41 protein-coding genes, 4 tRNA genes and 1 pseudogene are annotated in these 40,823 nt (G+C 67.6%); 25 read left to right on the forward strand and 21 right to left on the reverse strand.

Features of this window, described 5'->3' with window-relative positions; all coding sequences use genetic code 11:
• Window positions 1-140 precede the first annotated feature (140 nt).
• The 3 genes from AB0M65_RS22125 to AB0M65_RS22135 form a co-directional block, all read right to left on the reverse strand.
• Window positions 141-2,075, reverse strand: a complete 1,935-nt coding sequence (locus tag AB0M65_RS22125; protein WP_364030379.1) for a S8 family serine peptidase — start codon at window positions 2,073-2,075, stop codon at window positions 141-143.
• 281 nt (window positions 2,076-2,356) lie between these two features.
• Window positions 2,357-3,544: a BtrH N-terminal domain-containing protein gene (locus tag AB0M65_RS22130; RefSeq protein WP_364030382.1), complete on the reverse strand. Its 1,188-nt coding sequence runs from the start codon at window positions 3,542-3,544 to the stop codon at window positions 2,357-2,359.
• A gap of 108 nt (window positions 3,545-3,652) precedes the next feature.
• The gene (locus AB0M65_RS22135; RefSeq protein WP_364030385.1) at window positions 3,653-4,621 is read right to left on the reverse strand and encodes a YncE family protein; all 969 of its coding nucleotides are present in this window, start codon (window positions 4,619-4,621) and stop codon (window positions 3,653-3,655) included.
• Between the two features lie 145 nt (window positions 4,622-4,766).
• Between AB0M65_RS22135 and htpX the strand changes: the two genes are divergently transcribed.
• The 4 genes from htpX to AB0M65_RS22155 all read left to right on the forward strand — a co-directional run bounded on the left by htpX (window position 4,767) and on the right by AB0M65_RS22155 (window position 10,013).
• Window positions 4,767-5,633 (forward strand): zinc metalloprotease HtpX, encoded by an 867-nt coding sequence (gene htpX, locus AB0M65_RS22140; RefSeq protein ID WP_364030388.1) that lies wholly within the window; start codon window positions 4,767-4,769, stop codon window positions 5,631-5,633.
• 233 nt (window positions 5,634-5,866) lie between these two features.
• Window positions 5,867-7,354, forward strand: a complete 1,488-nt coding sequence (locus AB0M65_RS22145; protein ID WP_364030391.1) for an IS4 family transposase — start codon at window positions 5,867-5,869, stop codon at window positions 7,352-7,354.
• A 265-nt stretch (window positions 7,355-7,619) separates the two neighbouring features.
• Window positions 7,620-8,693 (forward strand): LLM class flavin-dependent oxidoreductase, encoded by a 1,074-nt coding sequence (locus AB0M65_RS22150; protein ID WP_364030394.1) that lies wholly within the window; start codon window positions 7,620-7,622, stop codon window positions 8,691-8,693.
• Window positions 8,694-8,696: 3 nt separating this feature from the next.
• The gene (locus tag AB0M65_RS22155) at window positions 8,697-10,013 is read left to right on the forward strand and encodes an NtaA/DmoA family FMN-dependent monooxygenase (protein ID WP_364030397.1); all 1,317 of its coding nucleotides are present in this window, start codon (window positions 8,697-8,699) and stop codon (window positions 10,011-10,013) included.
• On the opposite strand, the gene rfbA is transcribed toward AB0M65_RS22155, so the two are convergent.
• On the reverse strand, window positions 10,003-10,884 hold the full coding sequence (gene rfbA / locus AB0M65_RS22160) for a glucose-1-phosphate thymidylyltransferase RfbA (RefSeq protein ID WP_364030400.1): 882 nt from the start codon (window positions 10,882-10,884) through the stop codon (window positions 10,003-10,005). The genes AB0M65_RS22155 and rfbA overlap by 11 nt on opposite strands.
• Before the next feature lie 53 nt (window positions 10,885-10,937).
• Entirely contained in the window at window positions 10,938-12,086 is a 1,149-nt protein-coding gene (locus AB0M65_RS22165; protein WP_364030403.1) for a sialidase family protein, read from the reverse strand.
• A gap of 184 nt (window positions 12,087-12,270) precedes the next feature.
• On the opposite strand from AB0M65_RS22165, the gene AB0M65_RS22170 reads away from it, so the two are divergent.
• Entirely contained in the window at window positions 12,271-12,993 is a 723-nt protein-coding gene (locus tag AB0M65_RS22170; RefSeq protein WP_364030406.1) for a hypothetical protein, read from the forward strand.
• 63 nt (window positions 12,994-13,056) lie between these two features.
• On the opposite strand, the gene AB0M65_RS22175 is transcribed toward AB0M65_RS22170, so the two are convergent.
• Window positions 13,057-13,548 (reverse strand): YajQ family cyclic di-GMP-binding protein, encoded by a 492-nt coding sequence (locus AB0M65_RS22175; protein WP_364030409.1) that lies wholly within the window; start codon window positions 13,546-13,548, stop codon window positions 13,057-13,059.
• A 119-nt stretch (window positions 13,549-13,667) separates the two neighbouring features.
• On the opposite strand from AB0M65_RS22175, the gene AB0M65_RS22180 reads away from it, so the two are divergent.
• Both AB0M65_RS22180 and AB0M65_RS22185 read left to right on the forward strand, forming a co-directional pair.
• A tRNA-Tyr gene (locus AB0M65_RS22180) sits at window positions 13,668-13,749 on the forward strand.
• Window positions 13,750-13,856: 107 nt separating this feature from the next.
• A complete protein-coding gene (locus tag AB0M65_RS22185; protein ID WP_364030412.1) occupies window positions 13,857-14,936 on the forward strand; it encodes a GNAT family N-acetyltransferase in 1,080 nt (359 codons plus the stop codon).
• Between the two features lie 75 nt (window positions 14,937-15,011).
• Here AB0M65_RS22185 and AB0M65_RS22190 read toward each other — a convergent pair whose 3' ends face one another.
• A complete protein-coding gene (locus AB0M65_RS22190) occupies window positions 15,012-15,650 on the reverse strand; it encodes a TetR family transcriptional regulator (protein ID WP_364030415.1) in 639 nt (212 codons plus the stop codon).
• 95 nt (window positions 15,651-15,745) lie between these two features.
• Between AB0M65_RS22190 and AB0M65_RS22195 the strand changes: the two genes are divergently transcribed.
• Together AB0M65_RS22195 and AB0M65_RS22200 are read left to right on the forward strand one after the other, a co-directional pair.
• Entirely contained in the window at window positions 15,746-15,895 is a 150-nt protein-coding gene (locus AB0M65_RS22195) for a hypothetical protein (RefSeq protein ID WP_364030418.1), read from the forward strand.
• Between the two features lie 47 nt (window positions 15,896-15,942).
• Complete coding sequence (locus tag AB0M65_RS22200; protein WP_364030421.1) at window positions 15,943-16,323, forward strand: VOC family protein; 381 nt, start codon at window positions 15,943-15,945, stop codon at window positions 16,321-16,323.
• 61 nt (window positions 16,324-16,384) lie between these two features.
• Here the strand turns inward: AB0M65_RS22200 and AB0M65_RS22205 are convergent, their stop codons facing one another.
• From AB0M65_RS22205 to AB0M65_RS22220, 4 genes are read right to left on the reverse strand one after another with little or no spacing between them, the layout of a single operon-like run.
• The gene (locus tag AB0M65_RS22205; protein ID WP_364030424.1) at window positions 16,385-16,774 is read right to left on the reverse strand and encodes a VOC family protein; all 390 of its coding nucleotides are present in this window, start codon (window positions 16,772-16,774) and stop codon (window positions 16,385-16,387) included.
• Window positions 16,771-17,061 carry a metalloregulator ArsR/SmtB family transcription factor gene (locus tag AB0M65_RS22210; RefSeq protein WP_364030427.1) on the reverse strand — a complete coding sequence of 97 codons (291 nt, stop codon included), beginning with the start codon at window positions 17,059-17,061 and terminating at the stop codon, window positions 16,771-16,773. The genes AB0M65_RS22205 and AB0M65_RS22210 overlap by 4 nt, the downstream gene beginning before the upstream one ends.
• Before the next feature lie 43 nt (window positions 17,062-17,104).
• Window positions 17,105-17,749, reverse strand: a complete 645-nt coding sequence (locus AB0M65_RS22215) for a response regulator transcription factor (protein ID WP_364030430.1) — start codon at window positions 17,747-17,749, stop codon at window positions 17,105-17,107.
• The gene (locus tag AB0M65_RS22220; RefSeq protein WP_364030433.1) at window positions 17,740-18,891 is read right to left on the reverse strand and encodes a sensor histidine kinase; all 1,152 of its coding nucleotides are present in this window, start codon (window positions 18,889-18,891) and stop codon (window positions 17,740-17,742) included. Before AB0M65_RS22220 ends, AB0M65_RS22215 begins: the two co-directional genes overlap by 10 nt.
• 135 nt (window positions 18,892-19,026) lie before the next feature.
• On the opposite strand from AB0M65_RS22220, the gene AB0M65_RS22225 reads away from it, so the two are divergent.
• Window positions 19,027-19,677, forward strand: coding sequence for a DedA family protein (locus AB0M65_RS22225; protein ID WP_364030436.1), 651 nt, complete (start codon window positions 19,027-19,029; stop codon window positions 19,675-19,677).
• 76 nt (window positions 19,678-19,753) lie between these two features.
• On the opposite strand, the pseudogene AB0M65_RS22230 reads toward AB0M65_RS22225, so the two are convergent.
• From AB0M65_RS22230 to AB0M65_RS22255, 6 genes and pseudogenes are all read right to left on the reverse strand, one after another.
• Window positions 19,754-20,912: pseudogene (locus AB0M65_RS22230) on the reverse strand (alkaline phosphatase PhoX).
• Window positions 20,913-21,413, reverse strand: coding sequence for a helix-turn-helix transcriptional regulator (locus AB0M65_RS22235; protein ID WP_364030439.1), 501 nt, complete (start codon window positions 21,411-21,413; stop codon window positions 20,913-20,915).
• Complete coding sequence (locus AB0M65_RS22240; protein WP_364030442.1) at window positions 21,410-21,610, reverse strand: hypothetical protein; 201 nt, start codon at window positions 21,608-21,610, stop codon at window positions 21,410-21,412. Before AB0M65_RS22240 ends, AB0M65_RS22235 begins: the two co-directional genes overlap by 4 nt.
• Window positions 21,611-21,781: 171 nt before the next feature.
• Window positions 21,782-24,232 carry an endopeptidase La gene (gene lon / locus AB0M65_RS22245; protein WP_364030445.1) on the reverse strand — a complete coding sequence of 817 codons (2,451 nt, stop codon included), beginning with the start codon at window positions 24,230-24,232 and terminating at the stop codon, window positions 21,782-21,784.
• 343 nt (window positions 24,233-24,575) lie between these two features.
• Window positions 24,576-25,424: an SAM-dependent methyltransferase gene (locus AB0M65_RS22250; protein ID WP_364030448.1), complete on the reverse strand. Its 849-nt coding sequence runs from the start codon at window positions 25,422-25,424 to the stop codon at window positions 24,576-24,578.
• A 37-nt stretch (window positions 25,425-25,461) separates the two neighbouring features.
• The gene (locus tag AB0M65_RS22255; protein ID WP_364030451.1) at window positions 25,462-26,400 is read right to left on the reverse strand and encodes a GNAT family N-acetyltransferase; all 939 of its coding nucleotides are present in this window, start codon (window positions 26,398-26,400) and stop codon (window positions 25,462-25,464) included.
• Between the two features lie 279 nt (window positions 26,401-26,679).
• On the opposite strand from AB0M65_RS22255, the gene AB0M65_RS22260 reads away from it, so the two are divergent.
• The 6 genes from AB0M65_RS22260 (at window position 26,680) to AB0M65_RS22285 (ending at window position 30,731) form a co-directional block, all read left to right on the forward strand.
• Entirely contained in the window at window positions 26,680-29,295 is a 2,616-nt protein-coding gene (locus AB0M65_RS22260) for an EAL domain-containing protein (RefSeq protein ID WP_364030454.1), read from the forward strand.
• Window positions 29,296-29,373: 78 nt separating this feature from the next.
• Window positions 29,374-29,446, forward strand: a tRNA-Thr gene (locus AB0M65_RS22265).
• A gap of 50 nt (window positions 29,447-29,496) precedes the next feature.
• Window positions 29,497-29,569, forward strand: a tRNA-Met gene (locus tag AB0M65_RS22270).
• 45 nt (window positions 29,570-29,614) lie between these two features.
• Window positions 29,615-29,779 carry a 50S ribosomal protein L33 gene (gene rpmG / locus AB0M65_RS22275; RefSeq protein ID WP_020668467.1) on the forward strand — a complete coding sequence of 55 codons (165 nt, stop codon included), beginning with the start codon at window positions 29,615-29,617 and terminating at the stop codon, window positions 29,777-29,779.
• A 101-nt stretch (window positions 29,780-29,880) separates the two neighbouring features.
• The gene (locus AB0M65_RS22280; protein WP_364030457.1) at window positions 29,881-30,330 is read left to right on the forward strand and encodes a MaoC family dehydratase N-terminal domain-containing protein; all 450 of its coding nucleotides are present in this window, start codon (window positions 29,881-29,883) and stop codon (window positions 30,328-30,330) included.
• Window positions 30,327-30,731 carry a MaoC family dehydratase gene (locus AB0M65_RS22285; RefSeq protein WP_364030460.1) on the forward strand — a complete coding sequence of 135 codons (405 nt, stop codon included), beginning with the start codon at window positions 30,327-30,329 and terminating at the stop codon, window positions 30,729-30,731. The genes AB0M65_RS22280 and AB0M65_RS22285 overlap by 4 nt, the downstream gene beginning before the upstream one ends.
• Window positions 30,732-30,983: 252 nt before the next feature.
• Here AB0M65_RS22285 and AB0M65_RS22290 read toward each other — a convergent pair whose 3' ends face one another.
• The 3 genes from AB0M65_RS22290 to AB0M65_RS22300 form a co-directional block, all read right to left on the reverse strand.
• On the reverse strand, window positions 30,984-31,916 hold the full coding sequence (locus tag AB0M65_RS22290; RefSeq protein WP_364030463.1) for an SGNH/GDSL hydrolase family protein: 933 nt from the start codon (window positions 31,914-31,916) through the stop codon (window positions 30,984-30,986).
• A gap of 157 nt (window positions 31,917-32,073) precedes the next feature.
• Window positions 32,074-32,970, reverse strand: a complete 897-nt coding sequence (locus AB0M65_RS22295) for a TIGR03619 family F420-dependent LLM class oxidoreductase (RefSeq protein WP_364030466.1) — start codon at window positions 32,968-32,970, stop codon at window positions 32,074-32,076.
• The gene (locus tag AB0M65_RS22300; RefSeq protein ID WP_364030469.1) at window positions 32,967-34,196 is read right to left on the reverse strand and encodes a pyridoxal phosphate-dependent aminotransferase; all 1,230 of its coding nucleotides are present in this window, start codon (window positions 34,194-34,196) and stop codon (window positions 32,967-32,969) included. The genes AB0M65_RS22295 and AB0M65_RS22300 overlap by 4 nt, the downstream gene beginning before the upstream one ends.
• Window positions 34,197-34,401: 205 nt before the next feature.
• On the opposite strand from AB0M65_RS22300, the gene AB0M65_RS22305 reads away from it, so the two are divergent.
• From AB0M65_RS22305 to AB0M65_RS22330, 6 genes are all read left to right on the forward strand, one after another.
• Window positions 34,402-34,474, forward strand: a tRNA-Trp gene (locus tag AB0M65_RS22305).
• Window positions 34,475-34,501: 27 nt separating this feature from the next.
• Window positions 34,502-34,954 (forward strand): preprotein translocase subunit SecE, encoded by a 453-nt coding sequence (gene secE / locus AB0M65_RS22310; protein ID WP_364030472.1) that lies wholly within the window; start codon window positions 34,502-34,504, stop codon window positions 34,952-34,954.
• A 78-nt stretch (window positions 34,955-35,032) separates the two neighbouring features.
• The gene (gene nusG / locus AB0M65_RS22315) at window positions 35,033-35,893 is read left to right on the forward strand and encodes a transcription termination/antitermination protein NusG (RefSeq protein ID WP_364030475.1); all 861 of its coding nucleotides are present in this window, start codon (window positions 35,033-35,035) and stop codon (window positions 35,891-35,893) included.
• A 78-nt stretch (window positions 35,894-35,971) separates the two neighbouring features.
• Complete coding sequence (gene rplK, locus AB0M65_RS22320; RefSeq protein ID WP_364030478.1) at window positions 35,972-36,409, forward strand: 50S ribosomal protein L11; 438 nt, start codon at window positions 35,972-35,974, stop codon at window positions 36,407-36,409.
• Between the two features lie 81 nt (window positions 36,410-36,490).
• The gene (gene rplA / locus AB0M65_RS22325; RefSeq protein WP_364030481.1) at window positions 36,491-37,204 is read left to right on the forward strand and encodes a 50S ribosomal protein L1; all 714 of its coding nucleotides are present in this window, start codon (window positions 36,491-36,493) and stop codon (window positions 37,202-37,204) included.
• A 77-nt stretch (window positions 37,205-37,281) separates the two neighbouring features.
• Window positions 37,282-38,046, forward strand: a complete 765-nt coding sequence (locus AB0M65_RS22330) for an alpha/beta hydrolase (RefSeq protein WP_364030484.1) — start codon at window positions 37,282-37,284, stop codon at window positions 38,044-38,046.
• A 62-nt stretch (window positions 38,047-38,108) separates the two neighbouring features.
• Here AB0M65_RS22330 and AB0M65_RS22335 read toward each other — a convergent pair whose 3' ends face one another.
• Window positions 38,109-38,969 (reverse strand): hypothetical protein, encoded by an 861-nt coding sequence (locus tag AB0M65_RS22335; protein ID WP_364030487.1) that lies wholly within the window; start codon window positions 38,967-38,969, stop codon window positions 38,109-38,111.
• A gap of 325 nt (window positions 38,970-39,294) precedes the next feature.
• On the opposite strand from AB0M65_RS22335, the gene rplJ reads away from it, so the two are divergent.
• From rplJ to AB0M65_RS22350, 3 genes are all read left to right on the forward strand, one after another.
• Entirely contained in the window at window positions 39,295-39,846 is a 552-nt protein-coding gene (rplJ, locus tag AB0M65_RS22340) for a 50S ribosomal protein L10 (protein ID WP_020633288.1), read from the forward strand.
• Window positions 39,847-39,894: 48 nt separating this feature from the next.
• A complete protein-coding gene (gene rplL / locus AB0M65_RS22345; protein ID WP_364030491.1) occupies window positions 39,895-40,281 on the forward strand; it encodes a 50S ribosomal protein L7/L12 in 387 nt (128 codons plus the stop codon).
• A gap of 147 nt (window positions 40,282-40,428) precedes the next feature.
• Window positions 40,429-40,812 carry a hypothetical protein gene (locus AB0M65_RS22350; RefSeq protein WP_364030494.1) on the forward strand — a complete coding sequence of 128 codons (384 nt, stop codon included), beginning with the start codon at window positions 40,429-40,431 and terminating at the stop codon, window positions 40,810-40,812.
• Window positions 40,813-40,823: the final 11 nt, after the last annotated feature.

Genomic DNA, 40,823 nt, shown 5'->3' on the forward strand with positions numbered 1-40,823 from the left:
CCTCCCTGCCAAGCCAGGACCCATCCCAGCGCGTGAAGGCCCCCTTCCCCCGGCTCAGCCGTGGGAAGGGGGCCTTCACGCGCAAACCGCCAGGCCGCGAGAGCGCACGCGCAAAGCGTCCACCCAGCGTCACCGCACCATCAAGAAACCACCAGCGCGTAGTCCGCGTCGGTGGCCGACGTCTCCGGGTGCCCGTCGGCATTGACCTGAGTGGCGACGACCTCCACCGTCCAAGTACCGGCGGCCGGCTTCTCGAGGATCACGTTCTCCACCGTGTCGATGGTGTTCGGCGTCCCACCCGCGGTCGAGAAGTTGCCCGCCTTCAGGCCGTTGTTGCCGTAGTACACGGTCCCGTTCGGTGCGGTGACCTTCAGCGTCAGGTCGTTGACCCGCGTCACCGACGCGCTCGGCGAACCGGCCGGGTCGGTGTAGGCCAGGGTCGCCTTGAACTGCTTCGACCCGTTCACCGCGACCGTGTACTTCTTCGTCTGCCCGGTGCTCAGCAGGTCCGTCTCGTTGACCAGCACCGGCAGTTTCCACCCGTTCGCCTTGGCCTGTTCGTGCAGGTACCGCACGTTCGCGGTGCCCCAGCCCTGGTGCGTCCGGGTCATGTCGTGCGCGGTGCCGGTGAACGCGAACTGGTCGGCCCCGTTGATCAGCAGTGCCTTCGCGGTCGCGGCGTGCGGGCGGCTCGTGAAGACGTCGCGGCCCTTGCCGGGGGCGCCGTCGAAGACGCCGTCGGCCCACATCTGGAACAGCAGGCCGGCGTTTCCGCAGGTGATCGGGGTCGCGCCACTCGTGCCGCCGAACGACGTCGTGTACGAGGTGTCGCTGGAGGAGGACGTCGTGTCGATCCGGTCGTAGTAGTTCGACAGTTCCGGTTTGATCCGCCCGTCGGCGGCCGGGCCGATGCTGGCGCCGCCGCTCCACTTGTCGTCGGTGCGGCTCAGCGTGTTGTAGTGGTACTGCCCGCCGACCGAAAGCACGTTCTTCGACCACGCCTGCGGCCGCGACTGCTGCGTCCCGGCGTTGCTCTGCGACTGGCAGATCAGCAGGTCATGATCAAAGACGATCTTGTCGAGCTCGGCTGAAACCGAGTTGTACGCCGTCGTCAGCCCGCCGCCCCAGCTATTGCTCTGGAACACCGCGCGGTACTTGCCGGCCGGGTCGACCAGTTCCTTGGTGTGGGCGTACCGGTCGGGTTTGCTGTAGGTCGCGAAGATGCCCTGGCCCTCGGGCAGCAGGCCGCGCTGCGGAGCGCTCACTCCTGAGGCGAAGATCTGCCCGTACGTCGACGTGCCGTGGCTCGTGTCGGTTGAGTTCGCACCGTGCAGCACCGTCGGCCGCGCCTTGAACTCCTGGTGGGTGGCCCGCAGCCCGCCGTCCATCACCTCGCCGCGCACGCCTTGGCCGCGATAGCCGCCGGCACTCTCGATGTAGTTCGCCCCGCCGCTTTCCCGTGCGTTGGCCATGTCGGTTTCGGGTGCGGTCACCGCGCCGACGGCCAGCACTTCGGCACCCTGGGCCACGGTGGCGACCTGTTCGGCGCCGAGGGTGGCGACGACGTGCTGCCCGCTCTGTGAGATCGCGTCGATGCCGCCGCCGAGTGAAAGGATCCGTTCGGCCACCGCGCGCTGGTCTCGCGCGTCAGGTTCGGCGAGCGTCACCAGATACTTGCCTGTTCCGCTCACCGAGAATGCCGAGCTCTCGACCTTGTCCTCCGGCCGGTATTCGCCGACCCAGCGGACGAAATTCAATTTCTCGACCGAATTCCGGGTTTCCGGTCGCAGCCGGACCACGTACGCGAAATCGGGAATGTAGGTCCCGATTCGCACGCCAAGGCCACGCAATTGCCCGCGTTGCGCGTCGGTCAGCGCGCTCCGGACCTGGAGCAGGTACGCGCCCCGCCAGTCATGGACAGCGGCGGCCCGCTGGGTGCGCGGATCGAAGGTCCTGCTGGCCAGGCGGATGAATTGAGGGTCTTCGCCGGAAGGGGCGGCGACGGCCACCCCGCTGGTGAGCAGCAGTGCGCCGACCAAGGGCGCGAGAACGCGGACAGACTTCGGCCGTGGCATGAAATACCTCCGGGGACTCTGCAGGGGAGAGGTCTTTCGAAGGTACCGGCCGAAAAGCCCGATGATCAGCCGCTGAACGGCCCAGTCGTTTTCCGGCTATGCGGGAAATGGAGCATCAACGGTTAAAAAGATTTTCGCCGGAGGTCTTGCTCAGCGCGCGGCGAGGATTTCGTCGATCGTTCCGCTGAATCGCGTCGTCCCCAGCGGATGTGCGTGCACGAAGTGGATCTTCAACGATCAGCCGGTGTTCGGGCCACGGCGCAACGGGCACCGCGCCGGGTTCACTCCATCAGGGCTTCGGAAAGATCGCGGATCGCGGCGGTCTCGGCGGTGTGAATGTCCCGGATCAGCGTGCTCATGGTGCCGAAGAGGTCGCCGACCTCGACGTCGGTGAACGGCATTTCGTCGTTGTAGTGCGCGCGTAGTTTCCACCTCTCCTCACCGGCCGCCGCGGCCGCGGCCTGACCCGCGTCACCCTCGCGGACACCGGCGGACACCGCGCTGACCAGCCCGCGCACCCAGGCGAACTCCGCGTTCGACGCCGGGACGGCGACCTCGGCGAGTTCCGCCCAGCGCTCGCTGATCCCACGCCAGGTCGACGCCTGTTCACCCAGCGACGGCAGGTCGAGCAGCACGGAGGACTCGGTGAGCGCGTCGGCGAACAACCCACGCAGATGCCCGCCCTCCATTCCTGCCGGGGTGACGCTTTCCCAGACGTTCAGCAGTGCCCCGACGAGCCCCCGCCGCTCCCCGAACGCTCGCGGCCAGCCCTTGGGATCGCGTTCGTCGGTCATCGCCGTGGCCCAGCGGCCCCAGGCGGGCAGGGAAAACGACTTTGACGACGCGGAAAGATTCCGCGCGCAGTCAGCCAGCCCGCCACGCACGGCGCCTTGCCAGTCGGCGACTTCGCCGGGCTCGATCGTCGCGAGCAGGTTCTTGTACGAGCCGACCCTGGCACGCGCGGCGTCGAACGTCTTCCGATCGACGGTCAGTGGCGCGAGGTTCCGGTCGTCGACGAGCACCCGGCCGTCCTCTTCGCCGTACGCGACGACGAAATGCCCGCCACCGCCGGACATCTCCGGCGGCAGGTGCCAGTAGCCGAGCGACTCGCGGTCGGGAAGGACGATCGCCGGCCGCCCCGCTTCGAGTTCGGCGGTAAGCCGTTTCGCCGCAGCGCGTTTGCCGCCGGTGGTGTGGATGTCGGCGACGAGCCCGAGACGGTCCACTGTGGACTTAAGCCATTCCCACGGGTATTGCCAACGCGCGCGGAACCCGAGAACGATCGTCGACATCGTCTCGTGCGCGAAGTCCCACAGGATGTAGCCGGCGCCGATACCGCCGGACACCGCGAAAACCAGCGCCTCGCTGGGTGCCTTCCCGTCCGGCCCTTCGACGCCGTGGTGCGCCAGTACGGCGGCCACCGCCGAGATGTCCGGTTGCAGTCCGCCGCGCGGTTCGTACTCGCTCACCCCGCCATCATGCCCGCTCCCAGTGCGGGCGGGGGAGCGAGCGTCGTCAAAGCTTTACTACCGCCGGGACGTCGTCGGCGAACTTATCGATGACTTCATCGTGAGAACTCAAAAATCCTTGATCAAGGAAACCCTGCCGTGCAAGGGATCCGTCACGAACACCGTTTTGGATCGCTGGTCGAGCGCGACCGCGCCGGGGTTCACGCCGAGTGACAGGGCGCCGGTGAGTGCGTTCGTCAAACCGTCGATCCGGGCGACACCGTTGGGTCCTCCATTGGTGTACACGGTGTTCGAGCCCTGGTGGATCGCGACCGCCGAAGACTCGGAGCGCAGCAAGACCGTCGCCGTCTCCTTGCGCGCGGCGGAGTCCACAACGGACAGATGATGGATCGCCGAATTCGCGACGAACACGGTCCCGGACGCGCGGTGCACCGCGACCCCGGTCGGGGACTTGCCGACCTGGACGCCGTCGGTGAACTTCTCCGCCCCGATGTCGAAGACCTCCAGGGAGTCCGTGGACGTGCTGGTGCAGTAGGCGAGTTCCCGGCCGCTGTCCACCGAGATCGACGACAGGCCCGGAGTGGGACCGGGGACCAGTTTCAGCAGGCGGCAACCGACGCCGTCGATCACGGCGAGCATCCCGGTCTCGGCGCTGACCGCGTAGAGCCGGTTCGCCTGTTCGTCGACGTCGATACTCGACGCCCCCGGACCGGCGGGCAGCACACTGACGACGTCGTTGGTCAGCCCATCGATGACCAGCACGGTTCCGGCGGGCGGGTTGGTGACGAAGACGCGGTTGGTGACGGTGTCCACGGCGACGTCCGCCGGTTCGCCGCCGACCGGGATCACCGCGCCGACGGTCGCGGTCCGCGAATCGATCACGATGATACTGCCGGTTTCGGGATCGGTGAGGTAGGCGAAGCCGGTGACGGAGTTCACCGCGACCGCCTCCGGGGCGCCGCCGACCTCGATCAGGAGGACTTTCTCGGCTCTGGCCGCCGGCGCGAAGGCGACCGCGGAGGCCCCGGCCGCGGCCAGCGTGAGCAGGGCTCGGCGGCTCAATTCGGGTCCTCGCACAGGCGCCTCCCGATGATCGTTCCGGGGCTCGACGATAACCCTCGGTTCGTTCGGGCGAAGGAACTTCGCGTCCCCCGATCGCGTTGTTTCCGGTAAGTAACCCTCCCTTTGCCCGAGATCCGGAGAAAGAAAGGAGCAGGACGCCGTGCACAAACACCAGAACGGGCTGAAGACCGTCGTCCTGCTCGGCGTGCTGTCCGCGATCATCGTCGGGATCAGCGGTTTCTTCGGCCGGGGCGCGCTGGTCATCGGCCTGGTGGTGGCGCTCGGCGTCAACGCGTACGCCTATTTCAACTCCGGCAAGCTCGCGCTGCGGGCCATGCGTGCCCGCGCGGTTTCCGAGGCCGAGCAGCCGGTGATGTACCGGCTCGTGCGCGAACTGGCGACCACCGCGCGCCAGCCGATGCCGCGGCTCTACGTCAGCCCCACGCAGGCCCCGAACGCCTTCGCCACCGGCCGCAGCCCCCGGCACGCGGCGGTGTGCTGCACCACCGGGATTCTCGACCTCCTCGACGAGCGCGAACTGCGGGCCGTCCTCGGGCACGAGCTGTCCCATGTCTACAACCGCGACATCCTTGTCTCCTGTGTCGCGGGCGCGCTGGCGAGCGTGATCAGCGTGATCGCCAACATCGCGATGTTCACCAGCGTCTTCGGCGGCGGCGACCGCGAGGATGGCGACAGCCCGCTGGTCGCACTGCTGCTGGTGCTGATCGGGCCGATCGCGGCCGCCATCGTGAAGCTCGGGGTGAGCCGCTCGCGGGAATATCAGGCCGACGCGTCGGGCGCGGAACTCACCGGTGACCCGCTCGGCCTCGCGTCGGCGCTGCGGAAACTCGACCGGGGGACACGCGCGGCGCCGCTCGTGCCGGAACCGAAACTGGTGTCGCAGTCGCACCTCATGATCGCGAACCCGTTCCAGCCAGGCGAAGGCCTCTCGAAGCTCTTCTCGACCCACCCGCCGATGGAAGACCGCATCCGGCGCCTCGAAGAAATGGCCCGCCGCCCCTTCTGACCCCGCCCCGCCCCCGGAGCGCGTTTAGCCCGCTAAACGCAAGTCAGGTGCCCCGCGGCCCGGAGCGCGATTAGCCCGCTAAAGGCCAATGCCAGGAACTTAAGGCTGGTGTTGATCACGGTTTGAGGGTGGTCGGCGTGGTGGCCTGAAAGGGCAACGAGGCTCCGGCTAGGACTGGTGATTGTCGAAGTCATCAGTCGTTGCCGGGAGCCTCGTTGCCTGTTCATGCTGTCATGCCCACGGGTTGGTCGTCGCCGTTGGGGCGGCTGCTGTCCCGGGTCGGGCTGGGTGTTCTGTCGTGTTTTATCCCGCCCGCGCTGGTCGATGAGGCTCTCGCGGTCGCTGGCAGGGACGAGCAGAGGTTCCGGGCGTTGCCCTCGCGGCTGGGGATCTATCTGGTGCTCGCGTTGTGCCTGCTGCGTGCCCGGTCCGCTGCGGCCGTGACGCAGGCGATGATCCCGCCCGCAATAGTGCGGCGGCTGGCAGGCCTGGGCTGGGTCTTGCCGACGAGCACCGCGTTGACCAAGCTGCGTGACCGGCTCGGCGTGGTGCCGTTCCAGCTGCTGTTCACCGCGATGACCAGGCCGGTCCCGGCACTAGTCCGGCCGTGGTCACACGCGTTCGGGTTGCGGGTCTGCGCTTGGGACGGCACCGAGATCACGGTGGACGACACGCCCGCGAACAGGGAACATTTCCGTCGCCACCGGGGCAAGAACGGCCCGGCGGGGATGCCGAAAGCGCGGCTGCTGGTGCTGCTGGCCTGCGGCACCCGTCAGCTGCTGGGCGCGGTCATCGGCGGGCTGGGTCAAGGCGAGGTCACCCTGGCCCGCCAGCTGGTGAACTCCCTGCGACCGGGAATGCTGCTGCTGGCCGACCGGAACTTCCTGGGCTACCCGCTCTGGACCGCGGCCCGCGCCCGGGGAACACACCTGCTCTGGCGGGCCAAACTGGGCAAACCCCTGCTCAGCCCACGGCATCCGCTGCCCGACGGATCCTGGCTGGCCACCCTGCACGACCCGGCCGACGCCCGCGCCTGGCGCAACACCGTCCGCCGCAACCGCACACGCGGACACCGCCCACCGAAATCCCGCCCGATCCGAGGCATTACCGTCCGCGTGATCGAAGCCTGGATCACCGTGACCGTCGACGGCGTCACCCGGACCGAGAGATACCGGCTGGTCACCAGCCTGCTCGACCCCGGCTCCGCTCCCGCCGACCAGCTCGTCGCCCTCTATGCCCGCCGATGGGTCGCCGAGACCGGCATCCGTGAACTCAAAACCGTGCTCCTGCAAGGACAGCCACTCCGTAGCCGCACCCCCACCCGCGCCCTGCAGGAACTCTGGGCCGCCCTCACCACCTACCAAACCATCCGGTTACTGATCAGCCACGCCGCGCACGCCACCGATCTCGACCCGTCCAGGATCTCCTTCACCGCCGCCCGCGACACCGCCACCGACACGATCACTACCACACCCCAGCAAGCCCGCAGACACCTCGAACACACCTGCCAGCACCTACGCCGACAACTCATCACCCGACACACCCACCACCGAACCTTCCCCCGCGCACTCAAAAACACCCTGCCCCGCTACCCCCACAACAGAAAAACCCGGCAACTGACCAGCAACAAAGCCAGCTACCACATCACCACCACACCCACCCCCACCAAACAAGACACAACCACCACACCAGCAAACCCAGCCCAACCCAGAGCCGCCTAAGTTCCTGGCATTGCCGCTAAAGGCACGTCGGGTGCTCTGCGCCCCGGAGCGCGTTTAGGGGGCTAAACGCACGTCGCTTGCGGTCGTGCCCGGACTGCGTTTAGCCCGCTAAACGCAGGTCAGGTGCCCTGCGCCCCGGAGCGCGTTTAGCCCGCTAAACGCGGATCGCTTGCGGTCGTGCCCGGAGCGCGATTAGCCCGCTAAACGCACGTGTCTCACCTCGTGGGAGGGGGAATCGGCGAGGGGGCGGGGGAGTTCCCCGGGCATGGGTTCCGCACAGCAGTTGCACCTCGGGGTCGCGCTCGACGGGGCCGGGCAGCACCCGGCCGCTTGGCGGGTTTCGGCGGTCCGGCCCGCCGCGTTGTTCACCGCCGCCCACTACCTAGCCCACGCGAAGCTCGCCGAAGCGGCTTCGCTCGACTTCGTCACCCTCGATGACACCCTCGGGCTTCAGCCCGGCGGTGAGGAGGTCGTCCGCGGCCGGCTCGACGCGCTGCTGACCTTCGCCGCGATTGCCCCGGTGACCAGCGGGATCGGCCTGATCCCGATGGTCACCACCACGCACACCGAGCCGTTCCACATCTCGACGGCCGTCGCGTCGCTCGACTTCGCGAGCCGCGGCCGCGCCGGCGTCCTCGCGGTGCCGTCTCGCACCGAAGCCGAGGTCACGCACTTCGGCAGGCGCACCCTGCCGTCCGAGGTGGACGCCGAAGCGGAGAACGCCGAGGTCGTCGACGTCATCGCGCGCCTCTGGGACAGCTGGGAGGATGGCGCGATCATCCGCGACGAGCCGTCCGGCCGGTTCATCGACCGCGAAAAGCTTCACTACGTCGACTTCGAGGGCCGCTTCTTCAGCGTCAAGGGCCCCTCGATCACGCCGCGCCCGCCGCAAGGCCGCCCCGTCGTCGCGGTCCACGGCGACTCGCCGTACGCGCACGGCGCCGACGTCGTGCTGGTCGACGAGGTCCGCGGCGCCCGCGAGCGCTTCCCCGGCGCCAAGCTCCTGGCCGGTCTGTCCATCGTGCTCGCCGAGACAGAGCAGGCGGCCATCGATCGCCGTCGCGCACTGGAGGCCTACGCGCCCTTCCCGTCCGGCGGTCTCTCCTTCACCGGCACGCCCGCCGACCTCGCCACCGAACTGCCCCGACTCGCCGACGCGGGCGGCCTCGACGGCTTCCACCTCCGGCCCGCCGTCCTGCCGGACGACCTCGCGCTCTTCACCGCCGAGACCGTCCCCGCGCTCCAGACCGCGGGCGTCTTCCGGCCCGCCTACACCGGCACCACCCTGCGTGACCACCTCGGCCTCGGGGTCGCCGCCAACAAGTACGCGGAGGCGTGACAGATGCCCAAGCAGGTCAAACTCGCCGCACATTTCCCCGGCGTCAACAACACCACCGTGTGGAGCGACCCGCGCTCGGGTAGCCAAATCGACTTTTCGTCCTTCGAACACCTCGCGCGCACGGCGGAACGGGGCAAGTTCGACTTCCTCTTCCTCGCCGAGGGCCTCCGGTTGCGTGAACACGCGGGCAAGATCCTCGACTCCGACGTCGTCGGCCGCCCGAACACCACCACGGTGCTGGCCGCACTGTCCGCGGTCACCACCCGGCTCGGCCTTGCCGGGACGCTGTCGTCGACGTTCAACGAGCCGTACGAGGTCGCACGCCAGGTCGCGAGCATCGACCACCCCTCCGGCGGCCGCGCCGCGTGGAACGTGGTCACCTCACCCGACGGATGGACCGGGCAGAACTTCCGGCGGGGCGGCTTCCTCAAACGCGAGGACCGCTACCGTCGCGCCGAAGAATTTCTCGCCACCGTGCGGGAACTCTGGAACAGCTGGGCGCCGGACGCGGTGGTGGGGGACAAGGAGAACGGCGTCTTCGCCCGCGGCATCGAGCGATTCGTCCACAGTGGAGCGCAGTTCGACATCCGCGGCGAGTTCACCGTCCCGAGGACGCCGCAGGGGCAGCCGATCGTCATCCAAGCGGGGGATTCCGACGAGGGCCGGGAGTTCGCCGCGAAGACCGCCGACGTCATCTTCAGCCGGCATGGATCACTCGAAAGCGGCAAGGAGTTCTTCGCCGACGTCAAGCGGCGCCTGCCCGCGCACGGCCGCGAGCCCGGCGAGTTGCTGATCATGCCCGCCGCGACGTTCGTGCTCGGCGACACCGAGGAGGACGCCCACGAGTACGCACGCGAGATCCGCTACCAGCAGGTGCGCCCGGAGACCGCGATCCAGTTCCTCGAACAGGTGTGGAGCCGCGATCTCTCCGCCTACGACGCGGACGGGCCGCTGCCCGAGGTCGATCCGGATCCCGACGCCGAACCGCTGACGTGGGGCCGCGTCCGGCACGAGAAGGATCCGCTGGCCGTGGCCGCGAAATGGCGGGCGATCGCGGAGGAGAAGAAGCTCTCGATCCGCGAACTCGTCATCGAAGTGACCGCGCGCCAGCAATTCGTCGGCACCGCCCGGCAAGTCGCCGAATCGATCGACGAATACGTGCAGAACGACGCGGCCGACGGGTTCGTGCTGGTGCCGCATCTGACCCCGACCGGGCTGGACGCGTTCGTCGACGACGTCGTCCCGCACTTGCGGGAACTAGGCGTCTTCCGGACCGACTACAGCGGTGACACCTTGAGGGAGCACCTGTTCAGCCGGTAGCGCCTTGCGTTTTGGCGACGTTCATCAGGTACTCGCCGTAGCCGGACTTCGCGAGCTTCGCGCCCAGCGCGAAGCACTGGTCGGCGTCGATGAAGCCCATCCGCAACGCGACTTCTTCGAGACAGGCGATCCGGACACCCGTCCGGTGCTCGAGGACCTGCACGAACTGGCCCGCTTCCAGCAGCGAGTCGTGCGTGCCGGTGTCGAGCCAGGCGAACCCGCGGCCGAGGTCGACCAGGGTCGCGCGGCCCTGTCGCAGGTAGGCGAGGTTGACGTCGGTGATCTCCAGTTCGCCGCGCGGGGAGGGTTTGAGGTCGCGGGCGATTTCGAGGACCTGGTTGTCATAGAAGTAGAGGCCGGTGATCGCCTTGTTCGATTTGGGCTTCGCCGGTTTCTCCTCGATGGACAGCAGTTTGCCGTCGGCGTCGATCTCGCCGACGCCGTAGCGCTGCGGATCCTTGACCGGGTAGCCGAACAGCACGCAGCCGTCGAGCGTGCTCGACGCGGCCTGCAGCCTGCTGGAGAAACCCTGGCCGTAGAAGATGTTGTCGCCGAGCACCAGCGCGACGTCGTCGTCACCGACGAAATCCGCGCCGATGATGAACGCCTCGGCGAGCCCGTTGGGGGCGGCCTGCTCGGCGTAGCTGAAGCTGAGCCCGAACTGGCTGCCGTCGCCGAGGAGCTTGCGGAAGCTCGGCAGGTCGGTGGGGGTGGAGATGATCAGGATCTCGCGGATCCCGGCGAACATCAGTACCGAGATCGGGTAGTAGACCATCGGTTTGTCGTAGACCGGAAGCAGCTGTTTCGATATCGCCTGGGTGATGGGATGCAGGCGCGTCCCGCTGCCCCCCGCCAGCACGATGCCCTTCATCCAAGCCCCCGCTTCGTCGCCGTTCCGGTCAACAACTCACACTACCGGGTGGGTCAGAACGCCGGGCCCTTCGCGAAATACGCCTTGCAGCCGAGGTTGTATTCGGTGGAGATCTGCAACACGTTCTTCCCGCCGTCGACCGGCAGCAGCGTGGAACTGTAGTTCGGGCAGAAGTTGTTGTGGATGCCGGTGATCCGCACCGGCGCCGGCAGTTCGTACCAGTTCCCGGCGCCGAAGTCGTCGTTGGCGAGCAGGACCTGGCCGTTCTTTGCCTGCGGGACACCGGCGGCGTTGGTGTAGATCTGCCCGACCATCACCAGCCGCACGCCGTTCGGGCCGCCGGGGAACAGCGTGATCGTCTGGGCGTGCTGGAAGTAGTTGCCGTTCGCGGTGGTGACGCGGTCGCCGGGATCGAGCGGGTCGCCCCAGTTGGCGCCGTCGGCGGAGATCTTGAAGTACGGGTCGCAGTAGCGGTTGCCGTAGTTGCAGATCTCGTACGCCAAGTAGTACCGGCCGTCGGGGAGACGGCGGATGGTCGGCATGCCAGGACGCACCCGATCGGGCGGGATGGCCATCGTGCGCTGCTTGGTGCCCCAACGCACACCGTCGGTGGACGCGACCCGGTTCATCACCTGCGCGAACAGCGGCGCCTCGGTCTCGTCGGCGTAGTGCAGCCACAACGTGCCGCCCGCGTCGACGGTGAACTCTGGCTCCCAGATGCCGTCGTGGTTGTGCGATCGCGCGCCCTCGGACAGGAAGGACCAGCTTTGGCCATCGTCACGGCTGTACCAGATCTTGATGCCGATCCGCCGCTGCGGACCGGCGTCCTGGCGGTAGCTCGCGGCCCACAACAAGGTGCCCGCGCGCAGCCTGCCGACGCGTTGCGGCAGTTCGTACAGCGTTCCGCAGCACATGCCGTAGCGGCCGTCGCGATCGCGGATCTCGCCGATCTGGTGGAAGGTCTCGCCCTCGTCGGTGCTCTCCATGATCGGCGTGAACTTGCCACTGGCGTCTTCGCTGGTCAGTGACGCGAGGATGCGGCCGCGTCCGACCGGGGAATACTCCAAACGGATGAGTCGCGCGTACGAGCCGTAGCCGGGTACGAGCTGCTGTCGCTCAGCGGCCTGCGCGGAGGTGAGCAGCGACGCGATCACCGTGAGTGACAGAACCAGGGCGAGTAAGGAGCTGAGACGGCGCTTCATCGGGACCTTCCTCGTACACGACCGCCGGATTACACCACGGGTAATTGTCCATTTCGGACTCCCGCGAAGGCGCTGCGGCAGAAACCCACGCCCGAGTGGTCTGAATCGCTCGGCCGGGTGGACCGGTAACGCTGGGCTATCGGTCCGCGAAGATCCCATCAGTGAATAACTAGGGGGAAAATCAGTGACCAGGCGTTTGTGCGCGGTCTTGAGCGCCGTGCTGCTGACCGCCGGCCTGGCGGCCTGCTCGCCGGAGAACACGGGCCGAGTCGTGCCCCGGGCGGCATCGGACGGCCTGCGTTCCTCGCCCGGCGCCTCCACGCCGCCACCCCTGCGTTCCTCTCCCGGCGCCCCCACGCCGCCACCGCCGACGTCCACCACGACCCCGGCACCCGGTCCGCGGCCGGCGGAGACCCACTCGGGCAAGGGGAACTCGACGGTCGTCACGTCCTGGCCCATGCGGCTCGGCTTCGTGACCTTCGACTGTCCCAAATGCTCCGGTCATGTCGCGGTCAACACCGAGAACGAGCTGATCGTCAATGACGCCGGCCCCTACAAGGGCACGCAGTGGATCAACGACATGCCCGACCACCAGGCGAAGACGTTCACGGTCAAGGCCAACGCCGCCTGGACGCTGACCATCACCGACGAAAGCGCCCTGCCCGTGCTGGCACCGGGAAAGACCCTCTCGGGCAAGAGCGACGCCGTGGTCTCCGTGCCCAAGGACGTCTCGTCGATCGCCGTCACCACCAGGGGCAACGGCAACACCGCGGTGTGGGTGCACAGCGACGACTTCTCGGACCTGCCGGTGAACCAGCTCGGCGACTACAAGGGCAGCGTGCCGGTGCCCGGTCCGGCGTTCGTTTCGCTGGAAGGCGACGGAACCTGGACGGCCACGGCGTCCTGAGTGGCCCGGGTATGACGAAGGCCACCTTCGAGACTTCCGAAGGTGGCCTTTCGCGTGCTGCCGTCAGCGGTAGTTCGTGAACTGCAGCGCGATCTCGAAGTCCTTGCCCTTGAGCAAGGAGATCACGTCCTGCAGCTGGTCCTTCTTCTTGCCGGACACCCGCAGCTGGTCGCCCTGGATCTGCGCCTGGACGCCCTTGGGGCCTTCATCACGAATGAACTTGGCGATCTGCTTCGCCTTGTCCGACGCGATCCCCTGCAGAATTTTGCCGCCGATCTTGTAGATCTTGCCGGACAACGCCGGCTCGTCCGCCTCGAAGGCCTTCAGGGAGATGTTGCGCTTGATCAGCTTCTCCTTGAACACCTCGACCGCCGCCAGCGCCCGCTCTTCGGTCTCCGACTCGATCACGATCGCCTCCTCGCCGGACCAGTCGATCTTGGTCCCGGTACCCCGGAAGTCGAACCGTGTACCGAGTTCCTTGCTGGCCTGGTTGAGGGCGTTGTCCACCTCCTGGCGATCGACCTTGCTCACCACGTCGAAAGAGGGATCCGCCACGTGTTCTCACACCTCGTACTCGCTTGTCAGGAGCTTCCACCCTAGCCCTGCGTAACCCGGTTGACGGGCCCGCCACGGCCTTGGGTATTCTTTCATCTCGACCGGGCTTGCCCGGCCATGGCGAGTTGCCCGAGCGGCCAAAGGGATCTGACTGTAAATCAGACGGCTACGCCTTCGGGGGTTCGAATCCCTCACTCGCCACACAGAGCGGCCTCGTGACCAAGTAAGACCAGGTCACGGGGCCGCTCTTGTAGTGTCCCCGTCGAAAAGGTGTTGCCGTCCGGCCGGGACGGTCGCACGCTGACGTGATGCGACTGATCGAACCGCCTCGGCTCCTGCCGCCGACGACAAGGGTCCGCCAGTCGTGGCTGGACGGCGAGCTCGCCGACCGCGGAGCCGATGGCGGTGAGACGAGACTGCTGGAACGCGCCACCGCGAACTTCGGGCAGTTCGTCGCCGAGCAGCAAGGAGTGCTGCTGCGCTGGGGAGTTCCCGCCACGATCTTCTGGTACGTCTCCGGCCCGCATTACCTTGGCGAACTCGTGATCCGACACGAGCTGACCCCGGCACTGGCCGAAGCGGGAGGCCACATCGGGTACAGCATCGCGAGTCCGTGGCGAGGGAAGGGTCACGGCACCCGGATGCTGAGCGCGGGGCTTGCCGAATGCCGTCGCCTCGGCCTCCGCCGGGTTCTGCTCACCTGTGCCGTCGGCAACGCGGCTTCCCGCCGGACCATTCTGGCCAACGGCGGAGTGCCGGACGGTCGAGCCAAAGGTGAGGATCGGTTCTGGATAGAAGTCCCGGACGGCGGAGCTCCGCAGACCGCGCCCTGGCCCGCGACACCACCGGCACACGGATCCGTCGTCCTCCGCGAGTTCACCGAAGCCGACGTCCATCTCGCTCTCGAACTCGGCGAGGATCCGTATGTGCCGCTCATCGGCAGCCTTCCCGCGCATCCGAGCAGGCAGGAAGCCGAAGCCTGGATAGCGCGACAGCGGACTCACCACGCCGAGGGCCGAGGCTTCCCCTTCGTGATCACCGCGGACGGGACGGCGGTCGGGACGATCGGGCTGTGGCTGCGGAAACTGTCCGAAGGCATCGGGATCATGGGCTACTCGGTCTCGCCCGAGCATCGCCGTCGCGGCTTCGCGGCCGACGCGCTCAAAGCGATCACCGAGTTCGCTGGGACGGTGCCGGGTGTGGAGCGGATCGAGCTGTACATCGAGCCGTGGAACCGCGGCTCGATCCGCGCGGCCGAGAAGGCGGGTTACCGACGCGAAGGGCTGCTGCCCGCCCATCAGGAGATCGGCGGCACCGCGCGCGACATGCTCCTTTACGTGCGAACCCTAGGATGCTCCCCATGTTCGCGATCCAGCCGTGGCACCTGATCATCTTCCTGCTGGCGATCGTCTTCATCGTCGCCGCGATCGTCGCGGCCGTGATGGCCTCGAAGAAGCGCTGACCTACTCGCGGATCGCGTAGTCGCCGAAGGACGGTTCCAGCAGGTCGAAAGCTCGCTGAGCCGCCTTCGTCAGCGCTTCGGCGATCTTGTCGTCGCTTTCGCCGGCATACGACCGCCGGAGGACCTCGCGGAACAGGACGCGGTCGATCGCGTTGAGTTCGGCGGCCGCCATGATCGGGGTGACGTCGTCCGCCTCGGCGTGGGTCTCGGTCGCGAGGAGTTCGGCGAGTGCTCCCTCCCGCAGGTCGTGCAGTTCGCGTAGCCGTGCGGTCAGGGTCGGGCTCTCCAGCACCATTTTCGCGAAGTCCGGCCCGGTGAAGCCGATCACGGGCGAGTGCTCCGCCACCGCGTCCAGGAAAGTACGCCGTAGCGCGGCCAGCGCCGATTCACCCGTCTTCCTGGAGCCGACCGCGTTCGCCAGCCCGTTCGTGAACTCTTCGTGCTGGTCAAGGGCCAGGTCCTCTTTGCGCGCGAAGTAGTTGGTGACGGTCTTCTTCGCGACCCTCGCGGCCGCGGCGATCTCGGCGATCGTCGTCTCCTCGAAGCCCTTCTCGATGAAGAGGAGCGTCGCCTGGTCGGAGATCAGCTGTCGCGTCTCCTGCTTCTTGAGCTCCCGTAGGCCCACATCCGTGCTGGTCATGAGCGAACTTTACCACCGTCGTAAAAATACTCTTGACGTCTGGTAGTTCGAGTGTAAACTTACGTCCGTACTACCGAATCGAGAGAAGAGGCTCCTTGACCGCTCGAATCCCCCAAGGCAACGAAGGCACCAACCGCGCCCAGGCTCGCCGGGACGACCGCCGCCATCAGCAACAGCAGCCGTTCCCCGGCCGCTCGATGCCGGCGCGGCGCTCGATCGGCGTCCCGCGTCGCCGGTCGTACTGACCGATCAGCGCTTCCGAAAACTCAAAGCCGACCGAAGGGGATAGCCCATGAACGTCCTTGCCTCCACCGTTTCGCTGACCGTCGACGACGTCGCCGCTTCCAGCCGCTTCTTCACCGAGCACTTCGGCTTCACCGAGCAGATGGCCGCGGAGGGTTTCGTCTCCCTCGGGCATGAAACCGCGAAGGTGGCCATCGTCCTGCTTCAGGCGGGGATCGAGGTCCTGCCGGAGAACCTGCGGCAGCAGCGCGCGTCCGGTGTGATCGTGGCCTTCACGGTCGAGAACCTCGAAGCCGAGGAGAAGCGCCTGCGCGATGAAGGCGTCGAGATCACGTTGCCGCTGCGGGAAGAGTCGTGGGGAGAGCGCCTCTTCATGGTCACCGACCCGAACGGCGTGCCGGTGGAACTCGTGGAATGGGTGCAGCAGTAGGGAAACGCCGAAGCGGGACTGGAGTCCACAAAGGACTCCAGTCCCGCTTTTCGGTGTCCTGCTACTTCATGGCGGCGAGCTGGATCAGGTTGCCGCAGGTGTCGTCGAAGACGGCGGTGACCACCGGGCCCATGTCGACGGCGTCCTGGGTGAACTCGACGCCCAGTCCCTTGAGCCGCTCGACCTCGGCATACACGTCGTCGACGGCGAACTGGGTGAACGGGATGCCGTCGGCGGCCAGCGCTTTCTTGAACGGGCCCGCCGCGGGGTGGCCGTCGGGCTCCAGCAGCAGTTCGACGCCGTCCGGATTGGCGGGCGAGACCACGGTGAGCCAGCGGGCGGCGCCGGTGGGCACGTCGTTCTTCTTGATGAACCCCAGTTTTTCGGTGTAGAAGGCGAGTGCCTTGGCCTGGTCGTCGACGAAGACGCTGGTGATGTTGATGCGGATCACGGGTTCGGTTCCTTTCGGTCGAGGGGCCACCGCTCGACGATGGAGCGCAGCGGGCTCGTGTCGAGGTGGTGGAACTTGTACCGGCCCTGCCGCCGGGTGTGCACCAGTCCTGCCTGTTCGAGCACCGCGAGGTGCTGCGAAATGGCCTGGCGCGTAGAGGACAAGCCGTGCTTCATGGTCAGCCTGCCGCAGATCTCGAACAGCGTCTGACCGTCCTTTTCGGTCAGCTCGTCGAGGATGGTGCGCCGCGTCGCGTCGCCGATGGCCTTGAACAGGTCAACGTCCACACCGCAGTTATAGGCAAGTCATCACTTGCCTGTCAAGCCGGGGTCAGGAGCCCAGGTAGCGCAGGATCGCCAGCACGCGACGGCTGTACCCGGCGATAGTGGCCAGCCCGAGCTTGTCGAAGATCGCGTTCACGTGCTTCTCGATGGCGCTCTGCGACACGTACAGTGACTCGGCGATCCCGGCGTTCGTGTGGCCCTGCGCCATCTTCTCCAGCACTTCACGTTCGCGAGGGGTCAGCTTCGCGAGCGGGTCGGTGTGCGTGGTCCTCGCTAGCAGCCGCCGGACGACCTCCGGGTCGAACGCCGCCCCACCCGCGGCCACCCGGTCGAGCGCGTCCAGGAATTCGCCCACCTGGGCGACCCGGTCCTTCAGGAGATAGCCGACGCGTTCGCCGTCACCGGTGATCAGCTCGGCGGCATAGCGCTTCTCGACGTACTGCGAGAGCACGAGCACGCCGATTTCCGGCCACCGGCGACGGATTTCGAGCGCCGCGCGGAGGCCTTCGTCGGTGTGGGTCGGCGGCATGCGGACGTCGGTGACGATCACGTCCGGCTGATACGCCGCCGTCGTCGAGAGGAGTGCCTCACCGTCACCGACCGACGCCACGACGTCGTGTCCCTCTTCGAGCAGCAGCCGGACCAGGCCTTCCCGCAGCAGGGTCGAGTCCTCGGCGAGGATCACTCGCACGGCAGCACCGCCGTCACCACGGTCGGGCCACCGAGCGGACTGTCCACAGTGAACTCCCCGTCCGCCGCCGCGACCCTCCGCGCGAGGCCGGAAAGACCGCCCCCGGACGCCCGCGCCCCACCGGTGCCGTCATCGGTGATCCGCACCCGCACCCTGTCCTCGTCCCGCTCGGCCTCGATGTCGATCCGCGTCGCCGCGGCGTGCTTGATCGTATTGGTGACCGACTCCGACGCCACGAAGTACACGACGGTCTCGATAGCCGCCGGAGGACGTTCCGGCAGGTCGACGCGCAGATGAATGGGGACGCCGGAGCGTTCCGCGAGTGCCTCCAGCGCGGGGTGCAGCCCGTCGGAGTCCAGCGCGATCGGGTACACGCGCCACGACACTTCCCGCAGGTCGTGCAGGGCGCGCTGGGATTCCTCGTGCGCCTGCCGGAGGAGATCCGACGCGTGCTCCGGATCGTCGCTGCGGCGTGCCCTGCCGAGCAGCATGCCGAGCGCGACGAGCCGCTGCTGGACGCCATCGTGCAGATCCCGTTCGATCCGGCGGCGTTCACCGTTGACCGCCTCGACCACTTCGGCGCGGCTGGTCGCCAGCTCGGAGACCCGGCGCCGCAGCTGTTCCTGTTTACTAGGCCCGAAAAAGCGCCCCGCCAGCTTGCGTTCCAGTGTCGCGATCCCGATGAGCCCTTGGACGGCAAGGAAGATGAGCAACGCGCCGAAGAGGCCGGTGGTGACGAAGTCGTACCAGTCCGCAGGAGCCCCGCCGCCGGGCGACTGGCCGTTGAGGAGCTGATAGAAGATGATCGCGCCGGATCCGGCGCCGAACAGGATCAGGATGAAGATCCCGGCGCCGAGCAGGCCGACGACACAACGCGGGACGAGATAGGCCATCGCGCGGTGTCCGCTGCAGGCGAGCGCGTTTTCGGCGCCGAGGTACTTCTCCAGCCGCCGTCGCTCTACTTCGGACAGTGCACGGGCGCCCGCGAACACCGGTGGCCGCAGCGCGGGGATGGCGAGGGCGATGCCGCCGAGGAGGACGTAGAAGAACTCCGCGAACGCGGTCGCGGCGCCGATCGCCAGCCCCAGCGTGGCGCGGAGCACCTTGCGCAGCTGGCGCCGCACAGCGGACGGAACAGGCATAACGCCAGGTTAGCGGGGTATCCGGAGGTTGGTATTGCGGTTTTCCGCAGTGATCTGTGCCGCTTCACCGCAGGGTGTGGAACCCGGGCAATTCGTACGTTCGTTGGCGTCAGCAGACGACCACGAAAGGCCGCCATGAACCTCCTCCTCGCCGAAGCCGCCAACGCACCGATGGGTGGCCTCGCCGGCTGGGCTGTGTCACTGATGGACTCACTGGGAGGTCCGGGCGCCGCGATCATCGTCGGGCTGGACAACCTGTTCCCGCCGATCCCCAGCGAACTGGTGCTGCCGCTCGCCGGGTTTTCCGCCAGCCAGGGGACGTTCACCCTGGTCGAAGCGCTGGTGTGGACGACCTTCGGCTCGGTGGCGGGCGCGATCATCGTGTACTACCTCGGCCTGCTGCTCGGCCGCGACCGCACCCGCCGCTGGATGGCGAAGATCCCGCTGGTCAAGGCCTCCGATTTCGACAAGACCGAGGCCTGGTTCCAGAAGCACGGCGCGAAGGCGGTGTTCCTCGGCCGGATGGTGCCGATCTTCCGCAGTCTCATCTCGCTGCCCGCCGGGATCGAGCGGATGCCGTTCTGGCGGTTCCTGGCACTGACCACGGTGGGCAGCCTGATCTGGAACACCGTGTTCGTCCTTGCCGGGTACGGGCTGGGGGAGAGCTGGCATCTGGTCGAGGAGTACGCCGGGTTCTTCCAGTACTTCGTGATCGCGGCCGTCGTGATCGCGCTGTCCCTCTTCGTCTTCAGCCGCCTTCGCGAGAAGTCCCGCACCAACGCTTGACGAACGCGCGTGAAGGCCCCCTTCCCTCGGCTGGTCACTCAAACCATGGCCGAGGGAAGGGTGCCTTCACGCGGGCTCAGGAGCGGAAAGGCCCGGTCACCTCGTAGGTGATCCCGCCAGGACGAGCCGGAAGTGCCGCGCTGCGACGAGAAGTACAGCCGGTTCCCCGCCGGGGTGAACGCGGGCCCGCAGATCTCGGACGAGCTCTGGCCGGAGATACGCAGGAAGGGCGCCACGATGTCGTTCGGCGTGATGACGCAGATCTCCATGTTCCCGCCGTCCTCGGCGACGAACAGGTCACCCGACGAGGTGCCGGTGACGTTGTCGACCCCGGTCAGCGGCGCCGAACCGGGGCTGACCAGCGAGTCGTCGTAGGCGAGTTCGTAGGTGCTGTTCGTCAGGTTGAGCTGCCAGACGCGGTTGTCACCCTTGGTGGTGAACCAAGCGGTGTCGTTGGCGTAGTGCAGGCCTTCGCCGCCGGTGAACCGCTTCGCGCCGGACACCTGGTCGCGGGTGGCCGTGGGGGAGCCGTCCGGATCGGGCACGTTCGCCCAGGTGAAGCTGCCCGACGTCGCCGAGCCGGCCTTCAGCACCTGCAGCGTCCCGGCGGCGAGGTCACCCCAAGTCGTCGGGACGAAGCGGTAGAAGCAGCCGTCCGTGGTGTCCTCGGTCAGATAGACGACCTTGCGCACCGGGTCGGCCGCGGCGGCCTCGTGCTTGAACTTCCCCATCGCGGGCCGCTGGACCGCCGCCGACGCCGGACCGTTCGGCTGGCATTCGTAGACGAAGCCGAGATCGATCTCCTCACAGGAAAGCCAGGTACCCCAAGGGGTTTTGCCGCCCGCGCAGTTCTGCCTGGTGTTGGCGAGGACGCGGTGGGCGCCGGTGATGGTCCCGCTCGCGTCGAATTTGACCGCACTCGCGCCGCCGCCAGGGTTGATCTCGGAGTTCGACACGTAGATCCAGCCGCTGCCGTCGGCGAAGACCGCGCCGCCGTCGGGGGCGCTGTGCCAGGTGTAGCCGGTGCTCGCGACCTTCTGGCCGGAGCGTGCGATGACGCGGCTGGTGAATCCCGCGGGCAATTGGATCCCGTTGGCGTCGGCCGCCTGGAGTGCGCCGTACGGGCTGGGTCCGTTTTGCGCGGGCGCGGCCAAAGCCGCCCCCGAAAGCCGGTTGCCGAACGCCGTGACACCGGCGCCGACCACGGCCGCGCGCAGGAAGTTCCGTCGCTTCACTCATGCCTCCAAGACATCCGCTGAAGTGGTGGTGCGGGAAAGGAGCGGATCGGAGGTTACGGGTGGAACGGGACTTCCAGGTGAATTCGCGGCGTATTCACCGCGAGAAGACAACTTTCGCAGGAAACCTTCGCTCAGCACGATTTCCTTCGCTTTGCGCAGCCCCGGAGCTTCGTCTCCGCCACGTTGTTCCGCGATGTCGATGGCGAGGAGTATCCGGTCGAGCGGGGCACAGCCTCCATTGCGGTGGTGGCGGCGTCCGATCAGGTGACGCCAGGCGGTGAGTTGGTCGTCGAGTCCCGGCTCCCCGGGAACGGCCCGGAGTAACGCGCGAAGCAGGACTCTCATCTGGTTTTCGTTGCTGGGCAAGGTGTTCCGGGCCAAGGTGTCGGCAAGGGTGCTGCGTGACTGACCGGTCGCGGCGGCCAGCGCGCGGATGCTGAGGCCGCTTCGGTCGCGGAGTTCGCGCAAATGCGCCATGAAAGCCGATTCCGTGTTCATCGACGTGCTCGCGCGGACGTGGATTGGCGGAGAACGGCGCCGAGCAGGGTGACCGCGATCCCCGCCGCGATCGGCGCGCTCGTACCGGCGAAGGTCAGCACCGTGGTGAATGCGGCGAGAATGCTCAGACAGACGATCTGACCGGCCGAAACGCACGTGCGCCTCGGCCACAGGGGGTACAGGATTCCGTGACTCATGACCTTGCCCTCTCCAGGCTCGGTGGCCGCACCCGGCGGGGTGGCACGGAATCTACGTTATCAAACCGTGATATAAAGTTTAAGGCTGATTAATGTCCGGATCCGTCCGGATCCCGGAATGCCGGAGGCCCCGGATCCCTGATCAGGATCCGGGGCCTCGGCCTCGCGTCGTTACGCCGCTTGGGCGACCGGAGCCGTCGCCGGGGCCAGCGCGATGTCCAGCACGTCACGGACGTTGGCCACGGCGTGGACGTCCAGTTGTGCCAGCACCTCGGCCGGGACGTCGTCGAGATCCGGCTCGTTGCGCTGCGGGATGATCACCGTCTTCATCCCCGCCCGGTGCGCGGCCAGCAGCTTCTGCTTGACCCCGCCGATCGGCAGCACACGCCCGGTCAGCGACACCTCACCGGTCATCGCGACGTCCGATCGCACGACCCGGCCCGAAAGCAGGGACGCCAGCGCGGTCGTCATCGTGATGCCGGCACTCGGGCCGTCCTTGGGGACCGCGCCGGCCGGGACGTGCACGTGGATGCCGCGGTCCTTCAGGTCGCCGACCGGCAGTTCCAGCTCCGCGCCGTGCGAACGCAGGTACGAGAGCGCGATCTGCACCGACTCCTTCATCACCTCGCCCAGCTGACCGGTCACTGACAGCCCGGTCGAGCCGGATTCGGGATCCGCCAGCGACGCCTCGATGTAGAGGACATCACCGCCTGCGCCGGTCACCGCCAGACCGGTCGCCACGCCGGGGATCGACGTACGCTGCGTCGACGCGGGCAGCGAGGACTCCGGCAGGTGCCGCGGGCGGCCGAGGTAGGTCTCGAGCCCGTCGGCGTCGATGATCAGCGGCAGCTCGACCTCGTCCAGCGCGACCTTGGTGGCCACCTTTCGCAGCACCTTCGCGATGGTCCGGTTCGCGTTGCGCACCCCGGCTTCCCGCGTGTACTCGGCGGCGATCCGGCTGAACGCGTCATCCGTCAGCGTGACGTCGCCCTTGTCGATACCGGCGCGTTCCAGCTCGCGGGGGAGCAGGTGATCGCGGGCGATGATGACCTTCTCGTGCTCGGTGTAGCCGTCGAGGGTGACCAGCTCCATCCGGTCCAGCAGCGGGCCGGGGATGGTTTCGAGCGCGTTCGCCGTCGCGAGGAACACGACGTCGGACAGGTCCAGCTCGACCTCGAGGTAGTGATCGCGGAACGTGTGGTTCTGCTCCGGGTCCAGCACCTCCAGCAGTGCCGCCGTCGGATCGCCGCGGTAGTCGGCGCCGACCTTGTCGATCTCGTCGAGCAGCACGACCGGGTTCATCGAGCCCGCTTCCTTGATGGCGCGGACGATCCGGCCGGGCAGCGCGCCGACGTAGGTGCGGCGGTGACCGCGGATCTCGGCCTCGTCACGGATGCCGCCGAGCGCGACACGGACGAACTTGCGGCCCATCGCCTTCGCCACGGACTCGCCGAGCGACGTCTTGCCGACCCCGGGAGGACCGGCGAGCGCCAGTACCGTGCCTGCCCCTCGCCCACCACCACCCTCAACGGAGCTTCGCCCTGCCCCGATCCCACGGCGTCCGCCGACCGGGCCCAAACCCGATTCGGCGCGCCGCTTGCGCACGGCCAAGTACTCGATGATGCGTTCCTTCACGTCGTCGAGACCGGCGTGATCGGCGTCGAGGATGTCACGCGCGGCGGCGATGTCGTGGACGTCGGTGGTGCGCTCGTTCCACGGCAGTTCGAGGACGGTATCCAGCCATGTGCGGATCCAGCCGCCCTCGGGGGACTGCTCGGAGGTCCGCTCCAGTTTGTCCACTTCGGACAGTGCGGCCTTCTTGACCGCGTCCGGCAGTTCGGCGGCCTCGACGCGGGCACGGTAGTCGTCGTCGTTGGCGGTGCCGTCGAGTTCGCCCAGCTCCTTGCGGATCGCTTCGAGCTGGCGGCGCAGCAGGAACTCCTTCTGCTGCTTCTCCATGCCCTCCTGGACGTCCTTGCGGATGGTGTCGGTGACCTCCAGCTCGGCGAGCTGCTCGCGGCTCCATTCGAGAGCCTTTTCGAGGCGGGCCGAAACGTCGAGCGCGGTCAGCAGTTCGAGCTTCTGCTCGGTGTTCAGGTACGACGAGTTGCCCGCGAGGTCGGCGAGCGCGGACGGGTCCTCGACCTCCTGGACGGCGTCGATCATCTGCCAGCCGCCACGCTGCTGGAGGATCGCGAGGACGACGCTCTTGTACTCCGACGCGAGCTTCGCGGACCGGTCGTCGGTGGTCTCGGTGGCGGCTTCGGCGTGCACCCAGCGGGCGGCGCCGGGGCCGTCGGCGATGCGGCCGACCACGGCGCGGCGGGTACCGCGCAACAGCACCGCCGTCTTGCCACCCGGCACGCGACCGATGCGCTCGACGGTCGCGATGGTGCCGAGTTCGGCGTACTCGCCGTGGACGCGGGTGACGATCAGGACCTCGGCCTTGGCGCCGGCGCCGGACCGGATCCCCGGGAAGGAAGCCTGGGCAGGCGTGTTGGCCTGGGCGGACTCCACCGCGGCACGCGTCTCCGTGTCGGCGAGGTCGAGCGGGACGATCATGCCCGGCAGCACGACGTCGTCATCGAGCGGGAGAACGGGCAGGAGGCGGTTGTCGGTCATCTGTGCACTCCTCGGTTAGTTGAGTCTGACTAGCTCAACTCTCCGATCGACCCGTTTGTTTCCTTTCGTTGTTCGCCGTGAGCGATCGACCCTCCGCTCCGACCTCTGCTCCGCCCAGGGCCCCGACGCAGCGCGTTTAGCCCGCTAAACGCGAGTGCCCTGGACCAGAGGTCGGATCTCTGAGGTGCCCGGGCGTCACAAAGGCCTCCTTTGAGACGTTGAACGTCCCAAAGGAGGCCTTCAGGACACCCACGCCCACTGCTCTGACCTCTGTCCCGGCCAGGGCCCCGACGCAGCGCGTTTAGCCCGCTAAAGGCGAGTGCCCTGGACCAGAGGTCGGACGTCAGGGGTGGGTGGCGACCCCGCACCAGGCGAACGGCCGGGCGCCTTCCTCGTCCCGCCGGAGCTCACGGACGGGCCGCCAGTCGGGCAGGTGGACGACGCCGGGCTCCAGAAGCGTCCAGTCCCCGAAGAGGGGTTCGAACTCTTCGCGGTCTCGCATCCACACGGGATTGCTCGTCTTCCGGTACTGCTCGACCATCCAGCGGAGCCCGTCGGCGTCCTTGCCGGTCTGGCCGCCGAAGCTCATATGCGAAAGCCCCAGCCAGCTGCCCGGCGCCAGCGCGTTCCGGTAGGTCGCGACCAGCGACGGCGGATCGTCGTGCGGCCCGGCGAAATGCAGGACGGCCATCAGCAGCAGGCAGACCGGCTGCTCGAAGTCGATCAGCCGCCGTGTCTCCGGATGCCGCAGGATCTCCCTCGGCCGCCGCATGTCCGCCTGGATGATCCCGGCCCAGTCGGTCGCCTCGTGCCGTTCGAGGATCAGCTCCGCGTGCGCCACCGCGACAGGCTCGTAGTCGACGTACACGACCTTCGCTTGATCGCCCGGCTCCAGTTCCTCCTGGACGATCTCGTGCACGTTCCCGGCTGTCGGGACACCGGACCCCAGATCGATGAACTGCCGGATCCCCGCCTTCAGTGCCGCGCGCACGACGCGGTTCATGAACTCGCGGTTGTGCCGCGCCCCGGGTTTGACCCAGCGCCACTGCTCTTCCAGTTTGCGGGCGAACTCGCGGTCGACAGCCCAGTTGTGGGTCCCGCCGAGATACCAGTCGTAGATTCTCGCCGCGGACGGCTTTTCGGTGTCGACCCCGGTCGGCGCCACCGGGGCCGCGTCATCGTCCCTGGTCACAGAAACCCCCTGATCTTCGAAGATCAGCCTAGCGAGATCACGGCACCGCGGGGCGCCGCCGCCAGTACGTCCAGAGCGGCCGGTAGCCCTGCGCGTACCAGAACGGCGTCGAGCGCGGATTGGCCGGCGCGTGGTGCAGCAGCACGGCCTCGGTCCCGCATTCGTCGAACACCTGGTGCGCGTGCGCGGCGAGCGCGGAACCCACACCGCTCGATCGCGCCGCTTCGGCCACCGCCAGCGAAGACAGATAGCCGACGCGGTCGGCGGCGACCCGGCCGCGGATCCACGATGTGTCGTCGGGGAACTGCACCCGGACCATGCCCAGCGCGCGTCCGTACAGCTCCGCGATCCACAGCGTGGGGTTTTCCCGTCCGAGTTCTTTCGACAGGTCCGCCGTGATCGCTTCCTTCGCGCCCTCGCGCAACGTGACAGAACCGAACTGCGCGTCATAACGCTGCAATTCCAGCTCGAGTCCGACGGCGGTTTCGAGATCATCCGCTTCGGCGGGCCGGATGTGCACTCCGGGCGTCGCGGGCCGCCCCGTCGCGGCGAGCCGATCGGCCGGGCGGACCGCGATCACCAGCACCGGAGCGAATCCGCGGTGCAGTAATTCGGCCGAACCCGGCGAATCGCGGCTGGGCCGCACCACGGTCGCCGCCGTTTCGACATCTCCCGGTGGCGCCACCGTCTTCAGATGTTCATCCCATCGGGTGAGTAATGCGTCAAGGGCCGCTTCGGGGCGGGGGCCGGTGAGTCTGGCTTCGAGGCGATGTTCGACGAGCGCCCGCCACGGAGAGTCAACAGAATCAGGGCCCGCTTCGGTACGTACCGACAAACCGGCGGCGGCGGAGTCGCCGGCTGTCGCGGAGAGTGACGCGGCACCCTCGACAGGCTCCAGTGCAGGCATTTCCGGGAGCAAGGCGTCCACAGTGGCGAGCCGCTCGGCATGTCCGGCAGCGATCGCGTGGCTATTCATAGCCCTATTCAAACCCCTACTGACGGGTCCGCGGGGAACTTCACGAGATTGGCCGCGGCATGGCCCCAGGTGACTTCCGGTAGTCGGAAGGAACGCGAATAACGCTCCCATTTCACCCCGTGGTCCACGCAGGTCAGCGCGGCGAGGCCATTGTTAACCCTGGGGTGATCTCATACTGTCTCGAATGGGACTTGGGTACGCCCTCCGGGGTACTGTATTGCCCCTGTCCCGAGGTCGCGGTAGGACAAGACCGGTTGGGCAGCCGGGAAGGAAGGTCGGATGCCGGACACGAACGGCAGGCCCGTGAGCGCCGCACAGGCGGCACCGGGCAAGGGAGGCGCCGTTACGGAAGCTCGAACCGACGAGCGACGGTTCCGCGTCTACACCTTCGCGGTACTCACCATGGGCATCGCCGCGGCCGCCGCGGTCAGCCTGTGGCTGGACTTCGAGGCCTCGGACGATCTGTTGTGGATCGGGCCGATCCTCGCGCTCGCCTTCCTGCTGGCCGAACAACTCGGGATCAACGTCGACGTCCGCAGCGGCATCTCCTGGACGATCTCGTTCACCGAGATCCCGCTGGTCATCGGATTCTTCGTCGCTCCCTTCGAAGTCGTCCTCGCCGCGCATCTCGCGGCGGGCATCGGAACCCTGCTGGCACGCAAGGTCGCGGGCCGTGTCCTCTACAACGCCGGCGCGTTCCTGCTGGAGATCACCGGCGCGTTCGCCGTGGCAGGACTGGTGAAACAGGCCTCCGGCGCGCAGGACATGACGTGGATCGCCGCGCTGGCAGGCACTTTGACCGCGCCGCTGGTGAGCACGCTGCTCGCGCTCGCCGCCGTCCGCGTGCTGCGCCGCCGGATGCGGGTGAGTACCGCGATCCGGCTGACCGGCCGCATCCTCGTCGTCGGTTTCGTCAACGCCTCGGTCGGACTTTCCGGCTACCTGGTCATTTCCAGCACGCCGAAGGCCTGGCCGCTCGTGCTGGCGGTCTTCCTCGGCCTCACCGCGTTGTACTGGGCCTACTCGGATCTGCTGCGCGAGCAACGCGACATGGAAGCGCTGTCCGACGTCAGCCTGATGGTCGCGCGATCCGGTCAGCAGGCCGCCGCCCGGCCCGCCGGTCGCGCCGACGAACTCGTCGGCGGTGTGGACGTCCGTGAGTGGGCGACCATCGCCGAACGCATCAAGGACCAGCTCGCCGCCGGCCGCGTCGTGCTCCGGCTGCGGCTGGAACCCAAGGACACCATGCGGATGGTCGTCGCGGGTGACGAACTCCCGCCGGCCGACCCGGCCGCCGACGATCCGTTGCTGCGCCTGCCCGGCGCGCACGTCCGGCATTTCCGGATCACCGAAGCGAATCCCGACGTCCGGTCCGCGTTGCTCGACCGCGGCGCGCAAGAGGCGCTGGTGGTTCCGTTGCGCAGCGCCAACCAGCTCCTCGGCGTCGTGGAAGCGCACGACAGGCTTTCCCGCTGGCGTGGTTTCGGCAAATACGACGTCCAGCTGCTCGGCACGATGGCCAGCCACCTCGCGACGTCGCTGGACAACCGGCGCCTGCTCGCGACCCTGCGCCACGACGCCTACCACGATCCGCTGACCGGCCTGCTCAACCGGCCCGGCTTCCGCCAGGTGGCCAAGGAACCGTTGCGGGAACAGGTCAACGCCGTCGTGCTCCGGGTCGATCTGGACGTGTTCTCCACCGTCAGCGACGCACTGGGCTATGTCTGGGCGGACCGGATGGTCATCGCCGCCGGACGTCGTATCCGCGACGCGCTCGGCCCCGACGTCCCGCTCGCCAGGCTCGAAGGCGCGTCCTTCGCGGCACTCCTCGTCGGCTGCGCACCGGAACGCGCACAGGCCGCGGCGGAACTGCTTCGCGCGGAACTCGTCGCCCCATACCCGGTGGACCGGCTGTCCGTCGAAGCCAACGCGATGATCGGCTACGCGACCTCTTCGGCGGACGACGACGACCAGGTCGACGTCGACGGTCTCCTGCAGCGCGCCGACGTCGCCGTGCGTGCGACCAAGGGCGGTGAAGAGGTCCGCGGCTACATGGCCAGCATGGGCCAGATCTTCATGCGCCGGTTCCAGATGGTCACGCAGTTCCGGCAGTCGCTCGAAGAAGGCCAGCTCAGCGTCCACTACCAGCCCAAGATCACCTTGCCGAACCGGCAGATCCAGGGTGTCGAGGCGCTGGTGCGCTGGGTGCACCCCGAGTTCGGCAGGCTCGGCCCGGACGAGTTCGTCCCGGCGATCGAAGCGGCCGGCCTCATCGGCGTCCTCACGTCCTTCGTGCTCGAAGAATCGCTGAAGCGCGTCCGGAAGTGGCTCGACGAGGGCCTGCGCATCTCGGCGGCGGTCAACCTGTCGGTACGGAACCTGGCCGACGAGGACTTCCCGACGAAGGTCGCCCGCGAACTCGACCGCTTCGGCATCCCGCCCGAGCTGCTCACCTTCGAGCTGACCGAATCCGGTGTGATGTCCGACCCGCAGAAGGCGCTGCCGATCCTGCGCGAACTGCACTCGCTGGGCATCGTGCTCGCCGTCGACGACTTCGGCACCGGCTACTCGTCGCTGGCCTACCTGCGGCAGCTCCCGGTCGATCAGGTCAAGATCGACAAGAGCTTCGTCCTCGGCATGGGAACCGACCTCGGCGACCTCGCCGTCGTGCGCTCCATCGTCGAGCTGGGCCACTCGCTCGGTCTCACGGTCGTCGCGGAAGGTGTCGAGGAAGACGTCGCGAGGGATCAGCTCGAAGCGATGGGATGTGACGTGGCACAGGGTTACCTCATCTCGCGGCCGTTGCCGGAGGATCGCCTGGAGGCGTGGCTGCAGGCTCGCACGGCTCGCTCGCCTGGGCGACACCAGGAGACCGTCTTGACCCTGCTGACCTGAGGTTTCGCGGTAACCGGGCCCCCGGTCAAGGCCGCTGAACCGGCCTGCTAATCTTTTCAAGTCCTCGCGAGAGGCAAGGCCCCTTTAGCTCAGTCGGTAGAGCGTTTCCATGGTAAGGAAAAGGTCTACGGTTCGATTCCGTAAAGGGGCTCGCAACCTCAGCCGCGTCACGCCTGCGTGTCGCGGCCAGGGTTATGTAAGGGCGGTGTAGCTCAGCTGGCAGAGCAAGCGGCTCATAATCGCTGTGTCGCCGGTTCAAGTCCGGCCACCGCTACGCGGTAATCCTGGGTATCCCAGGCCTAGTAGAGAAGGAAATGCTGTGGCTGCCACTGACGTGCGACCGAAGATCACGCTCGCGTGTGAGGAGTGCAAGCACCGCAACTACATCACCAAGAAGAACCGGCGCAACGACCCGGATCGCCTGGAGATGAAGAAGTTCTGCCCGAACTGCGGTACGCACCGGACTCACAAAGAGACCCGCTGAGCGTTCAGCGTTCTCCAAGCGCGTTCTACAAGCCTCACCCGAAGCCGCCCTGGTCTGACCAGGGCGGCTTCGTGCTGTCACGGGTTGGGTAGCCTGCTCGGGTGGCCTTGGACCAGTCGTTCACCGGGCGGGTGTACCCGCCGACCAGTACCTATGAAGTGAGCCGCGAGAAGATCCGGGAGTTCGCCGACGCACTCGGCGACGCGAACCCGCTCTATCGCGACGCCGACGCGGCGAAGGCGGCCGGATACCCCGACGTCATCGCGCCGCCGACGTTCCTCACGATCATCAACCTCGCCTCGATCAACGCGATCGTCACCGACCCAGAGCTGGGTCTCGACTATTCGCGGATGGTCCACGGCGACCAGAGGTTCACCTACGTGCGGCCCGTGCACGCGGGCGATGTGCTGTCGCTCACGACGCATATCGACAACGTCATGGCCCGTGCCGGAAACGACTTCATCAACCTGCGAGCCGAGATCGCCGGCGCCGACGGTGGCCCGATCGCGACCACGCACGCTCAGCTCGTCGTCCGAGGGGAGGGCGCGTGAGCACGTTCACCGCCGGGGAAGAACTGACGCCGCTGATCGTCGACGTCACCAGGGAGCAGCTGGTGCGCTACGCGGGCGCTTCGCTGGACTTCAACCCCATTCACTGGAACGAGGCCTTCGCCAAGGAGGTCGGCCTGCCGGACGTCATCGCGCACGGCATGCTGACCATGGCACTCGGCGCGCGGCTCGTCACCGACTGGCTCGGCGACCCCGGCCGCCTCATCGACTACTTCGCCCGCTTCACGCGCCCCGTCATCGTGCCGAACGACGGCGCGGCGAGGATCGAGTTCACCGGCAAGGTGGCCGTGGTCAACGACGACGGCACCGCGCGTATCGACATCACCGCCAAGTTCGACGGCAAGGCCGTCCTTGGCAAGGCCCAAGTGGTCGCCCGCGCCTGAGCCCCCGGGGGAGCAAGGGACCTTTGCTATCACTCGCTTAGCATGCCTAAGTAAGTGATAGCAAAGGTCCCTTGCTGTCTTTCCGCAGGTCAGCGGCGGTGCGGAAAACGACGCGACGCCCCGTAGGCGCGCGAAGCGTCCTTCTGGTCTCGAGCTTGTCTATGAAGGAATTGGGACACTCAACGTCCCAAATCCTTCATGGACGCGGACCAGCGGCCTCCGAAGCGACCAGCCAAGCGAACGCGAAGCGCCCTAAGGCAGCTTCAGCAGCTTCTCGATGACCTCGGCCATGCCTTCCTCGCCTCGCGCGTTCGGATGCAGCGGCGCCGCGGGTACGGCCGGGGCGGGGCCCTCGACCCAGCGCCGGTTCGCGGCAGTGCACATGTCGCGCCCCTTGCTCGCGGTCGACATATTGGCGAAGCCCGCTTCGTGTTCCTTCGCAGTCTCCTCCAGTGCGGTGTTCAGCCGCGTCAGCGAGGCGCGGAAGTAGGCGACGTCCCCGGCGCCGACGGCCAGGACGGGCCAGCAGCCGCTGTCGTCGTCCGGCAGCACCGAGGGGTAGCCGACGACCACGACGCGCGCTTCGGGTGCCTTCGAGCGGATCTGGTCGAGGACGCCGCCGAGCCGGTCCGCGGCGGCGGTGATCCGCTCGACGAGCTGATCCCGTCCGCCCGCGGTCAGTTGCGTCTTGCACGGCGAAGCGGTCTGGTGCTGCGTCGCGCATTGGCCCGCGAAGCCGACGAAGCCGACGTCGTTGCCTCCGATACCGACGGTCACCAACGTGGTGTCGCCGTTGATCGCGTCGAGCTGCGGCGCGTTCGTGCCGTCGCGGGTCTTCTGCTCGCCGGTGAGGTGCTCGGTCGTGGCGCCACCGCAGCTGACGTCGACGAACTCCGCCGGACGCAGGCTCGCCGACAGCAGGCTCGGGTAATTGTTGTCCGAGCGGTCGCAGCCTTTCGGCGTCCCCGTCGGCCGCCCGGTGCCCGGCGACGCCGTGTACGAATCACCCAGAGCGACATATCGGCCCGTGCCATCCGAGGTGGTGACCCCCGGTGGTGTTACCGACGTGCCTTGCTCCCACAGGTGGTAGGCAATCCCCAGGACGGACAGCACGATCACCAGGAACAGACAGCCGCCGCCAGTTCTCCGCTGCGTCACCCGTTCGTTGTACGCGACCGAGGTCACCTTGTCATCGGTCCGACTGTCGGTGAAGTACGCGTGAACGGGTGATCACGGGTTGACTGAGACGTGGATCACGTTCAGGGTGGGCGCGTATCTGGCCTGACCTCGCCGACGGCGAATCCTGACCCACGCGCGCTCCTGGAGGTAAAGGGAGGGGCCTTCAGTCGTTCGGGACGAGAGCGCGCAGCTCGGCGGCGATTTCGAGGGCATGAGTGACGTCGCGTGCGAGGTAGTGCGGGTCGACGAAGGCCTCGGTGATCCCGGTTTCGGCGGCCGCCTCCAGCGCCGCGGCGACGTCCTTGAGATCGGTGTCCGGTCTCGGGTTGAGCCGCAACACCCGCCGCAGCAGGCCGGGATCGCGGCCGGCCTTCTCTGCCGCCCTCACCGCGGTCTCCCAGAGCTTCGCGAGCTGGGGCGCGGGCAGCCCGGCGGGAAGCCAGCCGTCGGCACGGCGGCCGACGCGGTCCAGCGCCGCCGCGGACCAGCCGCCCAGCAGCACCGGCGGATGCGGACTTTGGTCCGGTCGCAAACCCACCTTGGACGCCGGGATCCGCCAATGCGCGCCGTCGTGTTCCACCGGATCGCCGGTCCAGTACTCCCGAAGGACGTCGAGAAGCTCTTCCAGCCGCTTGCCGCGGCCCTGCCAAGGCGTGCCGGTCGCGGTGTATTCGTCCCGGAGCCAGCCGACGCCCAGGCCGACGTCCAGCCTGCCCCCGCTCATCTGATCGAGCGAAGTGAGCATCCGGGCGAGCAGTACGGCCGGGTACACCGTTCCGGTAAGGGTGCTGGTGCCGAGCCGGACCCTCTTCGTGGCGGTCGCGGCGGCCGTCAGCAGGATCAGCGGGTCGGCGAAGGTGACGAACTCGGGCGGGTACGGCCGTTCCGGCGTGCCCCCTGGATAGAAGTCCGACGGCTTGACCGGGGTCAGCACACGATCTCCGACCCACAGGGACTCGTAGCCGAGCTCCTCGACAGCGGTCGCGAAACCGGTGACGGCGTCCATCGTCGCAAGTGGACCGTACTGCGGAAGGGCGATGCCCAGGCGCATCGCGGTCACCGCGCTTCGGCGAGCAGCCGACCCATCCTGGTGATCCCTTCGGCAAGATCGTTTTCGGCCAGCGCATAGGAAATCCGGAAGTACCCCGGTGTCCCGAACGCCTCGCCGGGCACCACGGCGACCTCGGCCTCGCGCAGGATCAGATCGGCGAGCGCCACCGTGTCGGCCGGCCGCTCGCCACGGATCTCCTTGCCCAACAAGGCTTTCACCGACGGATACAGATAGAAGGCGCCGAGTGGCACCGGAGTCTCGACGCCGGGAATCTCGGAAAGTAGCGAAAGGGCCTTCTTGCGGCGGGCGTCGAACGCTTCCCGCATCGCGTGAACGGCGTCGAGCGGACCGCTCACGGCCGCCAGCGCGGCCCGCTGCGCGACGTTCGACACGTTGCCGCACAAATGCGACTGGTACGCCGTCGCCGCCTTGACCACGTCCTGCGGGCCGAGCAGCCAGCCCACCCGCCAGCCGGTCATCGAGTACGTTTTCGCGACCCCGTTGAGCACCACCGTCCGGTCGGCGAGCTCCGGCACCAGGACGGGCATCGACGGCGCTTCGGCGCCGTCGTAGACCAGATGCTCGTAGATCTCGTCCGTGATCACCCAGAGGCCGTTCTCGTACGCCCAGCGACCGATCGCCTCGACCTGCTCGCGGGGGTAAACCGCGCCTGTCGGATTCGACGGCGAGACGAACAGCAGCACCTTCGTGCGGGGCGTCCTCGCTGCTTCGAGCTGCTCGACGGTGACCAGGTAGTCCGTCGTCTCGTCCGCCGTGACCGGTACTCCGACGCCACCGGCGAGCGCGATCGACTCCGGATAGGTCGTCCAGTACGGCGCGGGCAGCAGCACCTCGTCGCCGGGGTCGAGCAGCGTCGCGAACGCGGAATAGACCGCCTGCTTGCCGCCGTTGGTCACCAGGACGCGGCCGGGGTCCACCTCGAACCCGGAATCGCGGACGGTCTTCGCCGCGATCGCCGCACGCAGCTCGGGCAGTCCGCCCGCGGCCGTGTAGCCGTGATTCACCCTGTCCCGGACGGCCGCTTCGGCGGCTTCGAGCACGTTGGCCGGGGTCGGGAAATCCGGCTGACCAGCGCCGAACCCGATCACCGGACGGCCTTGCGCCTTGAGCTCCCGTGCCTTCGCGTCGACGGCCAAAGTCGCCGACGGCGTGATGCCGCCGATGCGGGCCGAGACACGTGATGCCGGTGAAGGCGAGGGTGCGGGAGCGCTCATGGCGACATCGTGGCACGATCATGGGGTCGGCCGTGGGGGAGTTCCTCGCGGAAGGCTGCTCCGTGCCGGTTTCAGGGGCGCGGTTGCGAAGCTGTTCGGGGGTTGCCGTAGACTTCTGGTCTCGGTACGCACTACGGTCATCCCCGCCACGGCGGTGGGGACGATGGAATGCGTCCTCGGAAGCTCCGGAACCTCGGGGTTCCAAAGGGGTGTAGCTCAATTGGCAGAGCAGCGGTCTCCAAAACCGCAGGTTGCAGGTTCAAGTCCTGTCACCCCTGCGTAAGCGAACTGGTGAAGGCGGAGGAGTGGTCGTGAGCGACAGCGACGCCAGCGGTGACAAGGCGCAGGACGGCGCCGGGCGGAAGCCCGATGATCAGTCCCGTCCGGTGACCGCCGCTGCCCGGCGTGAGCGCCGTGCGTCCGCGCGCCCGTCCGGTAAGGCCGACGCGAAGTCGGAAGACAAGACCCGCCCCGCCGGCAAGGCGAAGGCCGGGGACAAGACCGAGAAAACCAAGGACGCCAAGGGCACCGCGACCCCGAAGCGCGACCGCAAGCCGAAGCAGGCGTCGATTTTCGCCCGGCTCATGCGGTTCATCCGCGAGGTCTGGGCCGAGCTGCGCAAGGTCATCTGGCCGAACCGCAAGCAGATGGTCACCTACACCGCCGTGGTGCTGGTCTTCGTGGTGTTCATGGTGGCGCTGGTGAGCGGCCTCGACCTCGCCTTCAAAGAGGTCGTGGGTGCCGTTTTCGGCAGCTGAGGCAACCGGTGACGGTGCCTTGAGCGCACCGCTCGCCTGCCCGGCGCCACGGCAAGCGATCAACTGAGAGGACGGAACGTGACCTCCGACAACGGCACAGCAGCCGGTCATGAGCTGACCGAGCTTTCCGACGAGCAGGTGCACTCGGCACTCGGCGACGAGCAGTCCGAGCACCTGGACTCCGTCGAGGTGCCCGCCACAGGCGACGAGGTCGACGAAGCCGGAGATGACGCGGAGGCCGACGAGGCGTCCGCCGAGACCGAAGAGGTCGACGCCGCCGACGACGCCGACGACACAGCCGCCGAGGCTGAGCCCGAAGACGTCGACCCGGTCGCGAAGCTGCGCGCTGAACTCAACGCCGCTCCCGGTGAGTGGTACGTCGTGCACTCCTACGCGGGCTACGAGAACAAGGTCAAGACCAACCTCGAGACCCGTACCCAGACGCTGGACGTCGAGGACTACATCTTCCAGATCGAGGTCCCGACCGAAGAGGTCACCGAGATCAAGAACGGCCAGCGCAAGCTGGTGCAGCGCAAGGTGCTGCCCGGCTACATCCTGGTCCGGATGGACCTGAACGACGCCTCGTGGAGCGCGGTGCGCAACACGCCGGGCGTCACCGGGTTCGTCGGTGCCACTTCGCGTCCGTCGCCGCTGACCGTGGACGACGTGCTGAAGTTCCTCGCGCCCAAGGTCGAGGCCGCGCCCGCCAAGCCCGGCAAGGGCGAGGCAGCCGCTTCGGAGTCGCAGCTCGGTGGCCCCGCCGTCGAGGTCGACTTCGAGATCGGCGAGTCGGTCACCGTCATGGACGGCCCGTTCGCGACGCTGCCCGCGACGATCTCCGAGGTCAACGTGGACGGACAGAAGCTGAAGGTCCTGGTGTCGATCTTCGGCCGGGAGACCCCGGTCGAACTGTCGTTCAACCAGGTCTCCAAGATCTGACGGCCGCCAGACGGCCGGCAGTCCCCGCGTACTGGCAGGTGTGCGGGGGACTCAAGTCAGTAAGAAGGAACCAACGAAATGCCACCCAAGAAGAAGAAGAAGCTTGCGGCGATCATCAAGCTGCAGATCAAGGCGGGTGCGGCCAACCCCGCGCCGCCGGTCGGCCCCGCGCTGGGTCAGCACGGCGTCAACATCATGGAGTTCTGCAAGGCCTACAACGCCGCGACCGAGTCGCAGCGCGGGGACGTCGTCCCGGTCGAGATCTCCGTGTACGAAGACCGCTCGTTCGACTTCAAGCTCAAGACGCCGCCGGCCGCGAAGCTGCTGCTGAAGGCCGCGGGCGTGGAGAAGGGCTCCGGCGAGCCGCACAAGACCAAGGTCGCCAAGGTCACCTGGGACCAGGTCCGCGACATCGCGAAGACCAAGGAATCCGACCTGAACGCGCACGAGATCGACCAGGCCGCGAAGATCATCGCCGGTACTGCTCGCTCGATGGGCATCACGGTCGTCGACTGAGCTGTTTTTCAGCACCGCGTGGGAGAGCCAGTGCTGGCTCCAACACCACACTGATCCGCTTGAATAGTTAAGGACAGAAGCATGACCAAGCACAGCAAGGCCTACCGTCAGGCCCTCGAGCTGGTGGACCGCGAGCGGCTGTACGCCCCGCTCGAAGCCGCGAAGCTGGCCAAGGAGACCTCCAAGTCGAAGATGGACGCCACCGTCGAGGTCGCCATGCGCCTCGGTGTCGACCCTCGTAAGGCCGACCAGATGGTCCGCGGCACCGTGAACCTGCCGCACGGCACCGGTAAGACCGCTCGCGTCATCGTTTTCGCCGTTGGTGACAAGGCCGCCGAGGCCGAAGCCGCCGGCGCTGACGTGGTCGGCACCGACGAACTGATCGAGCGCATCCAGGGTGGCTGGCTCGACTTCGACGCCGCGATCGCGACGCCGGACCAGATGGCGAAGGTCGGGCGTATCGCCCGCATCCTCGGCCCGCGTGGCCTGATGCCGAACCCGAAGACCGGCACCGTGACCCCCGCGGTCGCGAAGGCCGTGACGGACATCAAGGGCGGAAAGATCAACTTCCGCGTTGACAAGCAGGCCAACCTGCACTTCGTGATCGGCAAGGCGTCGTTCGACACCGAGAAGCTGGTGGAGAACTACGCGGCCGCGCTGGACGAGATCCTCCGCGCCAAGCCGTCGTCGGCGAAGGGCCGCTACCTGCGCAAGGTCGTCGTCTCCACGACGATGGGCCCGGGCATCCCGGTCGACCCCGCCCGGACCCGCAACCTCCTCTCCGAGGACGCGTAGGTTTGAGTCGGACATCACTGACGAAGGGGCGGTCCCGCTACGGCGGGGCCGCCCCTTTTTCGTGTTTGCTGGAGAGCATGCCTACTTTCGCTTCGTTCGACGGGCTCCAGCTGAGTTACACCGTGTGGGAAGGCGAAGGGCGTCCGGTGCTCCTGCAGCACGGCTTCGCCGCCGACACGAACGCCAACTGGATCGCGCCCGGCGTCGTCTCCACCTTGCGGGAGGCGGGGCTGCCCGTGATCAGCCTCGACGCGCGCGGGCACGGGCGGTCGGCGAAGCCGCACGACGAGGCGAGCTACGGCGACGACGCGATGGTCCGCGACGTGTCGGCTCTGCTCGACGCGCTGGGCATCGACGAGGTGTCCATGGTCGGCTACTCGATGGGCGCGATGATCGCGCTCGGCGCGGTGGCCGCAGACCCGCGGATCCGGTGCCTCGCGATCGGCGGCGTCGGTTCGGGGATCGTCGACTTCGGCGGCGTCGACACCCGCGTCGTCACCCCGGAGGCGATCAGCGAGGCTCTGCTCGCTTCGGACCCTTCGGCGCTTCCGCCGTCCTCGGCACCTTTCCGTGCTCTGGCCGACGCTTTGCGAGCCGACCGCGTCGCTCTGGCGGCCGTCGCACGAGGAACGGCGAATCCGAAACTGGACCTGACGGCCATCGCCGTCCCGACCCTGGTCCTCGCCGGCGACACCGACCCGCTGGCCGCCGAACCCGAACGACTGGCCGCCGCCATCGCCGGCGCCCGCCTGGTCCGCGTCCCCGGCGATCACATGACCGCCGTCATGCACCCCGCCTTCGGCTCCGCCCTGACCGGCTTCCTCACTTCGCACGACCTCTGACGTGCGTTTAGCGGGCTAATCGCGATCTGGCGGGGACGCGCGTTTAGCGGGCTAATCGCGAATCAGCTGGGTGTGGTGGTCGGGGACGGGGGAGGACAGGCCTTGGGACCGGGCGTGTGCCCGGTGATCAGCCACTGACCGTCGTTGACCAGCGAGACCGTGAAGTCTCCGAGGGCAGGACCGCCCGAGATGGTGAAATCGCAGGACTTGACGATCACACTGTTTCCCGGAGGCCAGCCGGACCGCTTCGAGATCGACTCCGCGTAGTCGTCGGCCCCTCGGGCCTCGGCATGAAGCTTCTCGACGGCGTCCTTGCAGTCCGCGGCGTTCACATCGATCGCGAATTGCTGCTGAGTGCGTTCCTCGAACCTGCCGCAGACGAAATCGACCATGCTCTTCTGGCCCGCGCCGTGCTGGGCGATGCCGTCATAGACACTGCGAACGGCTTCGTAGGGGGACGCGCTGGTGAGGATCTTGTTGGTCTTGTAGGTGCCGCCGCCCTCGGAAGCGACCTGTTGTGACGTCTTGCCGTCGTCGCTCGGGAAGATCTGCCGGTAGGCGATGGTGCCCGCGATGGCGATCAGCAGGATCGCGATCATCCAGGCGACGAGCTTCCCGCCCAGCCGACGCAGCCAGCGTGGGGCGCGCGGTCGCGGAGCTTTGACGAGTTCACCGGGAGGTGGTCCCGGCGGCGCGGGTGGCTGACCGCCGTAATGCTGGGTCACGGGCTGCGCGGGCTGGGACGGCGCGAGGCCCTGGCTCTGCGCCTCGGTGAACTTCAGATAGTCCTGGAACTGCTGAAACTGCTGGAACTGGCGTAGTTGCTCCTCGTCCAGCTGAGGCGCGGGCTGACCTCCCGCCTTGGGCTCGATGTCCGTGCCGGGCTCACTGCCCGGCTTTCCGTCATCACGCTGCTCCGCCACGTCACCATGATGCCCCGCGATGCCGTCGTCGCACTCCGCCGGTCGCGTTTAGCCCGCTAAACGCGCTCCGGGGGGCCCGTGCGGAGGCCGGGAGAGGGTCACGTATTCTTGTCAAGGTTCTACCGAAGACCGCTGGTCTTCTCCGGTCATCTGGCCTGGAGAACGAAGGCCCCGCTAGGGCGGGCGACCCGCGCAGGAGGAACGAGGCTCGCCCGCGACGCATCCCGTCGCGTGCCCTGACGCCCCGCGCCTGTCTGCGCTGGGGCGTTTCGTCGTTTCAGGGCTCTCAAGGCCAGTGGATCACTAGCCAAGAGAGGAGGCGACCATGGCGAAGCCCGACAAGGAGGCGGCCGTCGCCGAGATCGCGGAGAGCTTCCGCAGCAGCTCGGCCACAGTCGTTACCCAGTACACCGGCCTCTCCGTGTCCCAGCTGTCCCAGCTGCGCCGCGCTCTCGGCACCAGTGCCAAGTACCGGGTCGCGAAGAACACCCTCGTCAAGCGTGCCGCCACGGACGCGGGCATCGAGGGCCTTGAAGACCTGTTCGTCGGCCCGACCGCCATCGCCTTCGTCGAAGGTGAAGCTGTTGACGCCGCGAAGGCGCTTCGCGACTTCGCGAAGGACAACAACGCGCTTGTGATCAAGGGCGGCTTCATGGACGGCAAGACGCTGTCCGTGGACGAGATCAACAAGATCGCCGATCTCGACAGCCGTGAGGTCCTGCTCGCCAAGGCGGCGGGCGCGTTCAAGGCGAAGCTGTCCCAGGCCGCCGCGCTGTTCCAGGCGCCGGCGTCCCAGGTCGCTCGCCTGGCTGCCGCGCTGGAGGAAAAACAGCGCAACGCCGGTACCGAAGCAGCCGAAGCACCCGCCGAGAGCTGAACACCCCCCACCCCGAACTTTTAGTTCGTTTCAGAGAGGAAAGCCACCATGGCGAAGCTGAGCACCACCGAGCTGATCGACGCCTTCAAGGAGCTCACCCTTCTTGAGCTGTCCGAGTTCGTGAAGGAATTCGAGGACACCTTCGACGTGACCGCGGCCGCCCCGGCTGCCGTCGTCGCCGCTGCCCCGGGTGCCGCCCCGGCCGCCGCCGCCGAGGAGCAGGACGAGTTCGACGTCGTCCTCGAGTCGGCCGGCGAGAAGAAGATCCAGGTCATCAAGGTCGTCCGTGAGGTCGTCTCGGGCCTGGGCCTGAAGGAGGCCAAGGAGCTGGTCGAGGCCGCTCCCAAGGCCCTCCTGGAGAAGGTCGACAAGGAGGCCGCCGAGGCCGCCAAGGAGAAGCTCGAGGCCGCGGGCGCCAAGATCACCATCAAGTGATCCCGGGCGCGTCAGCGCCTAACCGCAGCATCGCCGAAAGGGCGGGCATCCAGTACGGATGCCCGCCCTTTCGCTTTGCTCACGACCGTTGCGCCGGGCGCGTGCTTCCCGACTACAGGGAAACGCGCTTACTACGGAAGGCAAATTGTGACGACGGTCCGCACTCTTCGTGTCCGGTATTTCGCCCATGCGTCACTTTCCCCGTTCGAAGTCGAAAAGCGGATCAAAGAGGCGAAAACGCAGATCGAGGATCCCGGCTCCGACGAGCCTCAGCCGGACTACACGGACCGCCTGCTCATCGAGATCCTCGCCCAGCAGGTCGCTGCCAGGCGCCATCTGCTGGTACTGGCCCTCATCGCGGTGCTGGGTGTCGCGGCTTCGGTGATCTGCGCGATCGTCATCGCAGTCCAGGTCACGAAGGCCAATCAGTCCGGCAGCGGCTCGTCGTCCTCGTCCTACTGCGGCATCTACCGCTGCAGGCCACCGGCGTCATCGACCGCCGACGCGGCAACGGACAAGGCGATCAGTTGATCCGGCTCCAT

The sequence above is a fragment of the Amycolatopsis sp. NPDC051071 genome (genome assembly GCF_040682875.1).
In the GTDB taxonomy this organism is placed as follows: domain Bacteria; phylum Actinomycetota; class Actinomycetes; order Mycobacteriales; family Pseudonocardiaceae; genus Amycolatopsis.

Bases quoted from the DNA above. Each gene is read 5' to 3' on its own strand.
- rfbA (WP_364030400.1), bottom strand. From the start codon at position 10,884: ATGAAGGGCATCGTGCTGGCGGGGGGCAGCGGGACGCGCCTGCATCCC.
- AB0M65_RS22185 (WP_364030412.1), top strand. From the start codon at position 13,857: ATGCGACTGATCGAACCGCCTCGGCTCCTGCCGCCGACGACAAGGGTC.
- AB0M65_RS22300 (WP_364030469.1), bottom strand. From the start codon at position 34,196: ATGAGCGCTCCCGCACCCTCGCCTTCACCGGCATCACGTGTCTCGGCC.
- AB0M65_RS22240 (WP_364030442.1), bottom strand. From the start codon at position 21,610: ATGAGTCACGGAATCCTGTACCCCCTGTGGCCGAGGCGCACGTGCGTT.
- AB0M65_RS22220 (WP_364030433.1), bottom strand. From the start codon at position 18,891: ATGCCTGTTCCGTCCGCTGTGCGGCGCCAGCTGCGCAAGGTGCTCCGC.
- AB0M65_RS22155 (WP_364030397.1), top strand. From the start codon at position 8,697: ATGCCCAAGCAGGTCAAACTCGCCGCACATTTCCCCGGCGTCAACAAC.
- rplA (WP_364030481.1), top strand. From the start codon at position 36,491: ATGACCAAGCACAGCAAGGCCTACCGTCAGGCCCTCGAGCTGGTGGAC.
- rplK (WP_364030478.1), top strand. From the start codon at position 35,972: ATGCCACCCAAGAAGAAGAAGAAGCTTGCGGCGATCATCAAGCTGCAG.
- AB0M65_RS22145 (WP_364030391.1), top strand. From the start codon at position 5,867: ATGCCCACGGGTTGGTCGTCGCCGTTGGGGCGGCTGCTGTCCCGGGTC.
- rplL (WP_364030491.1), top strand. From the start codon at position 39,895: ATGGCGAAGCTGAGCACCACCGAGCTGATCGACGCCTTCAAGGAGCTC.
- AB0M65_RS22125 (WP_364030379.1), bottom strand. From the start codon at position 2,075: ATGCCACGGCCGAAGTCTGTCCGCGTTCTCGCGCCCTTGGTCGGCGCA.
- AB0M65_RS22235 (WP_364030439.1), bottom strand. From the start codon at position 21,413: ATGAACACGGAATCGGCTTTCATGGCGCATTTGCGCGAACTCCGCGAC.
- AB0M65_RS22330 (WP_364030484.1), top strand. From the start codon at position 37,282: ATGCCTACTTTCGCTTCGTTCGACGGGCTCCAGCTGAGTTACACCGTG.
- AB0M65_RS22260 (WP_364030454.1), top strand. From the start codon at position 26,680: ATGCCGGACACGAACGGCAGGCCCGTGAGCGCCGCACAGGCGGCACCG.
- AB0M65_RS22150 (WP_364030394.1), top strand. From the start codon at position 7,620: ATGGGTTCCGCACAGCAGTTGCACCTCGGGGTCGCGCTCGACGGGGCC.
- AB0M65_RS22200 (WP_364030421.1), top strand. From the start codon at position 15,943: ATGAACGTCCTTGCCTCCACCGTTTCGCTGACCGTCGACGACGTCGCC.
- AB0M65_RS22190 (WP_364030415.1), bottom strand. From the start codon at position 15,650: ATGACCAGCACGGATGTGGGCCTACGGGAGCTCAAGAAGCAGGAGACG.
- AB0M65_RS22165 (WP_364030403.1), bottom strand. From the start codon at position 12,086: ATGAAGCGCCGTCTCAGCTCCTTACTCGCCCTGGTTCTGTCACTCACG.
- AB0M65_RS22255 (WP_364030451.1), bottom strand. From the start codon at position 26,400: ATGAATAGCCACGCGATCGCTGCCGGACATGCCGAGCGGCTCGCCACT.
- AB0M65_RS22225 (WP_364030436.1), top strand. From the start codon at position 19,027: ATGAACCTCCTCCTCGCCGAAGCCGCCAACGCACCGATGGGTGGCCTC.
- rplJ (WP_020633288.1), top strand. From the start codon at position 39,295: ATGGCGAAGCCCGACAAGGAGGCGGCCGTCGCCGAGATCGCGGAGAGC.
- lon (WP_364030445.1), bottom strand. From the start codon at position 24,232: ATGACCGACAACCGCCTCCTGCCCGTTCTCCCGCTCGATGACGACGTC.